This is a genomic window from Nocardioides cavernaquae (assembly GCF_003600895.1).
GTDB classification, from domain to species: Bacteria; Actinomycetota; Actinomycetes; order Propionibacteriales; family Nocardioidaceae; genus Nocardioides; species Nocardioides cavernaquae.
Genome location: NZ_QYRP01000002.1, coordinates 1415821 through 1471209 on the forward strand (window position 1 = coordinate 1415821; position 55389 = coordinate 1471209).

The following is a 55389-nucleotide window of genomic DNA, read 5'->3' on the forward strand; positions in this document are numbered from 1 at the left end:
CCGCCGCTACGTGAACCTCGGGATCGCGGCGGCCACGCCGCGCGGGCTGCTTGTGCCCAACATCAAGGACGCGGGCGACCTCTCCGGGCCGGAGCTGGCGATGGCGCTGGAGCAGCTCACCGCGACTGCACGCGAGGGCAGGACCCAGCCGGCCGAGCAGACCGGCGGCACCTTCACGATCACCAATATCGGGGTCTTCGGCATCGACGCGGGTACCCCGATCATCAACCCCGGTGAGTCGGCGATCCTGGCCGTCGGCGCGATCCGCAAGAAGCCGTGGGTGGTCACGACCGCCGCGGGCGATGACGCACTGGCGATCCGGCACGTGGCGACGCTCGCGCTGAGCTTCGATCACCGGCTGGTCGACGGCGAGAAGGGGTCACGCTTCCTGGCCTCGATCGCGCGGGCACTCGAAGATCCCGGGAGTGAGGCTCAGAAGTCGTAGCGGGCGGCGCGCTGGGCCGGCGTCCCCGGCCCGGCGATCCGCAACGCGGCGAGCTCGCCGGCGATGACGTCTGCCAGCCGGACCGAGAAGGTGTCGGGCTCGTCGGCGGCGTCGGGTAGCTCCGGGACGATGACGTCGACGACGCCGCGCTCGTGGAGCTGCAGCGCGAGCACCTGCTGCGATCGCGCCAGGTCGGCGGCCCGCTCGGTGGTCCGGTGGACGATCGCGCTCGCCCCTTCGGGCGGCAGCGGCGACAGCCAGGCGTGCTGGGCGGCGAGGATGCGGTCGGCGGGGAGGAACGCGAGCGCGCCTCCTCCGTTGCCCTCGCCGAGCAGGACCGAGAGCGTGGGCGCGCCGCAGGCGACGAGCTCGGAGAGGCAGCGGGCGATCTCGCCGGCGACCGCACCTTCCTCGGCGTCGACCGAAAGCTCAGCGCCACGGGTGTCGATCACGGTGACGACCGGAATGCGCAGCTCGGCCGCCAGCGCGAACCCGCGCCGCGCGACCCGGAGCCCGGCCGGCCCGAGCTTCTCGCCGGCCGCCTCGGCCGCGCGGTCCTGGCCCACGACCACACACGGCTGGCCGCCGAACCGGGCCAGCGCGAGGGCGATCGTCGCGTCGGTCTCGCCGGCCTGCGTGCCGTTGAGGAGTACGACGTCGGACGCCGCCGCGAGCAGCTCGCACACACCGGGCCGGTCCTCACGGCGTGTGCGCGTGACCGCCTCCCACGCGTCCACCCCGCCGAAAGGTCGGGTCTGGTCCGCCGAAGGGTCAACTCTGGCGCGTCGAGAGGTCAAGTCCGGCGCGGCGGTCCCTGTCGGAAGCGCGTCAACCGTCAGCGCGCGCAGCGTGGTGCCGAGCAGCTCGCGCAGGTCGGAGGGCTCGACAGCTCCGTCGATGACACCGATGTCGGCGAGGTGCTCGGCCAGCTGGATGCCGGACGGGAAGTCCTGGCCATGCATCGCGGAGTAGACCCGCGGGCCGAGGAAGCCGACCAGGGCACCGGGCTCGGCGAAGACGATCTGCCCCAGTGCGCCCCACGAGGCCATCACGCCACCCGTGGTCGGGTGGCGCAGGTAGGCCACATAGGCGAGGCCCGCCGCGCGGTGTGCGGTGATGGCGGCTCCGATGCGGACCATCTGCACGAAGGCGGGGGTGCCCTCCTGCATGCGGGTGCCGCCACTGCAGGTCAGGCCGACCAGCGGCAGTCCTTCCGCGGTCGCGTGCTCGACGGCGGCGACGAGGCGGTCGGCGGCGGCCCGGCCGATCGAGCCGGCCAAGAAGCCGAACTCGCCTGCGATGAGCGCTACCGGGCGCCCCTCGATCGTGGCCCTGCCGGTGAGGACGGACTCGTCGACGCCGGACTTCTCCGCTGCGGCGGCCAGCTCCGCGGCGTACTCCTCGGAGATCTCGCTCCGGACGACGGCCGTGTCCCACGAGGTCCAGGAACCGTCGTCGACGAGGCTCGCGATCAGTTCGGAGGCGGAGAGGCGGTCAGACACGGGGACACCCTATTTCACGGTGGCGGGCACGAAGAGAAATGACCGGCGCCCCGGACCGCTCGAGAGCAGCCGGGGCGCCGGGTGATGCGTCAGATCAGAACGCGTCCTCGGAGAGCTCCATGAGCTCGAGGTTCACGGTCTTGGCGATCGCCAGCTCGGAGGTGATCTTCGGGAGCACGTTGGCCGCGAAGAACTTCGCCGCAGCAACCTTGCCCTGGTAGAACGCCTCGTCCTTGCCCGCGTCGCCGGCGGCCAGGCGAGCCTGGGCCACCTCGGCGCCGCGCAGCAGCATCCAGGCGCAGACCACGTCGCCGAGAGCCATGAGCACGCGGGTGGTGTTGAGGCCCACCTTGTAGATGCTCTTGATCTCGTTCATAGCGGCCATCAGGTCGTTGATGACCAGGGTGACCAGCTCGCCGGCCTCGGCGAGGCCGGTCGCGAGGAGCTCGCGCTCGACCTTGAGCTCGGGGGAGGCGGTCTCGGAGGCGAGGAACGCCTCGATCTCCGACTGGATGTGGCCGAGGGCCGCGCCCTGGTCCTTGACGATCTTGCGGAAGAAGAAATCCATGCCCTGGATCGCGGTGGTGCCCTCGTAGAGGGTGTCGATCTTGGCGTCTCGGACGTACTGCTCGATCGGGTACTCCTGCAGGAAGCCGGAGCCACCGAAGGTCTGCAGCGACTCGGTGCCGAGCAGGGTCCAGGACTTCTCCGAGCCGTAGCCCTTCACGATCGGGAGCAGCAGGTCGTTGACCTTCTCCGCGAGCGAGTGGTCCTCACCAGCGGCCTTGGCCATCTGGATCTTGTCCTGCCAGGAAGCCGTGTAGATGACGAGGGCGCGCATGGCCTCGGCGTACGACTTCTGGGTCATCAGCGAACGGCGGACGTCGGGGTGGTGCGTGATGGTGACCTTCGGGGCGGCCTTGTCGGCGGCCTGGGTGAGGTCGGGGCCCTGCACGCGGGACTTCGCGTAGTCCAGCGCGTTCAGGTAGCCGGTCGAGAGCGTCGCAATGGCCTTGGTGCCGACCATCATGCGGGCGTTCTCGATGACGTCGAACATCTGGGCGATGCCGTCGTGGACCTCGCCGAGCAGCCAGCCCTGGGCCGGCTCGCCGCCGCCGACCTGCGGGTCGCCGAAGGTGACCTCACAGGTGTTGGACGACTTGATGCCCATCTTGTGCTCGACGTTGGTGACGTAGGCGCCGTTGCGGGCGCCGGTCAGCTCACCGGTCTCGTGGTCGAAGTGGAACTTCGGGACCAGGAAGAGCGAGAGGCCCTTGGTGCCCGGGCCGCCGATGCCGTCCACGCCCTTCGGGCGGGCCAGCACCAGGTGCATGATGTTCTCCTGCAGGTCCGACTCGGCGCTGGTGATGAAGCGCTTGACGCCGGAGATGTTCCAGGAGCCGTCCTCGTTCGGCGTGGCGAAGGCCTTGCCCGCGCCCACGTCGGAGCCCGCGTCGGGCTCGGTGAGGACCATCGTGGCGCCCCAGAGGCGCTCCACCATGATCTCGGCGATGCGCACGTCGCGGGCGACGCCGTTGGCGTTGTTGTAGACAACGCCGGCGAAGAACGGGCCGGCGGCATACATCCAGATCGGGGCGTTGGCGCCGCAGATCATCTCGGCGGAGGACCACACGAGGGAGGACGGCGCGGTCTGGCCGCCGATCTCGGCGGGGGTCTGGATCGCCCACATGCCGGAGTTCATGAAGGCGTCGTAGGACTTCTTGAACGCCGCGCCGACGGGGGCGGTGTTGGTCTTGGGGTCGAAGACCGGCGGGTTGCGGTCGGAGTCGACGAACGAGGCGGAGAGGTCCTGCGTCGAGATGCGCTCGATCTCCGCGAGGATCTCGCGGGCGGTGTCGGCGTCCATCTCCTCGAAGGGACCGGTGCCGAGGTACTCCTGCGTGTTCAGCACCTCGAAGAGGTTGAACTCGATGTCGCGGAGGTTGCTCTTGTAGTGGCTCACGAAGCGACCCTTTCCGGGCAGTCAGTGGAGTGATTACTCATCAGTAACTTAATTCTGCAACGCCGTGTCCGCTCATGCAAGACGAACCCGTGATGATCTGTGCCACGAAACTGGAGCGAGTCCTGCGACAATGTCGTCATGCGAGTGTCCGCGAAGTCCGACTACGCCCTGCGCGCCCTCATCGAGATGGCCGGCCGCGACGATGGCCGCCCGGTGAGTGCCGAGGAGCTCGGCCGACTGCAGGAGATCCCGCACGGATTCCTCCAGGCGATCCTGGCCGACCTCCGCCGTGCCGGCGTCGTGATGTCCCAGCGTGGCCAGTCCGGCGGCTGGCGCCTCGCGCGTGAGGCCTCGACCGTGACCGTGGCCGACGTGATCCGTGCCGTCGACGGACCCCTGGTCTCCGTCTACGGACTTCGCCCCGAGGCGGTCACCTACAACGAGAAGGCGGACGGGCTCCAGCAGGTCTGGATCGCCGCGCGCTCGGCTCTTCGCGATGTCTTCGAGAAGGTGACCATCGACTCGCTCGCGACCCGCGAGCTGCCGCAGGAAGTCACCAGCCGCACCGCCGACGAGGACGCCTGGCAGCCCCACTGATCCAGCTGATCGGTCTGGACCAGGTGGACCAGACCGGGATCAGCTGGCGCGGATCTGCTGGAGCTTGTCCTTCAGCTCGCCGCGCTTCTGCTTGAGCTTGACGATGCGCCGCTCGAGGTCGGCGGTCCGGGTGTCGCGCGCGAGCTCGACAATGCGTGCGAGCAACGTGTCGAGGTCGTCGCCCTCCTCGAGGGTCAGGACGTGCAGGCGGCTGGCCTTCACGGCCTGCGTCCACGGCTCGATCAGCTCGTCGATGCCCTCGGTGCCGCGCGGGGCCGTGATCACGACGTGCGTGCGGAACCCCGCCAGCCCGTCGAGCAGCAGAGAGATCTGCGCCGGCTCCGCAGCGACGTACGCCGCGTTGCCGAACAGCACGTCGCCCTTCCGCTTCTCGGCCTTGCGGCACACCCGTGCCCAGCTGCCCTCGACGTCCGAGCGGCGCAGGCCGTCGGCCTTGTGCCTGCGGAGCAGCTCGACGCCGGAGCGGAAGAGGTCCGCCTGCGTGACCTTCGGGAGCGAGAGAGCGGCCTCGTCGAGAACCTCGGAGCGGCGGGCCAGCTCGTCGATCAGCTCGTCGTCGGCCGGGATGCTGGGGCCGACGAGCACGAATGCGTGGTGCTTGGACATGGGCACAGCGTGGCACCACCCGGGGACGTACGGGTGAACGCAGCGCAAATGGGACGTCGTGGCGCGTGTGATGCCCGTGACCTGTGACGGATCGCTGGTGCCGGCGCGTCGATGGGGGTGATGATCCATTCACCGAGGAGGGACATGTCGAGAACCGACGACTTCGAGGAGTTCGCCCAAGCGCGGCTTCCGCAGCTCTACCGCGCGGCATGGCTGCTCTGCGGCGACACGCACCTGGCCGAGGACCTGGTGCAGGAGGCCCTGGCCAAGGTCTACGCGCGCTGGATGCGCCGGCTCGCCCCGCCGATCGAGAACCCCGCGGCGTACGCCCAGACCACGCTCGTGCGCACGTTCATCAGCCAGCGGCGTCGGCGCAGCTCGCACGAGCTGCCGAGCGGGGCGCTGCCCGAACTGGCCTCACTCGAGGGTGATGCCGACCTGCGGATGTCGCTGTCGGCGGCCCTGGCTGCCCTGCCACCACTGGATCGGGCAGTGCTCGTGCTCCGCTTCCTCGACGACCGCAGCGTGGCCGACACGGCCACCCAGCTCGGCGTCTCCGAAGGTGCCGTCCGCAACCGGAGCATGCGTGCGCTCTCGCGGCTGCGGGACCACTTCGGCGCCTCCCTCCCCGACCTCACGACCCTCTAAGGACCCCTGATGACTGACGACACCCAGGTGGCCGAGCTCTTCCGCTCCGCCACCTCAGATCTCGAACCGCCCACCGGCGTGGTTGCCCGGGCCGCCTCGCGTGGCCGCTCGCTGCGCCGACGCCACATCGCGGGCACGACGGTGGTCTCGCTCGCCTTCGTCGGGCTCGCTGCCGTTGCCGTGCCGCAGCTCCTGCCGGCGGGGACGGAGGGCCCGCCGAGCGTTGGGCCCGTCACTCAGCCGAGCGTCGCCGTGGTTCCGGATGCGGTCCCTGGTGACCGCGTCCCGATCAAGGCGGACCGGGGCGCCAGCACGCTGGTCAATCTGCTGCCCAACGGCAGCTTCAGCGAGCCGGCGAACGATGCTGGCGTCGAGCCGGGTGACGTGGCGAGCCGCGTGGTCTTTGCGGGCGGCACGGTGGAGGCAACGGTTGGCGTCCTGCACAGCCAGGCCGACATCGACAAGGCGAAGCAGCTCGGGTCGGTCCTGTCGACGGCCCGCGACGAGTGCGGATTCGGCCGGGACGACGCGTGCACGCGGCTCACGGACGGCAGCTACTTCCGTGCCGTGACGTCCACCGAGCGCGAGCCCGGCATGGAGCCCCTCCGACAGGTCAAGGTCACTCTCTGGACCACGGACGGCTACGTCGTCGGGCTGATCGCGTTCAACGCCCGGCCGATCTCCGAGACCGAGGTGGCGTTCGTGCCCGGTCGTCAGCCTGTGCTGACCGCAGCACAGCTCCAGGAGATCGCCATCAGCCCTGACTGGTTCCGGGCGGCACCCTGATCCGGGCGGCACCCTGATTCGAGCGGCATACGCGATGTTGTGTGACTGGCGTGCATCCGTTGCACGCCAGTCGCACAGGGTCCCCTCAGAGCGCGGTGGCCCAGTCGACCAGCGGGCGCAGCGTCCGCCAGTCAGCGCGTACGACGTCGAGCAGCTCGGGCGTGTGGATCACCGGCTCGAAGCCGAGCGTGCGTCCGACCGTCAGTGACTTGTGGCGGAGCAGCTCGATGCGGGGGTGGTCGGAGTCGTAGCCGCGCGGGGTGGTCTTCAGGCGGTCGCCGCCGATCTCCCAGCCCCCGGCCTCGAGCGCCTTGATGATCGAGGCGAGCTGGGTGCCGCGGCGCTCGTCGTCGACCGCGCTCCGGTAGGCGGCGAGCCGCTCGCTGCTGGCCTCGTAGAACCCCGCGCCGATGCGTACGCCGCGGGCCGAGACCTCGACGTACCAGCCGGTGGCGGGGGCCGCCCCGGTGAAGGAACCCTGGCTGGTCTTGTAGGGCGTCTTGTCCTTCGCGAACCGCACGTCGCGGAACGGGCGGAAGACCTTGGCCTTGCCGAACTCGGGCTCGAGGGCGTCGGTCAGCGCGACCATCGGTGCCTTGACCGACTCCAGGTAGACCGGCTTGTGGGCCTCCCAGAACGACTTGGTGTTGTCGAGCTCGAGGTCGTCGTAGAAGTCCAGCGCAGCAACGGGAAAACCAGTGAACGTCACGAGCGTGAGCCTACGACTCAGCCATCGACGCCGGCGTCGGCGACCGTGGCGATCATCCGCCGGCAGCGCTCCGTCATCTGCGCAGGCGTCTGCCGCGGGTGTCGCAGCCACCAGTTGACCAACGCGGTCACCAGCCCCATCCAGACCTCGGTCAGGGCCGAGACGTCGAGCTGGTCGAGCCTGCTGTCGCCCGCGACGACGGAGGAGGCGCCGGTGGCGGCCTGGCCGGCGATGCGGCGTCGGACCGCGCGGGCCGCGTCTGCCGCCTCGCCGTGCTCGGGCAGGGTCTGGTCGAAGATGACGTTCCAGTCGTGGGGGCGCGGCTGGAGTGCGGTGAAGATCGCCTCGAGGGTGCGCTCGGCCATGACCGGAAGGGGCACCTCGGCGTCGGCGATGGCGGCGCCGATGTGCTCGGTGAGCACGTCGCCCGCGCGCCGCACGCACGCGGCGTACAGGCCGTCCTTGGTGCCGAAGTAGCCGTAGACCAGTGGCTTGGAGACTCCGGCGCGGGCCGCGACCTCGGCCATCGAGAGCCCGGCGAAGCCGACCCGGCCGATCTCGGCCGCCGCGACGTCGAGGATCTGCTGCTCGCGCTCGGGGCGGGGGACCCGCTTGGTGCCGACTGTGGTCATGCGCACATCCAATCATCGGGGCTTGACGACCCGAGTCAGTTGACCAGATAGTAAGTTACCAATCGGTCAAAAGGAGTATGGCGTGGAGTTCGTGACGTACCTGTGGGAGACGGCCCAGAACCCGATCCTGTATGCCCTGCCGGTCTTTGCGGCCTGCATCGCGATCGAGGTTGCCTTCTTCTGGTGGGACACGAAGAACGACCAGCGCGACGCGGTCCAGAAGGGCTACTCGGCGCTCGACACCCGCACGTCGATCTCGATGGGCGCGGTCGCGTTGCAGTTCCAGGTCGTCTTCAAGATCCTCAGCCTGGTCGTGTTCGCGTTCCTCTACGAGACCGTCGCGCCGTGGCACCTGCCCACCGACAACGTCTGGTTCTGGGTCGGACTCGTGGTCGTCGTCGACTTCGCCTGGTACTGCAACCACCGCTTCGGCCACGAGGTCCGGATCGCATGGGCCGCGCACCAGGCTCACCACTCGAGTGAGTACTTCAACTTCGGCACCGCACTGCGGCAGAAGTGGAACCCGTGGTTCGAGTTCTTCTTCTGGCTGCCGCTCCCGCTGCTAGGCGTCCCGCCGTACGCCATCTACCTGGTCTTCGGCTTCAACCTCGTCTACCAGTTCTTCAGCCACACCGAGCGCGTCGGCAAGCTGTGGCGCCCGATCGAGCTGGTCCTCAACACCCCGTCGCACCACCGCGTTCACCACGGCTCGGACGACATCTACCTCGACAAGAACTACGGCGGCATCTTCATCGTCTGGGATCGCCTGTTCGGCACGTTCCAGGAGGAGGTCTTCACGCCGAGCTACGGCCTGACCTGGAAGGTGGAGACCTACAACCTCCTCGAGCTGCAGTACGGCGAGTACGCCCGCATCGCTCGCGACGTCCGGACTGCCCAGGGCCTGCGCGCCAAGCTCGGCTACGCCTTCGGCCCTCCGGGCTGGAACCCGGTCGACGGCCGCCCGCAGCTGCCGGCGCGCAACGACCCGGCCCGCCAGCTTCAGGACGCCCGCGGAGCGAAGTCGCTCAGCGGAACGGGATCGTGAACTTCGATCCTTGCATCGTCAGCGTCAGGGCGTCCTTGGTGCAGGTGAAGGTGACCGGCTTCTTGTCGATGCCGTCGTCCTGGGTAGTCGCCGTTGAGCTCTGACCCCCACCAGTGGTCGTGTGCGTGCTGGTCAGGGTGCTGTCCCAGCCGCTGGTCGGAACCAGCTTGCCGTCCTCCTCGGTCCAGGTGCCGGTGACGGTGCCCTTGGTGTGAACGACGCTCGTGAGGCTTTGGCCAGCAGGCAAGTCCATGGAGGCGGTCGTCGTGGTGTCCTGGGCGTAGCGGGCACGGAGCTCTTCATCGACGGTGAGCGTCGCGGCTCCCGTCGTGTGGAAGTCCTTCAGCTGGCCCATCGAGATCCGCTCCACGGTCTCGCGGGCCAAGCGTTCCGTGTCCGCCTCCCACGGGCTGCCCTCGACGAGGCACTTCAAGGCCTCGCCGTGAGGATTCGCCGGCGAGGGTGACTGGCTGTGGCTTGTGGAGGGCAGCTGCTGCGGGGTCTGCTTGGTGTCACCACAGCCGTTCATCGCGAGCGCCGCCGTCAGGGCGACTGACGCGCGGAAAATGGACGTTCCAGACATGTCGGCCAGCGTAGGGCTGCATCACGGATGACGGATACCGGCGCCGGAGAGGATTTCGAGGTAGCCCTCGGCGTACGTCGGGAAGGTGGGCTGCCAGCCGGTCGCCCGCAGGCGCGCGTTGCTGCACGCGCGATCGGCGCCGCGGTTGCTGCTCGCTTCCGCGGTCTGCGGCTCGGGGGCTCCCAGCTCGCGCGCGAGGAACCGCACGACCTCAGCCTGGGTGGCGGCTGCGTCGTCCACGCCGAGGTAGACCTGCTCCGGCGAGTCAGCCATCGAGATCAGGTGCACGACCGCGGTCGCCGCGTCGTCGCGATGGATCCGGGTCGTACGCCGCGTGGTCGCCCGGGCCTCGCCGGTCCGCACCTGGTCGATCAGTCGCGAGCGGCCGGGGCCGTAGATGCCACCGAGACGCAGCACGATGCCGGCCGTCGGGGTGCCCTCCAGCCGGCTCAGGAGGAGCAGCTCTGCCTCGCGCATGACCCGGCCGTTGAACGCGGTGGGCTCGGCCGGCGTCTGCTCGTCGACGTCGCCCGAGGTGCTGCCGTAGACCGCCGTCGAGCTCACGAAGAGCACGCGCCGCGGGACCACGCCATCGCGAGACAGTGCCTCGAGCACGCGCGCCACCCCGCCGACGTACGCCGCGCGGTAGGCGTCCTCGTCGTGCCCGTCAGCCGCCACGGCGATGACGACGAGGTCGGTGCCGGGAGGAACGGGCGGGAGCTCGCGGGTCAGATCGGCGGCAACGCCCGCGATCCCGGCAGGCAGCTTCTCCGGTGAGCGGCGCCAGCCGACGACGCGGTGGCCGGCCGCGGCAAGGCGCAGGCCAGCCTCGGTGCCGAGGTCACCACAACCGACGATCAGGACTGTGGCCGAGGGGTTCGCCGTGCGCGCGTGTGACCTCGACATGGGGTGGATCGTATCGGCGAAGCCATGAATGGCCTGCGCGGCTGTTACCGTCGATGAAGCGGCAATCTTGCCGTTCCTCAGGGCAGACGCATCGTTGACCGTTGGGTTCGACCCCAGCCACGAAGCCCGTCGCCTCCTCTGGGACTTCTCAGAGGATCTCCATGCTCGCGCCTTTCGACGCACCGTCAATTGACACCCATGACCTGGCGCAAGCCTTTGCGCTGCCCGCCGGTGTGCGCGCTGTCGTCTACTGCGAGGGCCAGTTCGGCGAGCAGGACGGCAAGACCGCCAACGGCCTGGTCCGCCACTCGGAGAAGTACGACATCCTCAGCGTCATCGACAGCCGGTCTGCCGGACAGGACTCAGGCACGTTCCTCGACGGCACGCCCAACGGCATTCCGGTGCTGGCCAGCCTCGATGACGCCATCGCGCACGCAGGCGACATGCCGGACTACCTGATCTGTGGGCTGGCGCCTGCGGACGGGCTGCTGTCCCCGGACCAGCGTGTGGTGCTTCTCGCGGGTATTGCGAGCGGCATGCACGTGATCAACGGACTGCACGAGTTCCTCAACGATGACGTCGAGTTCGTTGCTGCCGCTGCGTTCGCCCAGGTGACGATCACCGACATCCGGCGCCCGCCGCACACCCGCGACCTGCACCTGTTCTCGGGACGCATCTTCGACGTCACGTGTCCCCGCATTGCCGTGCTCGGCACGGACGGCGCGGTCGGCAAGCGGACCACGGCGACCCTGCTGGTGCAGGCGCTGAAGGACCACGGCATCAACGCCGTCCTGGTCGGCACGGGACAGACCACCCTGATCCAGGGTGGAAGGTACGGCGTCGCGCTGGACGCCATGGTTCCTCAGTTCTGCTCGGGCGAGGTCGAGAACCAGGTCGTGACCGCCTTCGAGATCGAGGACCCGGACATCATCGTGGTGGAAGGGCAGGGCGCCCTGAGCCACCCGGCGTACCTGACCAGCGCGCACATCCTCCGCGGCAGCCGGCCCGCTGGAGTGATCGTCCAGCACGCCCCCATGCGCAAGGTCCTCGGTGACTTCCCGATGGTGGCCGTCCCCACTGTCGCCAGCGAGATCGCCCTGATCGAGTCCTTCGTGGACACCCGGGTCATCGGCGTCACGATCAACCACGAGGGCATGGAGCCCGACGAGATCGACAGCGCGATCGCGGAGCACCGCCTCGAGCTGTCCCTCCCGGTGACCGATCCGCTCACCCGGCCCGGCGCCGAGCTGGTCGACCTGGTCCTTCGGGCCTTCCCCGCGCTCTCCCGACCGAGGGTGTCCCGGACAGCGTGACCACGCCGCGGCTCGAGGTCGACCTGGACAAGATCGAGGCGAACACGCGGCACCTGGTCGAGCAGCTCGACCCGCGCGGCATCCGGGTCACGGGTGTCACCAAGGCAGCACTGGGATCTCCCGGCGTGGGCGCAGCGATGATGCGCGGTGGCGCGTCCGGTCTGGCTGACTCCCGGATCGAGAACCTGGCCAGGCTGGCCGAGGGGACTCCTGAAGCAGCGTCACGCACGCTGATCCGGTCCCCGATGCTGAGCCAGGTCGAGCGGGTGGTCCGGAGCGCGACCACATCGCTCAACACCGGGCTGACGGTCCTCGACGCCCTGGACCTGGCGGCGCGCAACCAGCGGCGCACGCATCACGTGATCCTCATGGTCGAGCTGGGTGACCTGCGCGAGGGCGTCTCCCCGGCGGCCGTCGTCGAGCTGGCGCGCGAGACCCGCGGCCGTCGCCGCCTGCGGCTGTCCGGCATCGGCACGAACCTCGCCTGTCAGAGCGGCGTGGTCCCCGACGACGCCAACATGGGCGAGCTGAGCCGACTGGTGGAGAAGGTCGAGTCGTCCACGGGTCAGCGGCTGACCGTGGTGTCCGGCGGGAACTCCGCGAACCTGCCGTGGGCCTTGTCGGGCTCCGACCCTGGCCGGATCAACGACCTCCGGCTCGGCGAAGCGATCCTGCTCGGCACCGAGCCGCTCGAACGGTCAGTGCTCCCCGGACTCCACGCGGACGCGTTCCAGCTGGTGGCCGAGGTCATCGAGGTCGGCGTGAAGCAGGCGGGTCCACGGGGCTCGCTCGGCCAGACGGCGTACGGCGAGCTGGTCCCCATTGTCGGCACCGCATCGCGGCGGGGGACGTTCCGCCAGGTGATCCTTGCCCTCGGGCGACAGGACGTCCTGCTCGACGGGCTGGTCGCGCCCGCCGGCATGGAGATCCTCGGCATGAGCAGCGATCACCTGGTGCTCGACCAGGGCGACCACCGGCTGGAGCCGGGGGACGAGGTCCGCTTCGCGGTCGGGTACGGCGGGCTGGTCCAGGCCATTGCATCGCCGTTCGTGACCGTTGAGGAGACGCGGCGAGAAACGTGGAGCGGATGACGAGACTCGAACTCGCGACATCGACCTTGGGAAGGTCGCGCTCTACCAACTGAGCTACATCCGCCTGCCCTGCCGCGGTCAACCGCAGCGGACGTCGTGGATGCTACCGGACCTCGGTTGCCGGAGCGGAGATGGGGAGCAGGGTCGCGCGCTTGGGCTCGATGCCGTCACCGGAGGACTTGCCGGTGACCCGGCGCTGCACCCACGGCACAGCGTGGTCGCGGACCCAGAGCGCCTGGCCGCGGAGCATGGCCTTGGCGTGGGTGGTGCCCGGGTCGCTGAGCGGGAGCGGCTCGAGGTCGTGCTCGATGCCGAGCGTCTCCAGGACCCGGATCGCCATCTGCTGGTGCCCGGCCGGGCCCATGTGCATCCGGTCCTCGTCCCACATCCGCCACTCGCGGTACTCAGCGAAGCGCCAGAAGTCGACGACCGTCAGCCCGCGCCGGTCGGCGACCTCGCGCACCAGCTCGTTGTAGAGCGCGAACCGGCCCCGCAGCGCACCGAACACCTTCGAGCCGCCGACGTCGTAGGCAGTCCACACGACGACCTTGGCACCGGTGTCGACGAGCTTGCCCAGCGCCTCGTCGTACGCCGCGACGAGGGCGTCGAGGTCGACGGCGGGCCGGAGGATGTCGTTGGCTCCGGCGTAGATCGTGACCAGGTCGGGCTTGAGCGCCAGTGCCGGCTCGAGCTGCTCGGCCAGGATCGGGCCGAGCTTGCGGCCGCGGATCGCGAGGTTCGCGTAGCCGAAGTCGTCGGTCCTGGTCGCCAGGACCTCAGCGACCCGGTCGGCCCAGCCGCGCAGGCCGTTGGGGCGGGACGGGTCGGCGTCGCCGACGCCTTCGGTGAAGGAGTCGCCGAGCGCGACGTAGCGGTGGAAGGTCACGGCGTCCATGATGCCGGGTGCGCCGTGACGGATTCGCGTGCCCAGCCGCTGAGCCGCCTGCCGCACGCTGCGGCGTACGACTAAAGTGCCAGCGTGCTGCTCTCCGACCGCGACATCCTGGCCGAGATCGATGCCGAGCGAATCGTCATCGAGCCCTACGACCCTGCGATGGTGCAGCCGTCGAGCATCGACTTCCGGCTGGACAAGTTCTTCCGGGTCTTCGACAACCACAAGTACCCCGCGATCGATCCTGCGGCGGACCAGTCGGACCTCACCCACATGATCGAGGTGGAGGGCGACGAGCCGTTCATCCTGCACCCGGGTGAGTTCGTGCTCGGATCGACCTACGAGGTCGTCTCCCTGCCCGACGACCTGGCCGCACGCGTCGAGGGCAAGTCCTCGCTCGGTCGTCTGGGGCTCTTGACGCACGCGACGGCCGGCTTCGTGGACCCGGGCTTCTCCGGGCACGTGACGCTTGAGCTGGCCAACGTCGCGACGCTGCCGATCAAGCTCTACCCGGGCATGAAGATCGGCCAGCTCTGCTTCTTCAAGCTCTCCTCGCCCGCGCAGCACCCCTACGGCTCGGAGAAGTACGGATCGCGCTACCAGGGCCAGCGTGGCCCGACGGCGTCCCGCTCGTTCCAGAGCTTCCACCGCACCGAGATCTGAGATGCTCACCGCGCGGCGTGCCCACCTGGTCGTCGCGCTGGTGGCCAGCGCTGCACTGATCCTGCAGTTCTGGCTGGTGTGGCAGGGCCACGCGGTCCTCGACGACGTCGATCCGCCCGCGCGCGGCGAGCGGGTGATCCGCTTCTTCGGCTACTTCACGGTGCTGTCCAACCTGCTCGTGGCGGGCACGTCCTGGGCTGTCGCCCTGTCGAGCACGCCGCTTGAGTCCCGGCTGCGCCGGGTGCTGTACGTCGATGCGCTGATCGGCATCGCGGTGACCGGGATCGTGCACTGGTTCCTGCTCCGGCCGCTGCTGTCGCTCGATGGAGCCGACTGGTGGGCGGACAAGCTGCTCCATGTGGTGGTCCCGCTGCTCGCGGTCGCGGCGTGGTTGACGGTCGGCCTGCGGGGTCGTGTGCGACGTGGCGAGGTCGGCTGGGCCGTGATCCCGCCGGTGCTCTGGCTCGTCTACACCCTCGTCCGTGGGGCGGCCACGGACTTCTACCCCTACCCGTTCCTCGACGCCGATGCTCACGGCTACCCCGCGGTGCTCGCCACCTGTGGCGCAGTCGCTGTGCTCTTCCTCGCCCTGGCCTGGGGTGCGGCGCGGGTCGACCTCCGGCTCAGCGCGCAGCGCTCCTGAACGCTGCCGGTGTCTGACCGGCACGCAGCCGGAACCAGGCGCCGAAGTTCGAGGCGTCGTCGAACCCGATCGCCTCGCCGACCCGCGCCACGCTGAGGTCGGTGTGTGCCAGGAGACGGCGGGCCTCGAGCACCACGCGCTCGTCGATCAGCTCCTTCGGGGTCCGGCCGGTCGCGGTCTTCGTGGCGCGGGCGAGTGTGCGCGGTGACCAGCCCAGCCGTTCGGCGTACCAGGCGACATCGTGGTGGCGCGCGTGCTCGCTCTCGAGCAGCTCGCGGAAGGCGAGCCACGGCTCGGATCCGCTGGGCGCATCCGGCCGAGTCCGCGCCTGGGCGGTGAGGCGGAGGAGCAGTGCGGCGAGCAGGTGGGTGAGCGCCGGCGCGCGGAGCTCGGGTGAGATGGAACGGTCGTTGGCGAGCTCGTCGATCTCGTCGAACAGCACCGGCGCCCCGGCGGCGAGTGCATCCGTCGGTGCCCACCAGCGGGGACCGGCAGGCGAGGCAGCCTCCGTCAGCTCCGACGTGGCCCGGTCGAGCAGGCCTGCGGGAAAGATGACCACCCGCCCGTCGTACGCCGACATGTCGCCCCAGCGCTGCACCTGACCCGGTCGGACCCAGAGCACGGACCCGGGCTCCAGTCGATGGTCGGCGAAGTCGAGCATGTGGGTGCCGTGCCCGCTCGAGGGAGCCAGCAGGAAGTGGAACTCGGGCCGCTGGACGTCCTCGAAGGCGTCTCGTCCGGCGCGCGACAGCATGCCCTCGATGGTCATCGCCTCGACCTCGCCGGCCTTGCCCTCGGGTGGCTGGTAGGCAACGGGCGCGATCGGCGCGTGTCGCATATTCACCACTCTACGTCTGTTGGGGACCGTGAATGTGGTGTTCGGGCGGACCAGAATCACTGTCATCAGCAAGCCAGCTGCAAGTCCTCCCCAACCTTCCTGAGAGGAAGAACCCATGACCTCCATCGCAATCATCGGCGGCACCGGATACGCCGGATCGCACATCGCCCGGGAGGCCGCTGCCCGTGGCCTCGACGTCACCACCGTCTCCCGCTCGGTGCCGATCGCGCCGATCGCCGACACGACGCACATCGCCGGTTCGCTGGCCGACCAGGTGCTGATCGAGAAGCTCGCCGGCGACAACGACGTCCTCGCCGTCGCGGTTCACGCGACGGGCCAGCCCGCGCTGCGCGACGTACTCGACGACGTCATCGCCGCAGCCGAGGCCAGCGGCACCCGCCTTGCCTTCGTCGGTGGAGCCGGCTCGACCCTGGTTGCCGACGGTGGCCCGCGCCTGGTCGACACCGACGCCTTCCCGGCCGAGTACAAGCCGGAGGCGCTCGCCCACGGCGCCGTCCTTGATCGGCTCCGCGCCCACGAGGGCTCGCTCGAGTGGTTCTACGTGAGCCCGGCCGCCGGGTTCGGCGCGTGGGCTGAAGGGGAGGCGACCGGCAGTTACCGGAGCTCCGACGACGTCCTGCTGGCCGACGCCGCCGGCAACTCGGCGATCGGTGGAGCGGACTACGCGAAGGCGTTCGTCGACGAGATCGTCGAGCCCGCCCACCGCAACGCGCGCTTCCACGTCGCCTACTGACCTGGCGGCGGTCAGGATTCGGCGGAGGCCTTGAGCTTCGCGAGGCCCCTGTCGAAGTCCTTCGCGATTGCCTTGTCGAAGAAGAGCTTCCCCATCACCGCGAAGGCGAGATTCCGCTCGCCGGACATCGACCAGACCACGCGGGTGCCGTCGCCCTCGGGGCGCAGCTCGAAGACCGTCTTGTTGCTCGCCTTGAAAGGCTTGAGGAACTCCAGGTCGATGTCGATCCGCTCCGGCGTGGAGCCGGTGATCTCCATGCTGCCCTCGCCGACCTTCTTGTTGCCGACCCACGCGTAGTGCGAGCCGAGGCCCGTCGCGGAGCCGGAGAAGGTGCGCTCGAGCTGGGGGTCGAGTTCTTCCCACGGCGACCACGTGTGCCAGGTGTGGAAGTCGTTCAGGGTGGCGTGGAGAGTGGCGGGCGCGGCGGCGACGTAGATCTCGCGCTGGGTCTCGAAGTGAGGCATGGCGTCAGGCTAGTCCCGCCCCGACCTGCCGATGGTCGGCTCCCGGCATCGCCTTCTGATCACAGCTCCGGGTCGCAGATCCTTGCGGCGGCAGGACCCGCGCGGAACACAGCGCTGACGTCGGCGGTCCGCCGCGCGAGCAGGTCGAGCTCCCGCCGCAGGTCCTCGCCCGTCGCGGCCGGCCGGCCGAACGCGAGTACGACGTCGCGGTGGCCGGTTCGCAGCTCGGCTCGCAACGTGAGGCCGTGCGAGTCCACTGCGAGAGGTACGACGTGAGCCTTGGCGAGCTCGCCCGGGAGCAGGTGTCGCAGCGCGGCGTACTCACGCGGGTGGGCGGTGACCAGGTGGGACAGGAGCTCTCCTTCGACCTCGGCGAACGGATCGGGCTCCGCGGTCGCCAGGTCGTTCGCGGAGATCGGGATGTCCTGGCCGTCGACCTCGAGCGAGATGGCGAGCGGGCGGATCCGGAGCAGTCCGTCGCGGCCCTCGTCGAACTCGGCGTGCCCGTGGATGCGGAGGCGCGCGCGGATCCGGTCGCGCAGCGGGAGCGGTGCGGCGTCCGCGATCTCGACGACGGCGCGCGTGGCGGCCTCGTCGGCGTACGGGTCGATGACGACGCCCGGGATGCGTCCCGAGCAGCGACCGCGGGCATCGAGCCAGACCACGTGGGCCGACGCGGAGCGCTCCAGGACGTCGCGGGCGTGCTCGGCTGCGGACCGCCCTGGTGGCGAGTGGGGAAAGACCGGACGTGGCATTGTGGGCTCCAGAAGGTTAGGCTTACCTAAGTTAGTATCACCTAACTCGGATTTGGTCCATCGGGAAGTCCCGCCTGGCCCGGTCCGTGCCCCTATTCGTGCCCGGCCGGGGCGCCACCCCCGGCCGGGCCGCCTTTCCCGCTGGAGGGACTCGCATGACGACCACACATGACCTGCCGATGCTGCTGATCGAGGTCGAGGTGGCTGTGGTCGAGCGGCTCACGCCGTCGTACGTCCGGGTTCAGCTGGCCTCGCCCGCCCTTGCTGACTTCGGGGTCGACGGACCGCTCTACGACCAGCGGATCAAGCTCGTCTTCCCGAACGCAGCCGGTGAGCTCGCCTCGTTCGAAGGCGCGGATGCTTCCTGGTTCGGGACCTGGCTGGACCGCCCGGTCGAGGAGCGCGGCGCCATGCGGACCTACACCGTCCGCGAGGTGCTCGGCGCGGGTGAGGGCACCCGGGTGGTCGTCGACATCGCGCTGCACGAGCCGCCGTGCGGGCCGGGCTCGCTCTGGGCCGCGGGTGCCCGCGTCGGTGACCGCCTGGTCCTGCTGGGCCCCCGACGCGGTGTGGCCTACGGCGGCATCGAGTTCGCCCCGCCCGCGTCGTCCTCCCGCCTGCTCCTCGTCGGGGACGAGACAGCACTTCCCGCGATCGCCGCGATCCTGGCCGACCTCCCCGACACGGCCCGCGGCGCGGCGTACGTCGAGGTGCCGATCAGTGGCGACATGCAGTCCCTGGCGGCTCCTCCGGGGGTGGCCGTGACCTGGCTGCCGCGCAACGGGGCAGAGCGGAGTACGCGGTTGATCGCTGCGGTCACCAGTCACCTGGGTGCGCCGGTGGCTGCGGTCGCGGTCGATCCTGACGAGATCGACCCGGATCTGTGGGAGACCCCGACCTACTCGTCGTCAGGCGAGGCGATCCCCGAATCCGGCGAGGAGGCGCAGGCCCTCGACGGGCTCTATGCGTGGATCGCGGGCGAGTCGGCGATGGTGACGGCCCTGCGCCGGCACCTGGTGCGTGACCTCGGCGTCGACCGTCGTCAGGTGGCTTTCATGGGCTACTGGCGCGTCGGCGTGTCCATGAAGTCCTGACGTCGACACGTCGCAAGTTCGGCGTCGACACGGCGCGAGTTCGGCGTCGACACGGCGCAAGTTCGGTGCTCCGGTGATGGAGCCGCTGAGTCAGTGGCTGTTGGCGGAGTGGCTGGCGTCCGCGAGCTTCGACGCGGCCATCTCCGGCGGGAGCTGGATGCCGATCTGGAACGTGTACACCGTGTCGCTCAGCTGGAACTGAATCGCGATCACCCGGCCCGAGTGGAACAGCTCAGAGTCCGGGTCCTTCAGGACCACCCGCTCGAGCAGCTCGAGACCGCGGTCCAGCCCGAGCGTCGAGTGGAGCGCGAGCAGCGAACGGTCACGCAGTGCCACGGCGTCGAGGGTGGCGAGGACGAGTTCCATGCCTGCTACAACGACCGATGCCCGCTCTTGGTACGCCGAGTGGTTGCGGCAGTACCCCGGCGGGCTGTGGCGGCGGTGCGTAGGGCCCGGACCGACGGCCCCGGGGGTTTAGGCCCCGGTGGTGGCGGCGTGCTGGGCCCGGATCGACGGTCCCGGGCACGTTGGCCCCACGCGCAATGGCGAGCGGCCGCCCCGATTGCCCGGGACGGCCGCTCGTGTGGAGCTGATCAGAGGTCGAACAGCGACGATGCTCCGTGGATGTCCGCGTCGGTGCGGGGCGTGTTCGTCGCACCGCTCGACTTCGGGGCGTCGGCCGTCTCGGCCTCGGGCGCTGAAGCCGGGGCAGGAGCCTCGGCAGCAGGCGCGTCGTCCGCGTCCAGGATCGTCTCCGGGTCCTCGGCAAGCGCGTCGGCCGGAGCCTCCGCGACGGCCTCGGGCTCTTCTGCAACCTCGGGCGCCGACTCCTCGACGACCTCAGCAGCGGGTTCCTCGGGAGCCGCCACCGGGGCAGCAGCGGCAGCCGGAGCAGCAGCGGCCGGAGCCGGGATGTCGAAGAGCGACCCGCCAGCGTTGATGTCGACAGCCGGGGCGGCAGGAGCCGCCGGAGCGTCCACAGCGGAAGCTGTCTCCACGGGAGCAGCAGGGGCCTCGGCAGCGGGAGCGGCCGGAGCCGCGGGTGCAGCAGCCGGAGACTCCGCGGCGGGGGCCGCCTCGGCCTTGGGAGCCGGAACAGCGGGAGCCGCGATGTCGAACAGCGACCCGCCCATGCCCAGATCAGCAGCCGGCTTCGCCTCGGCCTTCGGCGCCGCGGGGGCCGACGGTGCGGCCGGTTCCGTCGGAGCCACGTCGAAGAGCGAGCCACCAGCAGCCGGGGCTGCGGGAGCGGCCGGAGTTGCTTCAGCGGGAGCAGGCGTGTCGAAAAGCGAGCCACCCGGAGCAGGCTTGGCCGGCTCGGCAGCTGGCGCCGGGGTGTCGAAGAGCGACGAGCCGCTCGAGGCTGGAGCTGCGGGCGCAGCCGGCTCAGCAGCAGGAGCATCGCCGAAGAGCGAACCACCCGAAGCCGGAGCTGCCGGAGCAGCAGGCGCGTCACCGAAGAGCGAAGACCCGCCAGCAGCCGGAGCAGCTGGAGCAGCAGGCGCGTCACCGAACAGCGAAGACCCAGCTGCAGCCGGAGCAGCACATGCGGCAGCAGCCGGCGTACCAGCGTCAGCCTTGGCGGCCGGAGCGGCCGGAGCGGCCGCAGGGGCCTCGACGGGCGCCTCGCCCGGCTTGTACTTCGTCGCCTGCTCGCCCTTGACCGACGCGAGCAGCATCTGCGCGACGTCGAGGACCTCGACCTCCGTGCGGGCGTCGCCGTCCGCCTGGAGCTTGGTCAGGCCGTCGGCCAGCATGACGCGGCAGAACGGGCAGCCGACGGCGATCTGGTCAGCGCCAGTGCCCACGGCTTCCGTGGTGCGGTTGACGTTGATGCGCTCGCCGATGGTCTCTTCCATCCACATGCGCGCGCCGCCGGCGCCACAGCAGAAGGACTTCTCCTTGGTCCGCTCCATCTCGATGACGTTGGCGCCGGGAAGGATCTCGAGCAGGTCGCGCGGGGGCGTGTAGACCTGGTTGTGCCGACCCAGGAAGCAGGGGTCGTGGTACGTGATCGAGCGCTGGTGGGCGCCTTCACCCGTCGCCACCGGCGTCAGCTTGCCCTCGCGCACGAGGCGGTTGAGCAGCTGGGTGTGGTGCACGACCTCGAGCTCGATGCCGAGGTCCTTGTACTCGTTCTTGAGCGTGTTGAAGCAGTGGGCACAGGTCGAGACGACCTTCTTGACCTTGAACTCCTTGAACGTCTCGATGTTCTGCTGGGCCAGGCCCTGGAACACGAACTCGTTGCCCGCGCGGCGAGCGGAGTCACCGGTGCAGGTCTCGCCGTTGCCGAGTACGCCGAAGCTGACGCCGGCGATGTCGAGCAGCTCCGCGACAGCGCGGGTGGTCTTCTTGGCGCGGTCTTCATAGGCACCGGCGCAGCCGACCCAGAACAGCCACTCGACCGAGTCCAGGTCCTCGATGTCGTCGCCGACGACCTTGACGTCGAACGGGAGGCCCTGCGCCCAGTCCATGCGCGCGTTGGGGTTCATGTTCCACGGGTTGCCCTTGTTCTCAAGGCCCTTGAACAGGCCGTTGAGCTCCGCGGGGAAGTTCGACTCGACGAGCACCTGGTAGCGGCGCATGTCGATGAAGTGATCGACGTGCTCGATGTCGACCGGGCACTGCTGGACGCAGGCGCCACAGTTGGTGCAGGACCACAGGGCGTCGGCGTCGATGACGAAGTCGCCGCCCTCGGGGTTGTAGAACCAGTCCTGGGCGTCCTCGACATGGCCTTCGACCGAAGGGGCGGAGCCGACCAGCACGCGGTCGGCGGCACCGGGGGCACCGGCGGCCTTCTCGTAGGCGTGCTCGCGCAGGCCCATCATCATCAGCTTCGGGGAGAGCGGCTTCTCGGTCGCCCAGGCGGGGCACTGCGACTGGCAACGACCGCACTCGGTGCAGGTCGTGAAGTCGAGGATGCCCTTCCAGGAGAAGTCCTCGATCGAGCCGACACCGAGGACCGAGTCCTCGTCGAGGTCGTCGATGTCCTCGAGGGTGATCGCCTTGCCGCCCGAGGTGAGGGGCTTGGCGGCGCCGAGCGCGGTGCGGCCGGACGACTCACGCTTGAAGAAGATGTTGAACCAGGCGGTGAAGCGGTGCCAGGCGACACCCATCGTCAGGTTGGAGGAGATGACCATCAGCCAGACCATGGCCGAGGTGATCTTGAGCATCGCGATGACGAAGATCCAGTCCTCGATCGCGCCGATGTTCTCGTGGCCGGTCGGGAAGAGGTTCGCGAAGTACTGCGCGAGCGGGAAGTGGAAGCCGCTGGCCTGGTCGGCGTGCTCGCCGCCGTGGGCCTGGATCAGGTTGTACTCCGCGCCACGGATGAAGAGGATCGCGATCGACTCGAAGAAGACCATCGCCTCGACGAAGTACGCCTGCCACATCGTCGAGCCGTAGAAGCGGGTCGAGCGCGACGGGTTGCGCGAGGGGCGCTTGCAGAGGCGGTAGATGACCAGCGGGATGATCGCCAGCGCGCCGAGGAGGCCGATGAACTCGGAGACCCACTCGAAGAGGAAGAAGTGGCCGATGATCGGCCACGCGAAGTCCGGCTTGAAGAGCTGGAAGAAGCCCTGCATGACTGCCGTCGACAGGATCAGGAACGCCATGTAGGCGAACCAGTGCAGCGCGCCGACCCACCAGATCTGGAGCATGCGCGTGTGGAGGAACGTCTCCTTGAGCATGTTCAGTCCGCGGGCGACGGGCCGGTCGGTGCGGCCGGAGGCCGACTGGCCGACCTTGAGCACCTTGAGCATCGCGCGGACGGCACGGGTCGTCATCGCAACAGCGACGACGCTGACGGACAGGCTCACCACGATGGCGATGATCTGCATCAGGGACATGGATGACATGAAGGAAAAGCTCCTCACGAGACAGGGCCCATGGCGCGGGCTGTCGGCATCCTACCGGCGCGTATCCCCGAGATTTCCATGCCACGGAATGGTCTTGTTTCCGTGACGTTCCTTGCTTAGGTAACCCTAAGTCGCAGGTCAGGCCCGGTTTTCGCCCGTCACCAGCCGATATCGGAGGAAGGACGGCACGGCCAGGGCTGCCGCCAGCGTGAGGATCACCACGAGTACGCCGCCCGCTGCGGCCGTCGCGGGCGCTCCGGCCAGTCCTGCTGCACTGCCGTGGGCCACGTCGGCGATCCGGGGACCTCCCACCACGACGACGATGAAGACACCCTGGAGTCGTCCGCGGACCGCATCGGAGGCAGCCGACTGCAGCATGCTCGTGCGGAATGCAGCAGAGGACATGTCGGCGGCTCCTCCTGCGATCAGGCAGGCGATGGCGATCGCGAGCCAGATCATCGAGGCGCCGGGTGACGCGGCCGCGCAGGCAAGTCCGAAGCCGGTGATGGCCACGCCCCAGACCACGACGGCGATCACGACGGCGAGCCCCTGACGGCGTACGCGGGAGACCCAGCCGGAGAAGACGCCGCCGACGACCGCGCCGATCGGGATGGCGGCGAAGAGCAGCGCGAAGGCGAGACCGCCGCCCGTCGGGCCGCCGAACTGCTCGTGCGCGAGTTGCGGGAAGAGCGCGCGTGGCATGCCGAAGACCATCGCGATCAGGTCGACGACGAACGACATCATCAGCACCGGCTGGGTCGCCAGGTAGGTGAAGCCGCCGATCACGGAACGGAGCCCGGGCGAGACGGTGACGCCTTCGACGGGGAGCCGGGGGAGCAGCACCACTGCGCGGAGTGTGGCGAGCAGGGTCAGCGTGTCGATGCCGTAGAGCCAGGCGAAGCCGAGCGGCGGGATCAGCGCTCCGCCGATCAGCGGGCCGGCGATGCCGCCGGCCATCAGCAGGGTCATGTTGAGCGAGTTCGCCGCGGGCAGGAGGTCAGCGGGGAGCAGCCGTGGCAGCGCGGCCGACCGAGCCGGCTGGTTGACCGCGAGGAACGCCTGCTGCACCGCAAAGAGCCCGAGCAGGAACCACACGCTCTCGAGGTGGAGCGCCGCCTGCGCCCAGAACCCGGCGCTGGTGAGGATCAGGCCAAGGGTCGTGACGATGAGGATCGTCCGGCGGTCGAAGTGGTCGGCGAGCGCGCCGCCCCACAGGCCGAAAACGATCAGCGGCACCAGGCCGAACAGGCCGCTCAACCCGACGTACGCCGAGGAGCCGGTGATCGCGTAGATCTGTGCCGCAACCGCGACCACCGTGAGCTGGGCACCGATGACGGTGATGACGTTGGCCGTCCAGAGCCGCCGGAAGTGGGCGTTGCGCAGCGGCCGGGTGTCAGCGAGGAAGCGGCTCACGTGAGCGGTCGCTCCTGCCGGACCGGCACCAGCCCGATCGCGAGCATCGGGAAGAGCGCAGCGAGGGCGAATGTCGCCGGGTAGCCGAGCAGCGTGATCGTGGCGCCCGCGGCGGGGGCGCAGATCGCGGCGGTGACGTACTGCGCCGTGTTGTGTACGCCGAGTGAGCGCCCGCTCCAGAACGGCCCGGCCCGCTCGGCGACGGCAGTGAACGCAAGGCCGTTGTCCGCGACCGTGACGATGGTGGCGAGGGCGAGGAGCGCGATCGAGACGGTCCAGCCCAGCCAGGCCGTGAGCCCGAGCAGTGCCATCGTGAGCGAGGCCGCGATCGCGATCCAGCGCAGCGGACGCATGCGCCCGCCGACCATGTCGGAGAGCTGGCCGGAGGCGATGCGGCCGAGGGCTCCGAGGACCTGGGTGCCGGCAACGAGCGCGCCAGCGGCGGCGGGCTCCCAACCGCGGTCGTCCAGCAGCCAGACGAGCGCGTAGGTCCAGACCAGGAACTGCGGCACGACCAGCAGGACCGAGGAGGTGTGGATCTTCCGGAGGTAGGAGTCGGCGCGGTAGGGGTTCGGGGCCGGGCTGGTGGCGCGGTCCGGGCGGGGTGGGTCGATCACCACGACGAAGACCGCGGCGGCGGCGACGGCAGCCGCGATCGCCGGCACAGCCAGAGCAACCGAGATGCCGTGCTCGTCCGCGAGGACCGCGATCGAGATGGCGGCGATGCCGACGCCGGCCGGTTGGGCCATCTGCCGGATCCCCATCGCCAGGCCGCGCCGCTCGGGCGGGAACCAGCCCACCACCACCCGGCCACTCGCGCTCGCGGTGCTCGCGGCGGCGGCTCCGGCGCAGAAGAGTGCGATCGCCAGGGCCGGAGTGCTGTCGGTGAGCGCGGCACCCACCCCGGCCAGGCAGGTCAGGCCGAGGCCCGCGAGGAGCGCGACACGCTCCCCGAGCCTGTCCACGACGACGCCCCACAGCACGAGCGTGCAGACCACGCCGATCATCGACATCGCGGCGACGGTCCCGGCCTCGGTCAGTGTCAGTCCCCGGCGCGCGACCAGGACCGGGATCAGGAACGCCGGTCCGTGGATCGTGACCGCAGCAGCGGCCTGTGCTGCGGTGCTGACGCCGAGCATCGCCCAGCGGCGGCCGTCGCTGATCTCGCGGGCGGCGACGGCGGACTGGGGCACCGGTCCATTGTCCTTCGGCGCGCCCGGGTCCCCGGTGATTTGTCAGCCCGGTGGGACAGCTGGCTCCGGCTCAGACGGGTGGACGCCCATGGGCGAGCAGCTTGCCCGACGGTGCATCCCAGGCAGTCAGCTCGATCACGGCGACGCACGAGGTCGGCATCGGCGCGTAGGTCCCGGTCAGCGCCTCGACGATCGCCTCGACGCCGGGGTTGTGCCCGACCAGCGCCACCGTGCTCAAGGACGTGGGCAGCGAGCGGATGACCGCGAGCAGCTCGTGGTCCCACGCGGCGTACACGCGCTCGTCGAGGGAGATCGGCGGTGGCGTGGCCAGCTCACCCGCGATCAGGTCCCACGTGGTCGCGGCGCGGACCGCGGGGGAGACCACGGCCAGGTCGATCACGGGGTGGTGCGCAGCGATCCAGGAACCCGACTCAGGGGCCTGGCGTCGGCCGCGCTTGCCGAGCGGTCGCTCACGATCCGGCTCGTCTCCGGCCCAGTCCGACTTCGCGTGCCGGACCACGATCAGCGTCTTCACGCGGCACAGGGTGCCATGACCAGATGAACTCCCGGTCAAGGCTTCTTCTTGGTCGCCTTCAGCATCTGCTTCGAGCTCAGCGCCACGATGTCCTGGTAGCGCGAACCGCTGAACTTCGCGAAGGCGTGGAGCGCGTGGGCGTCGAGCCCGACGAGCACGCGCGCCTGGTTCTTGCGGACGCCCTTGAGGATGATCTTCGCGGCCTTGTCGGGGCCCATCGTCGCGAGCTTGTCGAACACCTTGGCGGTGGCGTCCTTGTCCTCGCTCTCGGTGACGCGGGCGTTGCGGGCGATCTCGGTCTTGATGCCACCGGGGTGCACGACGGTCACGCCGACCGGGTGCTTGCTGATCAGCATCTCCTCGCGCAGCGCCTCGCTGAAGCCGCGGACGGCGTACTTCGTGGCGTTGTAGGCGCTCTGGCCCGGGATCGACAGCAGGCCGAAGAGCGACGAGATGTTGACGATGTGGCCGTCGCCGGACGCGATCAGGTGCGGCAGGAACTCCTTCGTGCCGTGCACGACGCCCCAGAAGTTGATCCCGACGATCCAGTCGAAGTCCTCGTAGGACATCTCCTCGAAGTTGCCGGCCAGTGCCACGCCCGCGTTGTTGATGACGACATTGACGCGGCCGAAGTGCTCCGCCACAGCAGACGCGTACGCCGCGAACGCGGCGCGGTCAGCCACGTCGAGGCGGTCGGTGCGCACCTCGGGAGAGCCGGCCGTGGTGGCGAGCTCGGCGGTCTCGGCGAGCCCGGCCTCGTTGACGTCGGAGAGCGCCAGCAGCGCGCCCGAGCGGGAGGCCTCGAGTGCCAGCGCGCGACCGATGCCGGAGCCGGCTCCGGTGATGACGACGACCTTGTCCTGGAGTGTCTTCACGGCTGTTTCCTTCGGAGGTGGCGAGCGCTGCGGCGGTGTGGGGCGTGCGCGCACAGCGTGTCAGGCGAGAGGAACTTGTGCCATCGAGTTGGTGCGACGCGCGTCACATTGCACACGGTCACGCGTCTCATCTGCAATGTGAGCGGGACGCGGTGTATCGGAAACCCTTGTGGGTCCCGGCGGATCGCTGTTTACTTCGCGGAGTCCGATCAACCTGGTCAGGTGTCCAGAAACTCAGGAGGAGCTGTGCTCGCACACGAGCGAATCGGTGAAGGTCCGCCCCTTCTGCTGGTGCACGGCCTCGGGCACCGTCGCCAGGCCTGGTATCCGGTCGTCGACCTCCTGGCCCCGCACCGCGAGGTGATCCTCGTCGACCTCCCCGGCCACGGGCAGTCGCCTGCCTTCGCGCCGCGCGGGCGCTCGGCGAAGGACTACCTCCGCGACGAGCTCGAGGCGTTCCACGCCGAGCTCGGGCTGGAGCGCCCGCACGTCGCGGGCAACTCGCTCGGTGGCCTGATCGCGCTCGAGGCCGCGGTTGACGGCCGTGCGAGCAGTGTGACCGCGCTGTCGCCGGCCGGTTTCTGGGAGGACGAGCAGGACTTCGCCTACATCGAGCGGATCTTCAAGACCGTGGTCGTGGCGGCCGGCTACAGCCAGCACGTCGCTCCGATCCTCGCGCGCACGGCGCCCGGCCGCGCGCTGATGATGTCGTGGGCAATGGCGCACCCGCGTCGCATGAGCGCCGAGGCCGCGATCGGCGACCTGCGGTCCATGCTGCGGGCCCGGCCGGCCCTGAAGAACCTGTTGGGTCAGGCCTACTCCTTCGATCCCGAAGGCGTGCCCGATGACGTGCGCGTGACGATCGCCTGGGGCAAGCGTGACTACGTGCTCCGCACCTATCAGGCGGGCCGTGCGCGTCAGCTCATGCCCGATGCCACCCATGTCTGGCTGCGTGGTTGCGGACACGTGCCGATGTCCGACCGCCCGCGCCTCATCGCCAACGTGCTGCTCGAGGGCAGCTCCGGTCCGCTGCTGGCGGCGGCGCCACTCGTGGCCCAGGTCGGCTGAGCAGCCGAGCTGAGCAGCCGGACTGATCGCCCGGGCTGGTCGGTCGAGGCGGGCGCCGGAGCGTGGGTGTGCGCAGCGTCTCACCTCGTTTGGGTATCCGCTACGCGATGTACTTGGTAACTTTTCTGAAACACGATGTCCCTGATACTCCGGAGAGAACCCATGACTGAGAACCGACACCTCGACGTGCTGATCATCGGCGCGGGCGTGTCCGGCATCGGTGCTGCCTGTCACCTGATCCGCGAGGAGACCGGGGCGTCGTTCGCGATCCTCGAGCGCCGCGCCGCGATCGGTGGCACCTGGGACCTCTTCACCTACCCGGGCATCCGCTCCGACTCGGACATGCTCACGTTCGGCTACGGCTTCCGCCCGTGGGTCGGCACCGATGTGCTCGCCGACGGCCCGAGCATCAAGCAGTACGTCGCCGACACGGCCGCCGAGTTCGGCGTCACCGAGCACATCCACTTCGGCCGCCACGTCACCCGGGTGAACTGGTCGTCGGCCGACAACCTCTGGACCGTCGAGGCGGTTGTTGACGGCGCGGCCGAGGTCTGGACCGCGCGCTTCCTCATCGGCGCGACCGGTTACTACAACTACGACCAGGCGTTCCGGCCCGAGTTCCCGGGCGAGGATTCGTTCGGCGGGCAGATCGTCCACCCGCAGTTCTGGCCCTCCGACCTCGACTACACCGGCAAGCGCGTGGTGGTCATCGGCAGTGGCGCGACCGCGATCACCCTGGTCCCGTCCATGGCGCCGCTCGCGGAGCACGTCACGATGCTGCAGCGCTCCCCGTCGTACATCATGCCGGTGCCGGCGGCCGACCCCGTGGCGTCGCCGCTGACCAGGCTGCACGTGCCCTCGGCCCTGATCTACCGGTCCGGCCGCCTGCGCAACATCGTGCTGCAGCAGGCGCTCTACAAGATCTGCCGCTCGCAGCCGAAGCTGGCGCGCAAGGTCCTGCTCGGCATGGTCCGCGCCCAGCTGCGCGGCACGGTGGACATGAAGCACTTCACCCCGTCGTACAACCCGTGGGACGAGCGGCTGTGCGTGGTGCCCAACGGCGACCTGTTCCGCGTGCTGCGCCGCGGCGAGGCGAGCATCGTCACCGACCACATCGAGACGTTCACCGCGACCGGCATCCGCACCCGCTCGGGTGAGGAGATCCCGGCCGACATCGTCGTCTCCGCCACCGGCCTGCAGATCCAGCTCGCCGGCGGCGCTGCGATCGAGATCGACGGCGAGGCGATCAGCACCCACGACCGCATGCTCTACAAGGGCGTCCTGATGGAGGGCGTGCCCAACGCGATGTTCGTGATCGGCTACACCAACGCGTCGTGGACGCTGAAGGCCGACCTGGCCAGCACGTACTTCTCCCGCCTGATCAAGCACATGGACGAGCGCGGTCACACCACCGTGGTCCCGCTCGCGAGCCCCGAGGACCACGACACCACGTCGGTCATGGGCGACTCGATGCGCTCCGGATACATCCAGCGCGGTGACGCCGTGATGCCCCGACAGGGCAAGCGTGCGCCGTGGCGGATCTTCAACGACTACTTCAAGGACGCCCCGCTCCTGCGGCGTGGCGCCATCGACGACTCTGCGTTGCTGTTCGGCAGCGAGTCGTCCGCCATCGACCGGATCCCTGCCGCAGCCGCGGCCGTCTGAGGAGGACGCATGACCATCGAGCAGACCTACGACGAGGCCCTGAAGACCCTTTCCGAGGGTTCGGTGCGCCTGCACTTCGACGCCTTCGAGGACATCGACTGGGACAACCCGGCCAACGTCATCGACCCTGCGGCCGACTGCTGGATCCTCCCGACGGCCCACCCGCTGGGTGGCCACGCCTGGTACCAGGGCCTGTCCGAGGAGCGCCAGAAGGAGATCGGCTTCTGGATGATCGGCCAGATGATGAAGGTCGGCCTCGAGTTCGAGAACCTCCTCATCCGCGGCCTCATGCAGTACGTCTACAACCTGCCCAACGGCTCCCCGGAGTACCGCTACGTGACCCACGAGGCGACCGAGGAGACCCACCACACCCAGATGTTCCAGGAGTACGTCAACCGGGCCGGCGTCAACCCCCCGGGCATGCGCCGCTGGACCAAGACGATGCCGCTCCAGATGCTGATCCCGTCCTTCGCGACGCTCTTCCCGGAGTTCTTCTTCACGCTCGTGCTCGGCGGCGAGGAGCCGATCGACCACGCGCAGAAGATGATCCTGCGCAGCGGCTGGGAGATGCACCCGCTGGTGAAGCGGATCGTGTCGATCCACGTCGCCGAGGAGGCGCGTCACATCTCGTTCGCGCACCGCTACCTCACCGAGCGGGCCGACGACATGGGCGCCATCCGCAAGGGCCTTCTCGGTGTCCTCACGCCGGTCGTCTACCGCCTCATGTGCGACATGATCCTGACCCCGCAGCGGTCCTCCTACCGCGAGCTCGGCATCCCGCGCTCCGTCATCAAGGACGTGTACTGGAAGAGCCCGCAGGGCACCGAGCTGCTCTCCGAGACCTTCTCCGACCTGCGGATGCTGGCCGAGAACATCGGCGTCCGCAACCGGGTCACCCGCCCGCTGTGGAAGCTGCTCGGCATCGATGGTCGCCCGGCTCGCTTCCGCGGTGAGGTCCACGAGCGCGGCGGCCACAGCCACGGCGCGAGCACCAAGGTGGCCTGAGTGCCGTACGTCGTCACCCAGTCCTGCTGCAGCGACGCCGCGTGCGTCGTCGCGTGCCCGGTCAACGCGATCCATCCGACGCCTGGTGAGCCCGGATTCGCGACCGCGGAGATGCTCTACGTCGACCCGGTCGCCTGCGTCGACTGCGGTGCGTGCGCGACGGCCTGCCCGGCCGCCGCGCTCCAGCCGCACACCAAGCTCACCGATGCGCAGCTGCCGTTCATCGAGATCAACGCCGCGTACTACAAGGAGAATCCGCACGCCGATCGCCCGATCCTGGCTGCGGTCGCCAAGAAGCCGCACGTGGATGCTGCCGGGCTGCGCGTGGCCGTGGTCGGTGCCGGTCCGGCCGGCCTGTACGCCACCGACGAGCTGCTCAAGCACCCCGGCGTCTCGGTCGACGTCTTCGACCGGCTGCCGACGCCGCACGGTCTCGCGCGCTACGGCGTGGCCCCCGACCACCAGCACACCAAGCAGGTCGTGGGGCTCTTCGACAAGATCGAGCGCGAGGACGGCTTCCGCTACCGCCTCAACGTGCACGTCGGCGAGGACGTGACCCACGCGCAGCTCCGCGCGGCGTACGACGCGGTGATCTACTCCGTCGGCGCAGCCACCGACCGGCGTCTGGGCGTCGACGGCGAGGAGCTGCCCGGCAGCGTCTCCGCGACCGACTTCGTCGCCTGGTACAACGGCCACCCCGACCAGGCCGGCAAGTCCTACCCCGTTGGCTCGGACCGCGCTGTCGTCATCGGCAACGGCAACGTCGCGCTCGACGTGGCACGCATCCTGTCGCTCGATCCCGAGCGCCTGGCGGACACCGACATCTCCGACGTCGCGCTCGCCGCCCTGCGGGACAGCGCGATCCGTGAGGTCGTCGTGCTCGGTCGGCGCGGACCTGCGGAGGCGGCGTTCACGCTGCCCGAGCTGATCGGGCTGGCCGGCATCGACGAGATCGATGTCGTCGTCGAAGGCGATGTCGAGGTCAATTCCGAGAAGACCCGGATCCTTGCCGACCTGGCTGCCCGCGACCCGCGCCCCGGCCTGCGCCGCATCGTCCTCCGGTTCAACACCGCGCCCGTCCGCATCGTCGGCGAGCACGCGGTCGAGGGACTCGAGGTCGCCCGGACGACCGTCGTCGACGGCCGCGCCGTGCTCGCCGACGAGACCGAGGTGCTCCCGACCGGGCTCGTGCTGCGCGCCATCGGCTACCGCGCGACCCCCGTCAAGCACCTGCCGTTCGACGACCAGCGCGCCGTCGTACCCAACGACGCCGGACGCGTCGAGCCCGGCGTCTACGTCGCGGGCTGGATCAAGCGCGGACCGACCGGCTTCCTCGGCACCAACAAGTCCTGCTCCGAGGAGACCGTCGCGTCACTGCTCCTCGATCTCGACGCCGGACTGCTCACGGCGCCCGAGACCGTGATCGAGCGGCTTCCGCAGGAGATCAGCGAGCGCGGCTGGCGGGCGATCGACGCCGCCGAGCGCAGCGCCGGGGCCGCCGCCGGCCGTCCGCGCGTCAAGCTGCTGGACCGTGAGTCGCTGACCGCTGCCGCAGTGGTCGAGTCCACGCTCAGGAAGACACCGAGGAAGAGGCCGCTCGTGGCGCTGGGTCGACGCTGACCGGCGCGACTAGGGTGGGGTGCGTGCCACTCCCGCGGATTGATGGCCGTGCCGTCCGCTGGGACGAGCACCGGGCCGAACGACGACTCCTTGTTCTCGACGCTGCGGTCGCCGCGATCGAGGAGGCGCCGCCGGGCGCGGAGATCAACCTGCAGCAGATCGCCGACGCTGCAGGCCTGGTGCGCACCGTCCTCTACCGGCACTTCGAGGGGCGCGCGGGGCTTCAGCGGGCGGTGCGCGGCCACATCGTCTCGATGATCGCTGATGCCGTCATCCTGAACATCACCCTCGAAGGCAGCATCGACGAGATCATCGACCGGGCGCTCCGCGGCTTCGTCGGCTGGGTCGACGAGCACGCCAACCTCTACGTGTGGGGCGAGCGCGAGCTCGGTGATGGCCAGGAGAGCCAGCTGCTCGCACTCACCCAGTCCATCGCCGACCAGATCTCGGCGGTGATCGGTTTCGCCGCCCAGGCGCTCGGTCGCGAGTTCGACGACGAGGAGCAGGCAGCAATCGAGCTGCTGACGTTCGGAATCATCGGGCAGGTGCGTGGCACGGTCTCGTCGTGGGTCCGCCGTGCAGAGCGCGCGCCGGGCGTCGACGCACTCGTGGCGATGCTGCACCGGTCGATGTGGCTCCAGATCGACGACCAGGCCCGGATGTTCGGCTTCGAGCTCGACCCGACCGTCCCGGTCATGGACCTCTTCGCCGCGACCGCCGTCCAGGACTGAACTCCCCGGACGCGCCACTCCGGCGGGCGCCGCATGTCGGTCGTCCGGCGATTTCTCGCGCGCACCCATGGCGTGAGTGGGCATCCCTAGATATGTTAGACACTGCGTATCAGACATCTAGGGAGTGCGGTCATTTCGACCGCTGTCGACGAGGAGGCATGGATGACCACCGTGCACGATGAGCAGAGCTACGACGAGAAGTTGCGGACCCTTTCCGAGGCTTCGGTCCGCGTCTCGTTCAACGCGTTCAAGGACATCCCGTGGGACGACCCGGCGTACGCCGTGGTGCCCGGCGACCGCCGCTGGATCCTCCCCGAGATCGACCCGCTCGGGCGCCACCCGTGGTACCAGGCGCTTCCCGAGGACCGGCAGATCGAGATCGGCATGGCCCGGCTCGTCAACATCTGCAAGGTCGGCTGGCAGTTCGAGAACGTGCTGATCAAGGGCGTCCTCGAGTACCTCATGGACGTGCCGAACGGGTCGCCGGAGTTCCGCTACCTCATGCACGAGGTCACCGAGGAGACCCACCACATCCAGATGTTCCAGGAGGCGGTGAACCGCACCGGCGTCGACGCCCCCGGTGCCCCGCGCTGGTTCCGCATCGTGCAGTCGGTGCTGCCCGTCTTCGGCCGGTTGCTCCCGGAGATCTTCTTCACGGGCATCCTCGCCGGCGAGGAGCCGATCGACCACCTGCAGAAGGCGATCCTGCGCTCCGGCGACCAGGGCCACCCCGTGATGGCGCGGATCATGCAGATCCACGTGGCCGAGGAGGCGCGTCACATCTCCTTCGCCCACGAGTTCATCGCCCACCACACGCCGCGGCTGCCGCGCTGGCGCCGGGCGCTGCTCGCGGTCGTCTACCCGCTCGTGATGCGGATCCTGTGCGACGTCATCGCGATTCCGTCGCGTGAGTTCCGCAAGCGCTACGGCATCCCGCGGAGGGTGATGAAGGAGATCTTCTGGGACTCGCCCGACGGGCAGCAGCAGCTGCGCGACCTGATGGCTGACGTGCGGTTCCTCGCGGACGAGACCGGCCTGCGCAACAGCCGGACCCGCTGGATCTGGCGGTGGATGCGGATCGATGGCCGGCCCGCGCGCTTCCGCAGCGAGCCCGCCCGCACGGCTGCCTAACGGCTGTCGTGCTCCGCGAGGTGGCGGTGGATCTCGGGCCACGTCTCCACGGCGGCGCGCGGCGACGCGATCAGGCCGAGGTGGCTGAAGCCGCTGACCCCGTGGAAGCGCACCTTCGCCGACGGGTAGGCGCGGACGCCGGCTTCGACCGACGCGGCGTTGGCCAGGGTGTCGTGAGCGCTGCCGATGAGCAGCAGCGGCGCCCTGAGCCTCTCCATCCGGACCACGAAGTCCTCGCGCAGGTGGACCACGCCCGCGGCCAGCTCGCTGCGGGCAACAAGCAGCGTGAAGGACTGGTTGATGAACCGGCCCGGGTAGCCGGGCATCGAGGCCACGAAGCGGTCGTTCGCTCCGATGCGGGCCAACACCTCGGTGCGGCCGAGGTTGCTCGCCAGCGTCCAGGGCTTGGTGACCTCGCGCATCGGGGACATCCACCGGTACATCCGCTGGGTCAACGGTGCCGGGATGCCGCCCATCATCTGCGCCGGAGCGACGAGCGGCGCGGGTCCCACCAGCGAGGAGATCAGCCGCATGCCGGCGTACGTCGGGTTGAGGCGGTAGTCGGTCGGTGTGCCGAGGGTGCTGATCGAGGCGATCGGCAGGTCGGGTGCGTGGGCGCCGAGCAGCAACGACATCGTGCCGCCGTGTGACCAGCCGACGAGGTGCACGGGTGCTCCGCCGTGCTCGGCGGAGATCCGGAGGACAGCGGTCGGCAGGATGTCGCCGACCCAGTCCTCGAAGCCCATGCCGCGGTCAGCGAAGGTGATCTGCCCGTAGTCGATCGTGTACGTCGGTCGGCCGGCGTCCACCGAGGTGCGGGCGTCGACCCCTGCCAGGTGCGCGGCGAGGCTCTGGCCGGGACGCAGGTCCCAGCAGCTGACGGGGACCGCGAGCGGCGTCACCAGGAGCACCGGGTTCCCTGTCTGGCCGCTGTGCGGGGCCACTCGCGCCACGGTGGCGTGGTCCTCGGTGTACAGGACCTCGGTCGGGGCCGGGCGGCTCGGCTCGACGCCGTCGCCCAGCCAGGAGACGCCCCAGGCGTTGCGTGCGATCCGGCGCGCGATCGCCGATCGGCTCGGGCGCCGGGAGTTGCGCGTGCCCGGGGTGGGGGAGGTGGTCTCGATGGTCATCAGGCGTTGTCCTGGTCCCAGGTCACGAGCGTGCGCTTGAGCACCTTGCCGGTGGGGTTGCGGGGAAGCTCGTCGAGGAAGATCACGTCGCGGGGCACCTTGTAGCGGGCGAGGTTCTCGCGGACGTGGGTGCGGACCTCGTCTGCCTCGAGGCGGGCGCCCGGCAGCAGAACGACGAACGCGCGCAGGCGACGGCCGAACTCCTCGTCCTCGACACCGACGACTGCCACCTCGTGGACGGCGGGGTGCGCGACGAGCAGCTCTTCCACCTCGGCAGGGAAGACGTTCTCGCCGCCGGAGACGATCATGTCGTCGTCGCGTCCGTCGACGTAGAGCAGGCCGGCGCGGTCGAAGTGGCCGACGTCGCCGGTGGCGAGCATGCCGTCGATGATCTCCTTGCCGCCTCCACCGGTGTAGCCCTCGAAGGGCGTCACGGTGCCGACGAAGATCCGCCCGCGCTCGCCCTGGGGCACGCGGCGACCGGCCTCGTCGAGGATGGCGACCCGGCTGCCCAGCGCGGGAAGGCCCACTGAGGTCGGGTGGTCGCGGACGACGTCCGGGGTGGCGAGCGTCGCGACGGACACCTCGGTCGAGCCGTAGAGGTTGTAGATCACCGGGCCGAACTGGTCCTGGAACGCCGCGGAGACTGCGGCGGGGAGGGCCGCTCCGGAGCAGAAGACGATGCGGAGCGAGGAGGTGTCGTAGCGGGCGATCGTCTCCTGCCCCAGCGCGAGGGTGCGCTGCAGCAGGACGGGCACCGCACAGACGGTGTCGGCGCGGTTGCGCGCGATGTCGCCGAGGAACTGCTCGGGGTCGAAGTGGCGGCGAAGCACGACCTTCGAACCGGTGGCGATCGTCAGCAGCGTCATGATCAGGCCGGTGCCGTGGAACAGCGGTGGGCCGATGACGGTGGCGCCGCCGCTGCGCATCGGCATGCGGTCGAGCAGGCTGCCGGGCAGCGTGTAGCCGCGCGGTTCCGTGCGGGGAGCGCCTTTCGGCGTGCCCGTCGTGCCGCTGGTCAGGAGGACCAGGCGGCCGGGGCGGGCCGGCGGCGGCGGCGTGGTCGGTGAGCCCGTCGCGATCAGCTCGTCGAGCTCGTCGGTGCGCTGGGTGATGTCGGTGACGAGCTTGTCGGCGACGACGTCTGCGGCAACCGCAGCGAGATCCGCGTCGTGGACGAGGAGGTTGATGCCTTCACGCGCCGCGACCTCGGCTGCCTGGGGCGCGGAGAAGGCGGTGTTCAGCCAGACGGTGTTGAGCCCGGCGCGCGACGCCGCGAAGGCAGCGATGAGCGGAGCGCGGTGGTTGCGGCACAGGATGCCGAGCGTCTGGCCGGGCTCGTAGCGGTCGCGCAGCACGTTCGCCAGGCGGTTCACCTGCTCGTCCAGCGTGCGGTAGCTGATCTGGCCCCGCTCGTCGGCGATCGCCGGACGGTTGGGGTGACGCATTGCCGCCAACCGGGGTGCGGCGCCGAAGGGGCCGTACTGCGCAGCGGTCAGTGCCATGGACGGCAGCAGGTGGGGCGCGGTCACGGGGAGTGCTCCGGCGCGGGCGAGCGCGACCAGCGAGCGGGCTTCGAGCGCAGCCCGGGCCAGGGGTGTCTTCACGGGACTCCTCGGTCAACAGGCAGACAAGGTGTCCAGAATACTTTTAGGCAGGACAGGCTGTCCAAGTAATGTGTCTCACGCCGAGCCGATGGACGAGTGCGTCAGAGCGGGACGGGCGCGTCCAGGTCGATGTCGATGCCGGCGAGTGTCGAGGCGCTCTCGACGACCGAGCATGACGCTGCGGTGAGGAACCGGCACAGGTCTCGTTTCGAGCTCCGGCTCCGCCCGGCCAGCAGCCAGCGGTTGACCACGCTGTCGGTGATGCCGGTGAGTGCGAAGGCGAGGTTCTCCGCGGAGCCGCGCGGGAGCTTTGCGCCATGGGTCATCTGGGGGATCAGGGCGTTGACCAGGGCGACGACGCTCTGCGAGAAGGCGGTCTTGCCTCCCGTGATGGCTGGTGATCCCGGTGTCGGACGGGTCGTGGAGCCGCTGCCGATGAATCGGTGCAGGTTGGCGTGCGCGGTGACCCAGCCGACGTACGTCGTGACGGCGACGCGAATCATCTCGCGCAGCGTCGCGCGGGGCACCAGCAGGGGAGCCAGGGCTGCGGTCATCTCGTCGATGATCTGCCCGCGAATCTGCTCGTCCAGGTCCTCGCGGTCGCGGAAGAGCTTGTAGACGACCGAGCGCGGAATGCCGGCCTCGGCGGCGATGGCCGCGACGCCCACATCGCTGCCGTCGCGATCGATGAGGGTGATGGCTGCCGAGATCAGGCGGGCCCGTCGCTCCTGGCGGTGGTCGTCCCAGCGCCGGTCGCGACCGTCCGCCGACGTCGGAGCGTCCAATGCCTGGGTCATGCGAGAAACCTTAGACCGAGTCCTTGACTGGACACCATGTCCAACCTACTTTTGTCTGAGACAACGCGTCCAAGACAGATCGCTCTGCGGTCGCCCGAGCAACGGAGGGCCCTTTCGATGGCCAGCAGCAAGGTCTACGTCGTCGGCGTCGGCATGACGAAGTTCGAGAAGCCCGGGTCGAAGGACTGGGACTACCCGGACATGGCCCGCGAGGCGGGCACCAAGGCGCTCGACGACGCCGGCATCGCCTACGACCAGGTCCAGCAGGTCCACGTCGGCTACGTCTACGGCGACTCGACCTCCGGTCAGCGCGCCGTCTACGAGCTCGGCAGGACCGGTGTCCCGATCACCAACGTCAACAACAACTGCTCGACCGGTTCCACGGCGCTCTACCTTGCCGCGCAGGCGATCCGTGGCGGTCTCTACGACTGCACGCTCGCCCTCGGCTTCGAGAAGATGCAGCCGGGTTCGCTCATGTCGCAGTTCGATGACCGCACGAACCCGATGATGGACCACCTCATGGCGCTCGCCGAGCTCCAGGAGTTCGCGATGCCGCCCGCGCCGTACATGTTCGGTGCTGCTGGTCGCGAGCACATGGAGCGCTACGGCACGACGCTCGAGCACTTCGCCAAGATCGGCTACAAGAACCACAAGCACTCGGTGAACAACCCCTACGCGCAGTTCCAGACGGAATACACGCTGGAGGAGATCCAGAACTCGGCCGTCATCTACAGCCCGCTCACCAAGCTCCAGTGCTCGCCCACCTCCGACGGCTCGGGTGCGGTGATCCTCGCCAGTGAGGCCTTCGTGGACAAGCACGGCCTCGGCGACCAGGCGGTCGAGATGATCGGCCAGGCGATGGTCACCGACATGGAGAGCACCTTCACCGACAACTCCGCACAGTCGCTCGTCGGCAAGGAGATGTCCCGTGAAGCGGCACGCCAGGTCTACGAGCAGGCCGGCATCACGCCCGACGACGTGAGCGTGATCGAGCTGCACGACTGCTTCTCTGCCAACGAGCTGATCACCTATGAAGCGCTCGGCCTCTGCGCCGACGGCGAGGGCGGCAAGCTCGTCGACAACGACGACACGACGTACGGCGGCCGTTGGGTCGTCAACCCGTCCGGTGGCCTGATCTCCAAGGGCCACCCGCTCGGTGCCACGGGCCTGGCCCAGTGCTCCGAGCTCACCTGGCAGCTGCGCGGCACCGCCGACGCACGTCAGGTCGAGCGCGCCGCGCAGCCCGGCGGCGTCGCACTGCAGCACAACATCGGCCTCGGCGGTGCTGTCGTCGTGTCCGCGTACCGCAAGGCGCAGTAAGCGAGTGAGCAGCGAGCTTGCGTCTGTTCGGCGAGCGCACAAGCCGCCGACGAAGTCGGCCGGCCTGACCGGTCCCGGTGCCGGGCGCCCCTGCCGCCCGGCGCCGATGCACGCCCCCTCCGCATCGCCCATCACCCACACCAAGGAGCAACACCCATGGCTAGCGTTTCCGTCACCCAGGCCCTCCCCGTCGCCCCGGACGCCGCGTTCGCAGCGCTGTCCGACCTGAGCAACTTCGAGAACTGGCTCACCATCCACCAGTCCTGGAAGTCCGAGCTGCCCACGGAGATCACCGTCGGCACCCAGATCACCGAGGTCGTCTCGGTCATGGGCATGGCCAACAAGATCGAGTGGACGGTCACCGACGCCAACCTCCCCGTGTCGATGACCATCGAGGGCGCGGGCATGGCCGGCGTGAAGATCAAGTTCGTCATGTCCGTCGCCCCGGCCGACGGCGGCTCCGAGGCCACGATCGACGCCGAGTTCAACGGCACCATGATCGTCGGCCCGATCGGCAAGGCGGTTGCCAAGAACACCCAGGCCGACCTCGAGAAGTCGCTCGCGAAGCTCGCCGAGCTCGTCTCCGCCTGATTCCTCCCCTGCAGCGAAAGGCGTACTCCGCGATGAGCACCAGCACCGAGACCCCGAAGGCTCCCCGGTCGAGCAAGCCCGTCACCTTCAACGACGACGGCATCGGCGAGTGGACCGAGGACGTGGTCTTCGAGGTCACCAGTGAGCGCATCGCGGAGTACGCCGCCGCGACCAACGACCCGATCGAGGGTCACCGCAACGGCGAGATCGCGTCGCCCGTCTTCGCGGTCGTTCCCACCTTCTTCTCGATGGCGCCGGCCGCCCTCGAGGTCGCACCGGTCGAGCTCCTGATGAAGCTCGTCCACGGCGAGCAGGACTTCCACTTCCACGCACCGATCAAGCCCGGCGACGTCCTCACCTGCCGCGCCCGCGCGACCGGGTACGCCGCGCTGAGCACCGGCTCGACGGTCGTGGTCAAGGCAGAGACCCGCAACCAGGACGACGTCCTGGTCAACGAGCAGTTCATCACTGCGTTCTTCCGCGGCGTGGACGCCGGCCAGACCGTCGGCGAGCTCGCCCCGGGACATTCCCTCGAGGCCGCGCTGACGGCCGGCGAGCCGGTCGCCGAGGTCACCGCGCACGTCGACGAGGACCAGACGTTCCGCTACTCCCCGGCCTCGGGCGACCCGATGCCGATCCACCTCGACGAGGAGATCGCGATCATGTCCGGCCTGCCGGGCATCATCAACCACGGCCTGTGCACGATGGCGTTCACCTCGTGGGCCGCGCTGGAGTCCTTCGTCGACGGCGACGTCACGCGCCTCAAGCGCTTCGCGGTCCGCTTCGCGAAGCCGGTCCTTCCCGGGCAGGACATCACCACCCGCTTCTGGGACATCCCGGCCACCGCTGACCTGTCCGACGGCGACCGCGCCGTCGGTTTCGAGACCTCCGTCGGCGACGACCTCGTCATCCGCGACGGTCTCGCCGTCTTCACGGCCTGACCCCCTCCGAACCACACAGAAGGACATCTCCCATGGGAACTCTTGACGGACGCATCGCCATCGTCACCGGCGCGGGTCGCGGCATCGGCCGTGAGCACGCTCTCCTCCTCGCTCGCGAGGGCGCCTCCGTCGTGGTCAACGACCTCGGTGGCGCCAACGACGGCAGCGGCTCGGACGCCGGCCCGGCACAGCAGGTGGCCGACGAGATCGTCGCGGCCGGTGGGCACGCCGTCGCCAACACCGACGACGTCTCCAGCTGGGCCGGTGCCGAGGCGCTGGTGAAGCAGGCGGTCGACACCTTCGGCGGGCTCGACATCCTGGTCAACAACGCCGGCATCCTGCGCGACGCGTTCATCCCGGCGATCGAGGAGCACCAGTGGGACGCCGTCATCGCTGTCGTCCTCAAGGGCACCGCTGCGCCGATCCACCACGCCGCGGCGTACTGGAAGGCGCAGACGAAGGCAGGCAAGACGGTCGAGGCCTCGATCATCAACACCGCCTCCGCGTCCGGCACCTTCATGCCCAACGCAGGCCAGGCCAACTACGGCGCCGCCAAGGCTGCCGTTGCTGCGCTGACCCTCGTTGCCGCTGACGAGCTGGACCGCTACGGCGTACGCGCCAACGTGATCGCCCCGATCGCCCGCACCAGGCTCACCCTGGCCACTCCCGGCATGGGCGCGATCTTCGCGGAGGAAGTGCCCGAGGGCGAGTTCGACGCCTGGCACCCCTCCAACATCTCCCCGCTGATCGCCCGGCTCGCCGCGGCCGACTGCAAGCTCAACGGCAAGTTCTTCGCCGTGCAGGGTGGCGTCATCCAGGAGATGGAGGGCTGGCACGAGGTGTCGGCCATCGAGTCCGAGGGTCCGTGGGAGATCGCGGACCTCGCGGACCGCCTGGGCTGACGCCCGCCCGATCATCAGCTGCACCATCCCCTCAGGAGACCCGCACATGGCCCGCCAGAACTACGAGCTCGGACTCGGCATCATCGAGGAGCACATCGACCTCGCGACTGCCGTCGCCGACCTTGCGGAGAGTATCTTCACCGCCGACGCGATCCGGGCGATCGTGGAGGCGAAAAAGCCCGAGAAGTACCCGCCGTTCTGGAAGTCACTCGTGGACTACGAGCTCCTGGGGCTCCACATCTCCGACGAGCTCGGAGGTTCGGGTGGCGGGCTCACCACCCTGGCTGTCGCACTCGAGGCCGTCGGCCGGCATGCACTGCCGGGGGCGTTCACCCCGACGGTGCTCGCCTCGGCCCTGTTGCAGGCCGCAGGCGGAGAGGCGACCGCGCTGATCCCCGCCCTCATCGACGGTACGACGCTCGCGGCCGTTGCGCCGGAGACCTCGGCGCTGCCCGTTGCGGAGAGTCATGGCGCCGGGGCCGGAGGCCTGAAGGTCAGCGGCACCTGGGACGGTGTCGCAGCAGGCGACGTCGCGGACCTGCTCGTCCTTCCCGTCGCCGTTGACGGTGCCGTCCGCTGGATCGCGGTCGAGGCGGGCGACGCCACCATCACGCCCCAGGACAGCGTCGACGTCCTCCGCAGCGCAGCACGGGTGACCCTCACCGACCTCGTCGTTCCGTCCAGCCACGTGCTCTCCGGCCTCACCGCCGAGCGCGCCCGCTCCATCGCCGCTGTCGTCCTCGGCGCCGAGGCGACCGGTGTCATCTCCTGGTCCGTCGCCGCGGCGTCCGAGTACGCCAAGATCCGCGTGCAGTTCGGGCGTCCGATCGGGCAGTTCCAGGGCATCAAGCACAAGTGCGCCTGGATGGGCATCGCCCTCGAGCAGTCGCGCGCCGCCGTCTGGGACGCCGCCGCCGCGATCGACAAGGGTGACGACTCGGCTGACTTCGCAGGCAACGTCGCCGCGGTCGTCGTACCCGACCTGGCCGTCACCGTGACCCAGGACTGCATCCAGGCCCACGGCGGCATCGGCTTCACCTGGGAGCACGACGCCCACCTCTACTACCGCCGCGCCCTCGCTCTCCGCGGCCTGCTCGGCACCCGGGAGGCGCGCGCGCTCCGCGTCGCCGACGACGCGATCGCCGGCAACGTCCGCGCCCTCGAGATCGAGCTGCCCGCGGAGGCCGAGGCGATCCGTGCGCAGGTCCGGGCCGAGCTCGACGTCATCGCCGCGATCGAGGACGACGACGAGCGCTTCCTGGCCCTCGGCGACGGCGGCTGGGTGCTGCCGTACTTCCCCAAGCCCTACGGCCGGTCCGCCGGCCCGCTCGAGCAGATCGTCATCGCCCAGGAGCTCAAGGCCTCAGGCATCCAGGTGCCCAACCTGCTGATCGGCGTGTGGGCGCTGGCCTCGATCGTGGGCCACGGCTCCGAGGAGCTGAAGGAGGAGCTGGCGATCCCGACCCTGCGGGGCGAGCTGATGTGGTGCCAGCTCTTCTCCGAGCCGGGGTCCGGCTCCGACCTCGCGTCGCTCCAGACGAAGGCGACCAAGGTCGAGGGCGGCTGGAGGATCAACGGCCAGAAGATCTGGACGTCAATGGCGCAGTTCTCCGACTGGGGCATCCTCATCGCCCGGACCAACCCCACCGCTCCCAAGCACGAGGGCATCACCTACTTCCTCCTCGACATGTCGAAGGAGGGCGTGGACGTCCGTCCCCTCAAGGAGATGACGGGCTCGGCGCTCTTCAACGAGGTCTTCTTCGACGACGTCTTCATCGAGGACAAGTACGTCGTCGGCCAGGTCGACAACGGCTGGAAGGTCACGCGCACGGCGCTGGCCAGCGAGCGCGTCGCCCTCTCGGGGAAGATGGACGCCTACGCCAACGACCGTGACCTCCTGCGCTTCGCCAACGACCGGGACCTCAGCACCGTCGCCCGCTTCCAGCTCGGCGAGCTCGTCGCGGAGTCGCAGGCGATCGACGTGATGGGAAACCGGATCGTCCTCAAACAGCTCCTCGGCTCGGACAGCTCCACCACTGCCAGCGTCAACAAGCTGCTCGCGATGGGGATCAGCCAGAAGATCGCCGAGTTCATCACGGCCGAGCTGGACGTCGCGGGTGCCTACTCGGTGCCCGGCGCTCCGACCGACCACGCGCTCGAGCAGCTGCTCGCGGGCCGTGCCACCACCATCTACGGCGGCACCACCGAGGTGCAGCTCAACCTCATCGGCGAGCGCATGCTCGGCCTGCCGCGTGACGCGGAAATCAAGGGAGCCTGAGCCATGTACGCCTGGTCTGACAGTGACATCGCGATCCGCGACGCCGTGCGCGAATGGATCGACGCCGAGGTGCGCCCGCAGCTCGACGAGCTCGAGACCGGCGCTATCCCGCCGTACGACCTGGCGCGGAAGCTCTTCAAGGACTTCGGCCTCGACGCCATGGGCGGCGAGATGGTCGGCAAGTGGCTCGCCTCCGAGCGTCGTCGCGCCGAGCGCAAGGCCGCTGCAGCTGCGGCCGAGGCCTCTGGTGAGCCGGTTGCGCCGCGTGAGAAGAAGCCGAAGAACGACGACGCGGACTCGATGGCCGGCTTCCTGTCCATGGGCGCCGTGATGGGGGCCGAGCTCTGCGGCGTCTCGCTCGGCAGCCTCGTCTCGATGGGCGTCTCGATCGGCCTGGGCGCCTCGACCATCGCCACCAAGGGCACGCTGGAGCAGAAGGAGCGCTGGCTCCCCAGGATCGTCACCGCCGAGCACATCGCGGCCTGGGCGATCACCGAGCCCGACTCCGGGTCGGATGCCTTCGGCGGCATGAAGACCACGGCTCGCCGTGACGGCGACGGGTTCATCCTCAAGGGGCAGAAGACCTTCATCACCAACGGCCCGTACGCCGACGTGATGGTGGTCTACGCGAAGCTCGACGAGGGCGACGGCACGCCGATCCGCGACCGCAAGGTGGTGGCCTTCGTGCTCGAGAAGGGCATGCCCGGCCTCACGCAGGGCAAGCCGTTCAAGAAGATGGGCATCATGTCCTCGCCCACCGGCGAGCTCTTCTTCGATGACGTGCGGCTCACGATGGACCACCTGCTCGGTGGCGAGAAGGCGCTCGCCGCAGGCAGGGACAACGACGGCCGCGACAGCGCCCGGCAGAGCTTCGTCCTCGAGCGAGTGGCGTGCGCCGTCGGCTCGCTGGGCATCATCAACGAGTGCCACCGGCTCTCGATCGCCTACGCCAAGCAGCGCGAGCTGTGGGGTCAGCCGATCTCCGACTTCCAGCTGATCCAGCTCAAGCTGGCGAAGATGGAGGTCGCCCGCCTCAACGTGCAGAACATGGTCTTCGTGACCCTGGAGAAGGTGAAGGCGGGCCAGCTGCCGACCCTGGCCGAGGCATCCGCGATGAAGTACTACTCGACGGAGGCGGCGACCGACGTCGCGATGGAGGCCGTGCAGCTCTTCGGCGGCAACGGCTACATGGCGGAGTACCGCGTCGAGCAGCTGGCCCGCGATGCCAAGTCGCTGATGATCTATGCCGGCAGCAACGAGGTCCAGATCACCCACATCGCGAAGGGGCTCGTCGCGGGATGAGTGCGGAGCACTACGACGTCGTGGTCGTCGGGTCCGGTTTCGGCGGCTCGGTCACGGCGTTGCGGCTCACCGAGAAGGGCTACCGGGTCGCCGTCCTGGAAGCGGGTGACCGCTTCGAGGACGCCGACTTCGCTGCGAACAACTGGGACCTGAAGCGCTACCTGTTCGCCCCGGCGGCGGCCTGCTACGGGATCATGCGGATCGACCTGATCAAGGACTGCCTGATCGTGGCGGGCGCCGGTGTCGGGGGTGGATCGCTGGTCTACGCGAACACTCTCTACGAGCCGCTCGACCCGTTCTACTCCGACCCGGCCTGGTCCGGGATCACCGACTGGAAGTCGGAGCTCGCGCCCTACTACGACCAGGCGAAGCGGATGCTCGGGGTCACCACGTGCCCGGTCACCACGCCCGCTGACGACCTCATGCGTGAGGTGGCCGAGGAGATGGGGGTCGGGCACACGGTGCACCCGACGCCCGTCGGGGTCCTCTTCGGAGGTCCGGGGGACCGGCCCGGTGACGAGGTCGCCGACCCCTTCTTCGGAGGAGTGGGGCCGAGCCGGAACGTCTGCCACAACTGTGGCGAGTGCATGACCGGCTGTCGCCACAACGCGAAGAACACGCTCGTGAAGAACTACCTCCACCTCGCCGAGCGCGCGGGGGCGGTGGTCCACCCGCTGACCACGGTGACGCGGGTCCGCCCGCAGTCCGACGACGGCCCCGGTCGGTACGTCGTCGAGGCACGCTGGACGAAGGCCAAGCTGTCGCGGCGCTCGGCGGTCAAGACCTTCACTGCCGACCACGTCGTCTTCTCGGCAGCTGCGCTCGGCACGCAGAAGCTGCTCCACCGGCTGAAGGCGACGGGCGACCTGCCCGGGATCTCCGACCGCCTGGGCGAGCTCACCCGGACCAACTCCGAGTCCATCCTGGGCGCGCTCGCTCCTGACACGGAGGTCGACTACTCGCAGGGCGTCGCGATCACGTCGTCGTGGCACCCCGACGAGCGCACGCACATCGAGCCGGTCCGGTTCGGTCACGGCAGCAACGCCATCGCGTTCCTGCAGACCGTGCTCGTGGCCGGCGGTCCGGGCGTCCGGCGCCGGTGGGCGGCCGAGCTGATCCGGAAGCTTCCGCACCTCACCGACTACTACGACGTGAAGCACTGGTCCGAGCGCGCCGTCATCGCGCTGGTCATGCAGGCCGTCGACAACTCGATCACCGTCTCCGCGCGGCGTACGCCCATCGGGTGGCGGCTCACCTCCAAGCAGGGCCACGGAGATCCCAACCCGACCTGGCTGCCCGTCGGCCACGAGGCCGTGAAGCGCATGGCGGCCCGGATGAGCCGGGACGGCAGGCCGGGCCAGGCGGAGTCAGCATCGGCGAGCCCTTCGGCCGACCGGCCACCGCGCACTTCATCGGCGGCTGCGCGATCGGTGACTCTCCGGCCACGGGCGTGGTCGATCCCTACCAGCGGCTCTACGGCTACGACGGGTTGCACGTGGTCGACGGGTCAGCGATCTCCGCCAACCTCGGCGTGAACCCGTCGCTGACGATCACCGCCCAGGCCGAGCGGGCGATGGCGTTCTGGCCCAACAAGGACGGCGAGGATCCGCGCCCGCCGCTGGGCGCGGCGTACCAGAGGATCGGTCCGGTCGAGCCTGGCAATCCGGCGGTCCCCGTCGCTGCGAGCGGCGCGTTGCGCCTCCCGCTCGTGCAGGTCAACGGTTCGCGGGAGTGATCCGGAGGCCGGCCGGATTCGCTCAGGCGGTCGGGAGCAGGTCCGCGATCAGCGCCTCGATGCGCGTCTTGATCTCGTCGCGGATCGGCCGGACGGCGTCGAGCCCCTGGCCCGCCGGGTCGTCGAGCTTCCAGTCCTCGTAGCGCTTGCCCGGGAAGTAGGGGCACTCGTCGCCACAGCCCATCGTGATCACGACGTCAGAGGCCTGGACGGCCTCGGTGGTGAGCACCTTGGGCTGGTTGCCCGCGATGTCGATGCCCTCCTCGGCCATGGCGGCGACGGCCATCGGGTTGATCTCGTTGCCGGGCTTCGAGCCGGCGGAGAGCACCTCGATGCGGCCCTCGCCGAGGTGCTGCAGGTAGCCGGCGGCCATCTGCGAACGACCGGCGTTGTGGACGCAGACGAACAGGACGGTGGGCTTTTCGCTCATCGCTGGAGAGCTCCTTCTCGGGAGAGTTCTTCGGAGTTGGTGGAGGAAAAGATGGCGCGGACGAGGACGACCGCGAGTGCGGCGCCGACGACCTGCATGCCGAGGAACGCCGGGACCGATGCGGGCGCGATGCCCGCGAAGGTGTTGGAGAACATCCGCGCGATCGTGACTGCCGGGTTGGCGAAGGACGTCGACGACGTGAACCAGTACGCCGCGGTGATGTAGCCGCCGACCGCGTAGGCGATCGTGTCGGTCCGGCCCGAGCGGATGGCCCCGAAGATCACGAGCACCAGGCCGAGCGTCGCCACGACCTCGCCGAGCCAGAGGCCGGAGCTGCTGCGGTCGTGAGTGGAGATCGAGACGGCGTCGAGCTCGAACATCAGGTTGGCGGCGATTGCGCCGACGGTGCCGCCGGCGATCTGGGCGACGGCCAGCGGCGGGACGTTGCGCCACGGCGTACCGCCGAGGACTGCGTCGACTGCGGTGACGACCGGGTTGAACGCTGCGGAGACCGGCTGGAGCGTGAGGATCAGCGCGACGAGGACTGCGCCGGTGATCAGGCTGTTGGCCAGCAGCTGCAGGGCGACGTCGTCGGTGAGCTGGGTCGCCATGATGCCCGAGCCGATGACCGTCGCAACCAGGAACGCCGTGCCGACGAACTCCGAGGTGACCTGGCGGACCAGGGCGGTCACAGGCCGCCGCCGATCAGGGCGGCGAGGTCGCTGAGCGCCTCGGTCTTCACGGAGTAGTAGACCCACGTGCCGCGCTTGCTGCGGTCGAGGAGTCCGGCCTCGTGGAGGACCTTGAGGTGGTGACTGATCGTGGGCTGCGACAGGTTGAAGGCGTCGTTGAGGTCGCACACGCAGGCCTCGCCGTCGGCGTGCGCCGCGACCAGCGACAGCAGCCGCAGGCGGACCGGGTCGGCCAGCGCCTTCAGCAGGGGCGCGATGCGCTCGGCCTGCTCGGCGGCCAGCGGAGTGGACATCAGCGGAGAGCAGCACGCCACCGTCTGGACGGGCGTGAGCTCGATCAATGACTTCGACACACATCTATGTTGACGGATGTCTATGTTCGTGGCAACCTCGGACATAGACAACCATCGATATAAGGAGTCACCATGTCCCGCATCCAGCTCGCGCTCAACGTCGACAACCTCGAGGAGTCCATCGCGTTCTACTCCGCGCTCTTCGGCGCGGAGCCCGCGAAGCGCAAGCCCGGCTACGCCAACTTCGCGGTCGCCGAGCCGCCGCTCAAGCTCGTGCTGATCGAGAACCCGGGCCAGGGCGGCTCGTTGAACCACCTCGGCGTCGAGGTCGACGACACCGACGCTGTCGACGCGGTCCAGTCCCGTCTCGGTGGTGCCGGCCTCGCTTCGACCGACGAGCGCGACTCGACGTGCTGCTACGCCCGCCAGGACAAGTTCTGGGTCGAGAACACCCCGGACGGTGAGCGCTGGGAGGTCTACACGGTCCTCGAGGACTCTGAGACGTTCTCCGCGACGTCCGAGGCTGGGAGCCAGTGCTGCGGCACGGAGACGCTGGAGCTGCAGCCGACAGCCGCGGCCTGTTGCTGACCGCGGCTGCCGGGATTCCCGGGGTCTGAACGGCAGTGTCAGTAGCTGTCCGCGTTGCGCCGAGAGCGCGGCGCCAGGACCAGTGAGAGAACGATCGCGAGCGCACCCGCGATCACGAGGATCCAGCCGAGCGCGTCGTCGTTGACGTACTGAATGTCCACGGTGATGACGTCGAGGGTCAGGATCAGGCCGAGGACGAGCAGCACGATGCCGAGTCCGATGTACATGGCAACACTCCTGTGGTCGGGAACGGGACAGCCCTCCTGTTCCCCGAGGAGGCGATCTCCATGCCTGCTGGCGAAATCAGCAGAGGCCCCCACCGCATGCGATGGGGGCCTCTGAACTGTCGGGCTGACAGGATTTGAACCTGCGGCCTCTTCGTCCCGAACGAAGCGCGCTACCAAACTGCGCCACAGCCCGAACCCCACGAGCCGCGTACGGCGCGTGAGCAGGTTGGAGCATACCGGTAGATCCGGCGCCCCCTGAAATCGGGCAGGAATCGGGTTCAGCCAGTGCGTGCCGTGAGCGTGAGCAGGGTCGCTTCCGGACGGCATGCGACGCGGATCCGGGCGTAGGGATTGGTGCCGAGGCCGGCCGAGACGTGCAGCCAGGACGAGCCGGCATCGCCGGGAAGCGAGTCCGCCGGGTGCCGGTGCAGACCCTTCGCGCGGGCGGGTTCGAGGTCGCAGTTGGTGGTCAGCGCGCCGATCCACGGCAGGCAGACCTGCCCGCCATGGGTGTGGCCGGCGATGATCGCGTCGTAACCGTCGGCCGCGAACTGGTCGAGCACGCGAAGGTATGGCGCGTGGGTGATGCCCAGCCGCACGTCGGCGTCCGCGGGGGCCGGGCCCGCGACGGCGGCGAGGTCGTCGTACTCGAGGTGGGGGTCGTCGACGCCGGCGAACGCGAAGCGCGTCCCGCCGACGGTCAGCCAGGCCGTGGCGTTGGTCAGGTCCAGCCAGCCGGCGTTGGTGAATCCGTCGACGAGGTCGGTCCAGGGCAGCTTCGGGCCGTTGTTGTGGCGGATGCCGTCGTCGGGCAGGAGGTACTTGAACGGGTTGCGCAGGCTCGGCGCGAAGTAGTCGTTGGAGCCCAGCACGAAGACCCCGGGCGCCTCGAGCAGACCGGAGAAGTCATCGAGGAGCGCCGGGACCGCCTGCATGTGCGCGAGGTTGTCGCCGGTGTTGATCACCAGGTCCGGCTTGAGGTCGGCCAGCCCGCGCACCCATGCCCGCTTGGCCTCCTGGCTCGGCGTGAGGTGCAGGTCGGAGAGGTGCAGGACTCGCAGCGCTGCATGGCCCGGGGGCAGCAACGGCAGCGTCACCTCACGCAGCGTGTAGGCCCGCGCCTCGCACACGGCGTACGCCGTCAGCGCTGCGCCGCTGACCGCGCCGACCGCGAGCCCACGCAGGGCAACGGTGCGGGCGAGCCGAAAGCCGGTGGGAGCCATCCCTCAAGGCTGCCACAATGGCTGGCATGAGCGCTCTCAAGGACCAGCTTCGTGCCGACCTCACCACCTCGATGAAGGCGCGTGACACCGAGCGGTCGGGCACGCTGCGCATGCTGATGACCGCGATCGGCAACGCCGAGGTCGCCGGCAAGGACCGGGTCGAGCTCGACGACGAGCAGGTGCTCGCCGTGCTCACCACCGAGGCCAAGAAGCGCCGTGAGGCAGCTGTCGCCTTCGACGAGGGTGGCCGCTCCGAGATGGCCGCCAAGGAGCGCTCGGAGCTCGAGGTCATCGTGACCTACCTGCCCGAGCAGCTGACCTCCGAGGAGATCGCGGACATCGTCACCAAGGCCGTCGAGCAGACCGGCGCCGCGGGTGAGGGCATGAAGGCCATGGGCAAGGTCATGGGCGTCGTGTCTCCGCAGGTCAAGGGTCGCGCCGACGGTGGCGCCGTCGCTGCGGAAGTACGCCGCCAGCTCGCCTGAGCGGACGGGGCTACCCGTTGCCGTTGCCGGGTTTGGTCTCGGTGGGCGCGGGCGTCGTTGTGGCCGTGCCGGTGGGCTTCTTGGTCGGCTTCTTGGTGGGCTTCTTCGGCGGCGGGACGTAGGGCGTGCCGTCGCTGACGTAGATGGTGATCAGGTCACCGCTCGACGCGGAGCCGCCGCCACCGGGTGAGGTGTAGGCGACCGTGCCCTGCGGGTAGCTCGAGTCGACCTCGCCGGAGGAGACGGTGACGTTGAAGCCCTTCGACTCCAGCAGGTCCGTGGCCCTCTTGACGCCCATGCCGCCCGTGCTCGGGACGGTGAGGATGAAGCCCTTGATCTCGCCGGGCGGCGGGATCTGGAAGTTGGTGTCAGGCAGCCACTGCGCGATCGCGCTCATCGCCGCCGACCAGATGGGACCGGTCGTGCCCGCACCTGAACCGTTGCCGATGTAGCGACCGCCGACGGACTGGCCGTTGAGGCTGATCGGGTGCCCCTCGTCGTTGACGCCGCCGATGAACGCCGACATGGCGAGGTTCGGCGTGTAGCCGGTCAGCCAGGTCGCCCACGACTTCGTCTCGGTACCCGTCTTGCCCGCGGTCGGCTGGCTGATCGGGATGCCGGACGCTGTGCCGCCCGACCTGAACGCGCCCTGCAGGACGTCGTTGACCGCGTCGGCGACGGCGCTGGGCAGCACCTGGGTGCAATCCTTCGGATACTCCTTGACGACGTTCTTGTTGGCGTCGAGGAGGGCCGTCACTGGCCGCGAGGCGCAGTGGATGCCGCGCGCGCCGAACGTCGCGTAGGCCTCGGCGACCTCGAGGGGCGAGGTGACGGACGTGCCGAGCACCATCGCTGGCTGCCGCTCCTTCACGGGCACGGTGACGCCCATCTTGTTGGCCAGCTGCCACGGCTCGCAGACGCCGGTCTTCATCTCGAGCTGGGCGTAGAAGGTGTTGATGGAGCCGGCGGTGCCGGTGTAGAGGTTGCGTGCGCCGGCGTTCTGGTTCCCGGCGTTGCCCACGTCCCACGTGCCGACGAAGTTGCCCGCGCCGGGACAGTTGGCGAAGTTGCCCTGGGCAAGGCTCAGGTCCGCAGGCGCGTTGAAGGTCGTGGTCAGCGGGATGCCCTGACGGATCGCCGCCGCGAGCACGAACGGCTTGAACGTCGAGCCGGGCAGGAAGCCGCCGGAGCCGCCGTACTTCTTCGGGACGACGTAGTTGATGAAGCTCTCGCCACGCCTCTCGTTGAGGCCCATGGGGCGCGACTGCGAGATGGCCCGCACCTCACCGGTGCCCGGCTCCACCATCGCCAGGCCGCCGATGGCGTTGTCGGTCGGGTAGACGTAACGGCTCACCGCGTCATCCGCTGCCTGCTGGAAGCGGACGTCGATGGTGGTCTGGATGGTCAGGCCGCCGGACTCGAGCAGCGACTTGCGGGCTTCCTTCGTGGCACCCAGCGCGGGGTCCTCGAGGAGGTAGGCCATCACGTAGTCGCAGAAGAACGGCGCGCGGGAGAACATGCAGCCGTTGCGGTTGGGCGTGATCTTCAGGCCGATCGGCTTGGCGGCCTCGGCCTCCGCAGTCGCCACGGGGATCACGCGGAGCTCGGCCATGCGCTCGAGGACGGTGTTGCGACGGCTGAGTGCCTTGCCCGGGTTGTTGGTGGGGTCGTAGCCGACGGGGTTCTTCACCAGGCCGGCGAGCGTGGCCGCCTGGCCGAGGGTGAGCCTCTTGGCGTCGGTGGAGAAGAAGTGACGGGCGGCGGCCTGGATTCCGTAGACGCCGTCACCGAAGTAGGCGATGTTCAGGTAGCGCTCGAGGATCCAGTCCTTGGAGTAGTTCTCCTCGAAGGCGATCGCGTAGCGCAGCTCGCGGATCTTGCGGGCGAAGGTCTGTTCCTTCGCGGCCAGCTGGTCTTCCTTTGTCTTCGCCTGACTGAGCAGGGTCAGCTTCACCATCTGCTGAGTGATCGACGATCCACCCTGGACGACGCCACCGGCACCGGCGTTGGTGACCAGGGCGCGCATCGTGCCCTTCAGGTCGAGCGCGCCGTGCTGGTAGAAGCGGTAGTCCTCGATGGAGATGACCGCCTGGCGCATGACCTCGGCGACGCTCGTGAGCGGAACGCTGACCCGGTTCTCGTCGTACAGCGTGGCGATCGGGCTGCCGTCCTTGGCCAGGATCCGGGTGCGCTGCGGCAGCGGCTTGGTCTCCAGGGCGGCGGGCAGGTCGCGCATCGAGTCGGCGACGTCGCGCGCGGCGAAGCCGAGCACACCGGCAAACGGGATCGCGAGACCGGCGACGACGAGGCCGAGAACGGCCGAGACCATCGCCATGACACCAAGGTGTGCGAGCACCTGGTTGGGAGGTACGCGGTCCTCGTCCAAGGGTTCAGACATGGGCCCAACAGTACGGGACAGGCACCGGGCGATCTCAGGTACGACGCCGCCCGGGTCACCCGTCGCCTAGTCGGAAGTAGTCCAAAGGGACTATGGGTTTTGGCCAACTCGTGTCTGTTTCAACCAACTCCGAGTTCCTAGGGTCTGTATTGGGGATTGGCCCGTGGGGACTGTGGCTGGAAAACGAACGGTTCCCCCTTCTCGGATGGGGATGAACATGTGGGTTGAGGATTGGGCTTCAGCGGCCGCGTGTCGCGGAACGAAGCCGGACGAGCTGTTCGTGCGGGGTGCCGAGCAGAACAAGGCCAAGCAGGTCTGCGCCGGGTGCCCTGTGCGCACCGAGTGCCTCGCCGAAGCGCTCGACAACCAGATCGAGTGGGGCGTCTGGGGCGGCATGACCGAGCGCGAGCGCCGCGCCCTGATCCGCCGTCGTCCCGAGGCCTCCTGGCGCCAGGTCCTCGAGACCGCCAAGGACGCCCACGGCCGCGTCGCCGTCTGAGGCAGTTTCACCGGTCGACCGGTGAAACTTGCACTTGTTGTGCCGTGCAACGCGCGACAAGTGCCCGAATCACCGGTCGGCCGGTGAAACCGTCAGTGCTGGTCGGCGAGCAGCTGACCGATGTGGCGCAGGCCATCGAGGTCGTGCACATCTCCGGCGAGCGCCGGGACCACCGCCGTACGCACGGCGGGGTGGGCTGAGGCGAAGCGGGCCCGGAGCACGTCCTCGCGCTCGACGATGCGGACCCGGTCGGCGTGCAGGCGCAGCAGCCCGGCCGTGAGCTCTGCCGTGTCGTCGTCGGTCTTCTTGCGCAGTCGCGCGGCCGCCGTCATCGCCTCGTCGGCGGAGAGGTCGCCCTCGGGCCGCGGGCTGGCACGGTTCACGACCAGGCCGGCGAGCGGCATGCGGTCGCCGGTGAGTCGCTCGACGAAGTACGCCGCCTCGCGCAGCGCGTCCGGCTCCGGAGCCGCGACGACGAGGAAGGCCGTGCCCGGGTTCTGCAGCAGCGCGTACGTCTGCTCTGCACGTGCCCGGAACCCGCCGAAGAGGGTGTCGAAGGCGGTGACGAACATCTTCAGGTCGCTCAGCACCTGCGCGCCGATGATCTTGTTGAGCGCGTTGACCACCAGTCCGAAGCCGGCCGCCATCACCTTGGCGGTGCCCTTGGTCGGCGCCAGCAGCAGCCGGATGAAGCGCCCGTCGAGGAAGCTCGAGAGCCGCTCCGGTGCGTCGAGGAAGTCGAGGGCCGAGCGCGACGGAGGCGTGTCGACCACGATCAGGTCGTAGGTGCCCTGCGCCCGGGCGTCGCGGTGGAGCTGGCCGAGCTTCTCCATCGCCATGTACTCCTGCGTGCCCGCGAAGGAGCTGGAGAGCGCGATGTAGAAGGGGTTCTCCAGGATCAGCTTGGCCTTCTCCGGCGTCGCCTGCGCCTCGACGACCTCGTCGAAGGTGCGCTTCATGTCCAGCATCATCGCGTCGAGACTCCCGCTCCCGGAGACGCCGGGGACAGGGCGAGGAGTGTTGTCGAGCTTCTCGATGCCCATCGACTGCGCGAGGCGGCGAGCCGGGTCGATGGTGAGCACGACGACCTTGCGGCCGAGCTCGGCACCACGGAGCGCGAGCGCAGCTGACGTCGTGGTCTTGCCGACGCCGCCCGAGCCGCAGCAGACGATGATCTCGGTCTTCGGGTCGGTCAGCAGCGCATCGATGTCGAGCGCGCCGGCCGGAGCCGTCGTGCGGTCGCTGGCCAGCGGGCCGATCCGGGTCTGTGGCTTGGTCATGCCAGCCCCTGCTCGCGAAGTAGTCCGGCCAGCTCGTAGAGCCCGCCGATGTCCAGGCCGCCCGCCACCCGCGGCAGCTCGTACGTCGGGACGCCGAGGTCGGCGATCAGTGTGCGCTGGCTGTCCTCGAGGGCGCGACGCTCGGCGTGGTCGCGCGCCTCGTCGAGCAGGCTGGTGACCAGGGCATCGTCGGCGTCGACCCCTGCACTGGTCAGCGCCGCGGCGATGGCGGAGCGATCGACCTCGTCGGAGCGGATGGCGTCGAGCTCGGTGGCCTCGATGTCGCGCGGGCGCACCAGGTTGACCACCACGCCGCCCACCGGAAGCGCCGCCTTGTGGAGCTCTGCGATGCCGTCGGCGGTCTCCCGCACCGGCATCTCTTCCAGCACGGTGACCAGGTGGATCGCGGTCTGCGGCGAGCGGAAGAGTGTCATCACGGTGTCGGCCTGTGCCTTGATCGGACCGACCTTGGCCAGGCCTGCGAGCTCGCCGTTGACGTTGAGGAACTGGGTGATCCGGCCGGTCGGGGGAGCGTCGAGCACGATCGCGTCGTACCCGTGACGGTCCTTGGAGCTGGTGCCCTTGCGGCGCGCGGTCTTGGCGGCCTCGAAGACCTTGCCGGTCAGCA

56 protein-coding genes and 2 tRNA genes (2 of these 58 cut by a window edge) are annotated in these 55389 nt (G+C 69.4%); 28 read left to right on the forward strand and 30 right to left on the reverse strand.

The window, feature by feature from the left end:
- Nucleotides 1-445, forward strand: partial view of a dihydrolipoamide acetyltransferase family protein gene (locus D4739_RS06880; RefSeq protein WP_120059878.1) — the end only. It extends 878 nt beyond the left edge of the window; 445 of the gene's 1323 nt are visible here — the last part of the coding sequence; its start codon lies beyond the left edge, outside the window; the stop codon is at nt 443-445.
- Here D4739_RS06880 and D4739_RS06885 read toward each other — a convergent pair.
- Nucleotides 433-1947, reverse strand: a complete 1515-nt coding sequence (locus D4739_RS06885) for a carboxyl transferase domain-containing protein (protein ID WP_120059879.1) — start codon at nt 1945-1947, stop codon at nt 433-435. The genes D4739_RS06880 and D4739_RS06885 overlap by 13 nt on opposite strands.
- Before the next feature lie 94 nt (nt 1948-2041).
- A complete protein-coding gene (locus D4739_RS06890) occupies nt 2042-3910 on the reverse strand; it encodes an acyl-CoA dehydrogenase (RefSeq protein ID WP_120059880.1) in 1869 nt (622 codons plus the stop codon).
- Between the two features lie 138 nt (nt 3911-4048).
- Between D4739_RS06890 and D4739_RS06895 the strand changes: the two genes are divergently transcribed.
- The gene (locus D4739_RS06895; RefSeq protein ID WP_120059881.1) at nt 4049-4507 is read left to right on the forward strand and encodes an RrF2 family transcriptional regulator; all 459 of its coding nucleotides are present in this window, start codon (nt 4049-4051) and stop codon (nt 4505-4507) included.
- 39 nt (nt 4508-4546) lie between these two features.
- On the opposite strand, the gene D4739_RS06900 is transcribed toward D4739_RS06895, so the two are convergent.
- Entirely contained in the window at nt 4547-5134 is a 588-nt protein-coding gene (locus D4739_RS06900; RefSeq protein WP_120059882.1) for a hypothetical protein, read from the reverse strand.
- Nucleotides 5135-5278: 144 nt separating this feature from the next.
- Here D4739_RS06900 and D4739_RS06905 point away from each other — a divergent pair, with 144 nt between their 5' ends.
- A complete protein-coding gene (locus D4739_RS06905) occupies nt 5279-5782 on the forward strand; it encodes a SigE family RNA polymerase sigma factor (RefSeq protein ID WP_120059883.1) in 504 nt (167 codons plus the stop codon).
- 9 nt (nt 5783-5791) lie between these two features.
- Nucleotides 5792-6568 carry a hypothetical protein gene (locus D4739_RS06910; protein WP_120059884.1) on the forward strand — a complete coding sequence of 259 codons (777 nt, stop codon included), beginning with the start codon at nt 5792-5794 and terminating at the stop codon, nt 6566-6568.
- 85 nt (nt 6569-6653) lie between these two features.
- Here the strand turns inward: D4739_RS06910 and D4739_RS06915 are convergent, their stop codons facing one another.
- Nucleotides 6654-7277, reverse strand: a complete 624-nt coding sequence (locus D4739_RS06915; protein ID WP_120059885.1) for a DUF2461 domain-containing protein — start codon at nt 7275-7277, stop codon at nt 6654-6656.
- A gap of 17 nt (nt 7278-7294) precedes the next feature.
- Nucleotides 7295-7909 (reverse strand): TetR/AcrR family transcriptional regulator, encoded by a 615-nt coding sequence (locus D4739_RS06920; RefSeq protein ID WP_120061768.1) that lies wholly within the window; start codon nt 7907-7909, stop codon nt 7295-7297.
- An 82-nt stretch (nt 7910-7991) separates the two neighbouring features.
- Between D4739_RS06920 and D4739_RS06925 the strand changes: the two genes are divergently transcribed.
- Complete coding sequence (locus D4739_RS06925) at nt 7992-8954, forward strand: sterol desaturase family protein (RefSeq protein ID WP_120059886.1); 963 nt, start codon at nt 7992-7994, stop codon at nt 8952-8954.
- Here D4739_RS06925 and D4739_RS06930 read toward each other — a convergent pair.
- Nucleotides 8935-9537, reverse strand: a complete 603-nt coding sequence (locus tag D4739_RS06930; protein ID WP_147384836.1) for a hypothetical protein — start codon at nt 9535-9537, stop codon at nt 8935-8937. The two genes, D4739_RS06925 and D4739_RS06930, sit on opposite strands and share 20 nt — an antisense overlap.
- 21 nt (nt 9538-9558) lie before the next feature.
- Nucleotides 9559-10443: an NAD-dependent epimerase/dehydratase family protein gene (locus D4739_RS06935; RefSeq protein ID WP_120059888.1), complete on the reverse strand. Its 885-nt coding sequence runs from the start codon at nt 10441-10443 to the stop codon at nt 9559-9561.
- A gap of 161 nt (nt 10444-10604) precedes the next feature.
- Here D4739_RS06935 and D4739_RS06940 point away from each other — a divergent pair, with 161 nt between their 5' ends.
- Entirely contained in the window at nt 10605-11756 is a 1152-nt protein-coding gene (locus D4739_RS06940; RefSeq protein WP_182920334.1) for an N-acetyltransferase DgcN family protein, read from the forward strand.
- Complete coding sequence (locus D4739_RS06945; RefSeq protein WP_120059889.1) at nt 11753-12847, forward strand: alanine/ornithine racemase family PLP-dependent enzyme; 1095 nt, start codon at nt 11753-11755, stop codon at nt 12845-12847. Before D4739_RS06940 ends, D4739_RS06945 begins: the two co-directional genes overlap by 4 nt.
- Here D4739_RS06945 and D4739_RS06950 read toward each other — a convergent pair.
- Both D4739_RS06950 and D4739_RS06955 read right to left on the reverse strand, forming a co-directional pair.
- Nucleotides 12836-12911 (reverse strand) — tRNA-Gly (locus tag D4739_RS06950). The two genes, D4739_RS06945 and D4739_RS06950, sit on opposite strands and share 12 nt — an antisense overlap.
- 39 nt (nt 12912-12950) lie before the next feature.
- Nucleotides 12951-13733, reverse strand: a complete 783-nt coding sequence (locus D4739_RS06955) for an SGNH/GDSL hydrolase family protein (RefSeq protein ID WP_220699252.1) — start codon at nt 13731-13733, stop codon at nt 12951-12953.
- A 93-nt stretch (nt 13734-13826) separates the two neighbouring features.
- On the opposite strand from D4739_RS06955, the gene dcd reads away from it, so the two are divergent.
- A complete protein-coding gene (dcd, locus tag D4739_RS06960) occupies nt 13827-14402 on the forward strand; it encodes a dCTP deaminase (protein ID WP_120059891.1) in 576 nt (191 codons plus the stop codon).
- A gap of 1 nt (nt 14403) precedes the next feature.
- Nucleotides 14404-15045 (forward strand): Pr6Pr family membrane protein, encoded by a 642-nt coding sequence (locus tag D4739_RS06965; RefSeq protein ID WP_120059892.1) that lies wholly within the window; start codon nt 14404-14406, stop codon nt 15043-15045.
- Here the strand turns inward: D4739_RS06965 and D4739_RS16675 are convergent.
- On the reverse strand, nt 15026-15883 hold the full coding sequence (locus D4739_RS16675; protein ID WP_182920335.1) for a helix-turn-helix domain-containing protein: 858 nt from the start codon (nt 15881-15883) through the stop codon (nt 15026-15028). The two genes, D4739_RS06965 and D4739_RS16675, sit on opposite strands and share 20 nt — an antisense overlap.
- Before the next feature lie 115 nt (nt 15884-15998).
- Between D4739_RS16675 and D4739_RS06980 the strand changes: the two genes are divergently transcribed.
- The gene (locus D4739_RS06980; RefSeq protein ID WP_120059894.1) at nt 15999-16637 is read left to right on the forward strand and encodes an NAD(P)-dependent oxidoreductase; all 639 of its coding nucleotides are present in this window, start codon (nt 15999-16001) and stop codon (nt 16635-16637) included.
- A gap of 11 nt (nt 16638-16648) precedes the next feature.
- Here D4739_RS06980 and D4739_RS06985 read toward each other — a convergent pair whose 3' ends face one another.
- Both D4739_RS06985 and D4739_RS06990 read right to left on the reverse strand, forming a co-directional pair.
- On the reverse strand, nt 16649-17101 hold the full coding sequence (locus D4739_RS06985; RefSeq protein ID WP_120059895.1) for an SRPBCC family protein: 453 nt from the start codon (nt 17099-17101) through the stop codon (nt 16649-16651).
- A 59-nt stretch (nt 17102-17160) separates the two neighbouring features.
- Nucleotides 17161-17856: a DUF2470 domain-containing protein gene (locus D4739_RS06990; protein ID WP_120059896.1), complete on the reverse strand. Its 696-nt coding sequence runs from the start codon at nt 17854-17856 to the stop codon at nt 17161-17163.
- A gap of 155 nt (nt 17857-18011) precedes the next feature.
- Here D4739_RS06990 and D4739_RS06995 point away from each other — a divergent pair, with 155 nt between their 5' ends.
- Entirely contained in the window at nt 18012-18950 is a 939-nt protein-coding gene (locus tag D4739_RS06995) for a siderophore-interacting protein (RefSeq protein ID WP_238473548.1), read from the forward strand.
- A 90-nt stretch (nt 18951-19040) separates the two neighbouring features.
- On the opposite strand, the gene D4739_RS07000 is transcribed toward D4739_RS06995, so the two are convergent.
- The 6 genes from D4739_RS07000 to D4739_RS07025 all read right to left on the reverse strand — a co-directional run bounded on the left by D4739_RS07000 (nt 19041) and on the right by D4739_RS07025 (nt 26823).
- Nucleotides 19041-19316, reverse strand: a complete 276-nt coding sequence (locus D4739_RS07000) for a hypothetical protein (RefSeq protein WP_120059897.1) — start codon at nt 19314-19316, stop codon at nt 19041-19043.
- 227 nt (nt 19317-19543) lie between these two features.
- Entirely contained in the window at nt 19544-22807 is a 3264-nt protein-coding gene (locus D4739_RS07005) for a (Fe-S)-binding protein (protein WP_238473549.1), read from the reverse strand.
- A 138-nt stretch (nt 22808-22945) separates the two neighbouring features.
- Entirely contained in the window at nt 22946-24220 is a 1275-nt protein-coding gene (locus D4739_RS07010) for an MFS transporter (protein ID WP_120059898.1), read from the reverse strand.
- Entirely contained in the window at nt 24217-25413 is a 1197-nt protein-coding gene (locus D4739_RS07015; protein ID WP_238473550.1) for an MFS transporter, read from the reverse strand. The genes D4739_RS07010 and D4739_RS07015 overlap by 4 nt, the downstream gene beginning before the upstream one ends.
- A 70-nt stretch (nt 25414-25483) precedes the next feature.
- The gene (locus D4739_RS07020) at nt 25484-25948 is read right to left on the reverse strand and encodes a SixA phosphatase family protein (protein WP_120059899.1); all 465 of its coding nucleotides are present in this window, start codon (nt 25946-25948) and stop codon (nt 25484-25486) included.
- Nucleotides 25949-25983: 35 nt separating this feature from the next.
- On the reverse strand, nt 25984-26823 hold the full coding sequence (locus tag D4739_RS07025) for an SDR family NAD(P)-dependent oxidoreductase (RefSeq protein WP_120059900.1): 840 nt from the start codon (nt 26821-26823) through the stop codon (nt 25984-25986).
- Between the two features lie 246 nt (nt 26824-27069).
- Here D4739_RS07025 and D4739_RS07030 point away from each other — a divergent pair, with 246 nt between their 5' ends.
- The 6 genes from D4739_RS07030 (at nt 27070) to D4739_RS07055 (ending at nt 34043) form a co-directional block, all read left to right on the forward strand.
- Complete coding sequence (locus tag D4739_RS07030) at nt 27070-27891, forward strand: alpha/beta fold hydrolase (RefSeq protein WP_120059901.1); 822 nt, start codon at nt 27070-27072, stop codon at nt 27889-27891.
- Between the two features lie 162 nt (nt 27892-28053).
- The gene (locus tag D4739_RS07035) at nt 28054-29556 is read left to right on the forward strand and encodes a flavin-containing monooxygenase (RefSeq protein WP_120059902.1); all 1503 of its coding nucleotides are present in this window, start codon (nt 28054-28056) and stop codon (nt 29554-29556) included.
- A 9-nt stretch (nt 29557-29565) separates the two neighbouring features.
- A complete protein-coding gene (locus tag D4739_RS07040; RefSeq protein WP_120059903.1) occupies nt 29566-30561 on the forward strand; it encodes an AurF N-oxygenase family protein in 996 nt (331 codons plus the stop codon).
- Nucleotides 30562-32181, forward strand: coding sequence for an FAD-dependent oxidoreductase (locus D4739_RS07045; protein WP_120059904.1), 1620 nt, complete (start codon nt 30562-30564; stop codon nt 32179-32181). It begins immediately after the preceding gene.
- 23 nt (nt 32182-32204) lie between these two features.
- Nucleotides 32205-32912 carry a TetR/AcrR family transcriptional regulator gene (locus D4739_RS07050; protein ID WP_182920336.1) on the forward strand — a complete coding sequence of 236 codons (708 nt, stop codon included), beginning with the start codon at nt 32205-32207 and terminating at the stop codon, nt 32910-32912.
- Between the two features lie 162 nt (nt 32913-33074).
- Nucleotides 33075-34043, forward strand: coding sequence for an AurF N-oxygenase family protein (locus D4739_RS07055; RefSeq protein WP_120059906.1), 969 nt, complete (start codon nt 33075-33077; stop codon nt 34041-34043).
- On the opposite strand, the gene D4739_RS07060 is transcribed toward D4739_RS07055, so the two are convergent.
- The 3 genes from D4739_RS07060 to D4739_RS07070 all read right to left on the reverse strand — a co-directional run bounded on the left by D4739_RS07060 (nt 34040) and on the right by D4739_RS07070 (nt 37577).
- Nucleotides 34040-35173: an alpha/beta hydrolase gene (locus D4739_RS07060; RefSeq protein ID WP_120059907.1), complete on the reverse strand. Its 1134-nt coding sequence runs from the start codon at nt 35171-35173 to the stop codon at nt 34040-34042. The two genes, D4739_RS07055 and D4739_RS07060, sit on opposite strands and share 4 nt — an antisense overlap.
- Nucleotides 35173-36780, reverse strand: a complete 1608-nt coding sequence (locus D4739_RS07065) for an AMP-binding protein (protein ID WP_120059908.1) — start codon at nt 36778-36780, stop codon at nt 35173-35175. The genes D4739_RS07060 and D4739_RS07065 overlap by 1 nt, the downstream gene beginning before the upstream one ends.
- A gap of 101 nt (nt 36781-36881) precedes the next feature.
- Nucleotides 36882-37577 carry a TetR/AcrR family transcriptional regulator gene (locus D4739_RS07070; protein ID WP_120059909.1) on the reverse strand — a complete coding sequence of 232 codons (696 nt, stop codon included), beginning with the start codon at nt 37575-37577 and terminating at the stop codon, nt 36882-36884.
- 117 nt (nt 37578-37694) lie between these two features.
- Between D4739_RS07070 and D4739_RS07075 the strand changes: the two genes are divergently transcribed.
- The 8 genes from D4739_RS07075 (at nt 37695) to D4739_RS17335 (ending at nt 46646) form a co-directional block, all read left to right on the forward strand.
- A complete protein-coding gene (locus D4739_RS07075; protein WP_120059910.1) occupies nt 37695-38897 on the forward strand; it encodes a lipid-transfer protein in 1203 nt (400 codons plus the stop codon).
- 156 nt (nt 38898-39053) lie between these two features.
- Nucleotides 39054-39488 (forward strand): type II toxin-antitoxin system Rv0910 family toxin, encoded by a 435-nt coding sequence (locus D4739_RS07080; RefSeq protein ID WP_120059911.1) that lies wholly within the window; start codon nt 39054-39056, stop codon nt 39486-39488.
- A gap of 32 nt (nt 39489-39520) precedes the next feature.
- Entirely contained in the window at nt 39521-40429 is a 909-nt protein-coding gene (locus D4739_RS07085) for a MaoC/PaaZ C-terminal domain-containing protein (RefSeq protein WP_120059912.1), read from the forward strand.
- Nucleotides 40430-40461: 32 nt separating this feature from the next.
- On the forward strand, nt 40462-41331 hold the full coding sequence (locus tag D4739_RS07090; RefSeq protein WP_120059913.1) for an SDR family oxidoreductase: 870 nt from the start codon (nt 40462-40464) through the stop codon (nt 41329-41331).
- A 46-nt stretch (nt 41332-41377) separates the two neighbouring features.
- Complete coding sequence (locus D4739_RS07095) at nt 41378-43609, forward strand: acyl-CoA dehydrogenase family protein (RefSeq protein WP_120059914.1); 2232 nt, start codon at nt 41378-41380, stop codon at nt 43607-43609.
- Nucleotides 43610-43612: 3 nt separating this feature from the next.
- Nucleotides 43613-44911, forward strand: coding sequence for an acyl-CoA dehydrogenase family protein (locus D4739_RS07100; RefSeq protein ID WP_120059915.1), 1299 nt, complete (start codon nt 43613-43615; stop codon nt 44909-44911).
- The gene (locus D4739_RS07105; protein ID WP_274380480.1) at nt 44908-46446 is read left to right on the forward strand and encodes an FAD-dependent oxidoreductase; all 1539 of its coding nucleotides are present in this window, start codon (nt 44908-44910) and stop codon (nt 46444-46446) included. Before D4739_RS07100 ends, D4739_RS07105 begins: the two co-directional genes overlap by 4 nt.
- Entirely contained in the window at nt 46362-46646 is a 285-nt protein-coding gene (locus tag D4739_RS17335; RefSeq protein WP_274380481.1) for a GMC oxidoreductase, read from the forward strand. Before D4739_RS07105 ends, D4739_RS17335 begins: the two co-directional genes overlap by 85 nt.
- 22 nt (nt 46647-46668) lie before the next feature.
- On the opposite strand, the gene D4739_RS07110 is transcribed toward D4739_RS17335, so the two are convergent.
- The 3 genes from D4739_RS07110 to D4739_RS07120 are packed head-to-tail and all read right to left on the reverse strand — an operon-like array spanning nt 46669 to nt 48061.
- Complete coding sequence (locus tag D4739_RS07110; RefSeq protein ID WP_120059916.1) at nt 46669-47076, reverse strand: arsenate reductase ArsC; 408 nt, start codon at nt 47074-47076, stop codon at nt 46669-46671.
- Nucleotides 47073-47768, reverse strand: coding sequence for an aquaporin (locus D4739_RS07115; protein WP_120059917.1), 696 nt, complete (start codon nt 47766-47768; stop codon nt 47073-47075). Before D4739_RS07115 ends, D4739_RS07110 begins: the two co-directional genes overlap by 4 nt.
- Nucleotides 47765-48061 carry an ArsR/SmtB family transcription factor gene (locus D4739_RS07120; protein WP_238473551.1) on the reverse strand — a complete coding sequence of 99 codons (297 nt, stop codon included), beginning with the start codon at nt 48059-48061 and terminating at the stop codon, nt 47765-47767. Before D4739_RS07120 ends, D4739_RS07115 begins: the two co-directional genes overlap by 4 nt.
- Nucleotides 48062-48193: 132 nt before the next feature.
- Here D4739_RS07120 and D4739_RS07125 point away from each other — a divergent pair, with 132 nt between their 5' ends.
- A complete protein-coding gene (locus D4739_RS07125; protein ID WP_120059919.1) occupies nt 48194-48649 on the forward strand; it encodes an ArsI/CadI family heavy metal resistance metalloenzyme in 456 nt (151 codons plus the stop codon).
- Nucleotides 48650-48687: 38 nt separating this feature from the next.
- Here D4739_RS07125 and D4739_RS07130 read toward each other — a convergent pair whose 3' ends face one another.
- The 3 genes from D4739_RS07130 to D4739_RS07140 form a co-directional block, all read right to left on the reverse strand.
- Entirely contained in the window at nt 48688-48876 is a 189-nt protein-coding gene (locus tag D4739_RS07130) for a DUF6458 family protein (protein ID WP_120059920.1), read from the reverse strand.
- Between the two features lie 119 nt (nt 48877-48995).
- A tRNA-Pro gene (locus D4739_RS07135) sits at nt 48996-49069 on the reverse strand.
- A gap of 85 nt (nt 49070-49154) precedes the next feature.
- The gene (locus tag D4739_RS07140; protein WP_120059921.1) at nt 49155-50099 is read right to left on the reverse strand and encodes a metallophosphoesterase; all 945 of its coding nucleotides are present in this window, start codon (nt 50097-50099) and stop codon (nt 49155-49157) included.
- 26 nt (nt 50100-50125) lie between these two features.
- On the opposite strand from D4739_RS07140, the gene D4739_RS07145 reads away from it, so the two are divergent.
- Entirely contained in the window at nt 50126-50584 is a 459-nt protein-coding gene (locus D4739_RS07145) for a GatB/YqeY domain-containing protein (RefSeq protein WP_120059922.1), read from the forward strand.
- A 10-nt stretch (nt 50585-50594) separates the two neighbouring features.
- Here the strand turns inward: D4739_RS07145 and D4739_RS07150 are convergent, their stop codons facing one another.
- Entirely contained in the window at nt 50595-52982 is a 2388-nt protein-coding gene (locus D4739_RS07150; RefSeq protein ID WP_182920337.1) for a transglycosylase domain-containing protein, read from the reverse strand.
- 217 nt (nt 52983-53199) lie between these two features.
- On the opposite strand from D4739_RS07150, the gene D4739_RS07155 reads away from it, so the two are divergent.
- On the forward strand, nt 53200-53481 hold the full coding sequence (locus tag D4739_RS07155) for a WhiB family transcriptional regulator (RefSeq protein ID WP_120061775.1): 282 nt from the start codon (nt 53200-53202) through the stop codon (nt 53479-53481).
- A 92-nt stretch (nt 53482-53573) separates the two neighbouring features.
- Here D4739_RS07155 and bagB read toward each other — a convergent pair whose 3' ends face one another.
- Together bagB and bagA are read right to left on the reverse strand one after the other, a co-directional pair.
- Nucleotides 53574-54761, reverse strand: coding sequence for an ArsA family ATPase (bagB, locus tag D4739_RS07160; protein WP_120059923.1), 1188 nt, complete (start codon nt 54759-54761; stop codon nt 53574-53576).
- Nucleotides 54758-55389, reverse strand: partial view of an ATPase BagA gene (gene bagA / locus D4739_RS07165; protein WP_476638908.1) — the 3' portion only. Its footprint extends 460 nt past the window's final position; 632 of the gene's 1092 nt are visible here — the last part of the coding sequence; its start codon lies beyond the right edge, outside the window; it ends in the stop codon at nt 54758-54760. The genes bagB and bagA overlap by 4 nt, the downstream gene beginning before the upstream one ends.

What these genes read in the sequence shown, in the direction of transcription:
- D4739_RS07080 (WP_120059911.1), top strand. Translation starts at nt 39,054, where the DNA reads ATGGCTAGCGTTTCCGTCACCCAGGCCCTCCCCGTCGCCCCGGACGCC.
- D4739_RS07130 (WP_120059920.1), bottom strand. Translation starts at nt 48,876, where the DNA reads ATGTACATCGGACTCGGCATCGTGCTGCTCGTCCTCGGCCTGATCCTG.
- D4739_RS06905 (WP_120059883.1), top strand. Translation starts at nt 5,279, where the DNA reads ATGTCGAGAACCGACGACTTCGAGGAGTTCGCCCAAGCGCGGCTTCCG.
- D4739_RS07090 (WP_120059913.1), top strand. Translation starts at nt 40,462, where the DNA reads ATGGGAACTCTTGACGGACGCATCGCCATCGTCACCGGCGCGGGTCGC.
- D4739_RS07000 (WP_120059897.1), bottom strand. Translation starts at nt 19,316, where the DNA reads ATGGAACTCGTCCTCGCCACCCTCGACGCCGTGGCACTGCGTGACCGT.
- D4739_RS07035 (WP_120059902.1), top strand. Translation starts at nt 28,054, where the DNA reads ATGACTGAGAACCGACACCTCGACGTGCTGATCATCGGCGCGGGCGTG.
- D4739_RS06980 (WP_120059894.1), top strand. Translation starts at nt 15,999, where the DNA reads ATGACCTCCATCGCAATCATCGGCGGCACCGGATACGCCGGATCGCAC.
- D4739_RS07055 (WP_120059906.1), top strand. Translation starts at nt 33,075, where the DNA reads ATGACCACCGTGCACGATGAGCAGAGCTACGACGAGAAGTTGCGGACC.
- D4739_RS06940 (WP_182920334.1), top strand. Translation starts at nt 10,605, where the DNA reads ATGCTCGCGCCTTTCGACGCACCGTCAATTGACACCCATGACCTGGCG.
- D4739_RS07070 (WP_120059909.1), bottom strand. Translation starts at nt 37,577, where the DNA reads ATGACCCAGGCATTGGACGCTCCGACGTCGGCGGACGGTCGCGACCGG.
- D4739_RS06935 (WP_120059888.1), bottom strand. Translation starts at nt 10,443, where the DNA reads ATGTCGAGGTCACACGCGCGCACGGCGAACCCCTCGGCCACAGTCCTG.
- D4739_RS07120 (WP_238473551.1), bottom strand. Translation starts at nt 48,061, where the DNA reads ATGTCCACTCCGCTGGCCGCCGAGCAGGCCGAGCGCATCGCGCCCCTG.
- D4739_RS06965 (WP_120059892.1), top strand. Translation starts at nt 14,404, where the DNA reads ATGCTCACCGCGCGGCGTGCCCACCTGGTCGTCGCGCTGGTGGCCAGC.
- D4739_RS06990 (WP_120059896.1), bottom strand. Translation starts at nt 17,856, where the DNA reads ATGCCACGTCCGGTCTTTCCCCACTCGCCACCAGGGCGGTCCGCAGCC.
- D4739_RS06920 (WP_120061768.1), bottom strand. Translation starts at nt 7,909, where the DNA reads ATGACCACAGTCGGCACCAAGCGGGTCCCCCGCCCCGAGCGCGAGCAG.
- D4739_RS07040 (WP_120059903.1), top strand. Translation starts at nt 29,566, where the DNA reads ATGACCATCGAGCAGACCTACGACGAGGCCCTGAAGACCCTTTCCGAG.
- D4739_RS07085 (WP_120059912.1), top strand. Translation starts at nt 39,521, where the DNA reads ATGAGCACCAGCACCGAGACCCCGAAGGCTCCCCGGTCGAGCAAGCCC.
- D4739_RS07110 (WP_120059916.1), bottom strand. Translation starts at nt 47,076, where the DNA reads ATGAGCGAAAAGCCCACCGTCCTGTTCGTCTGCGTCCACAACGCCGGT.
- D4739_RS07140 (WP_120059921.1), bottom strand. Translation starts at nt 50,099, where the DNA reads ATGGCTCCCACCGGCTTTCGGCTCGCCCGCACCGTTGCCCTGCGTGGG.
- D4739_RS06930 (WP_147384836.1), bottom strand. Translation starts at nt 9,537, where the DNA reads ATGTCTGGAACGTCCATTTTCCGCGCGTCAGTCGCCCTGACGGCGGCG.
- D4739_RS07005 (WP_238473549.1), bottom strand. Translation starts at nt 22,807, where the DNA reads ATGTCATCCATGTCCCTGATGCAGATCATCGCCATCGTGGTGAGCCTG.
- D4739_RS07075 (WP_120059910.1), top strand. Translation starts at nt 37,695, where the DNA reads ATGGCCAGCAGCAAGGTCTACGTCGTCGGCGTCGGCATGACGAAGTTC.
- D4739_RS16675 (WP_182920335.1), bottom strand. Translation starts at nt 15,883, where the DNA reads ATGCGACACGCGCCGATCGCGCCCGTTGCCTACCAGCCACCCGAGGGC.
- D4739_RS06985 (WP_120059895.1), bottom strand. Translation starts at nt 17,101, where the DNA reads ATGCCTCACTTCGAGACCCAGCGCGAGATCTACGTCGCCGCCGCGCCC.
- D4739_RS06895 (WP_120059881.1), top strand. Translation starts at nt 4,049, where the DNA reads ATGCGAGTGTCCGCGAAGTCCGACTACGCCCTGCGCGCCCTCATCGAG.
- D4739_RS07095 (WP_120059914.1), top strand. Translation starts at nt 41,378, where the DNA reads ATGGCCCGCCAGAACTACGAGCTCGGACTCGGCATCATCGAGGAGCAC.
- D4739_RS07100 (WP_120059915.1), top strand. Translation starts at nt 43,613, where the DNA reads ATGTACGCCTGGTCTGACAGTGACATCGCGATCCGCGACGCCGTGCGC.
- bagB (WP_120059923.1), bottom strand. Translation starts at nt 54,761, where the DNA reads ATGACCAAGCCACAGACCCGGATCGGCCCGCTGGCCAGCGACCGCACG.
- D4739_RS07150 (WP_182920337.1), bottom strand. Translation starts at nt 52,982, where the DNA reads ATGTCTGAACCCTTGGACGAGGACCGCGTACCTCCCAACCAGGTGCTC.
- D4739_RS07145 (WP_120059922.1), top strand. Translation starts at nt 50,126, where the DNA reads ATGAGCGCTCTCAAGGACCAGCTTCGTGCCGACCTCACCACCTCGATG.
- D4739_RS07155 (WP_120061775.1), top strand. Translation starts at nt 53,200, where the DNA reads ATGTGGGTTGAGGATTGGGCTTCAGCGGCCGCGTGTCGCGGAACGAAG.
- D4739_RS06995 (WP_238473548.1), top strand. Translation starts at nt 18,012, where the DNA reads ATGACGACCACACATGACCTGCCGATGCTGCTGATCGAGGTCGAGGTG.
- D4739_RS07060 (WP_120059907.1), bottom strand. Translation starts at nt 35,173, where the DNA reads ATGACCATCGAGACCACCTCCCCCACCCCGGGCACGCGCAACTCCCGG.
- D4739_RS07125 (WP_120059919.1), top strand. Translation starts at nt 48,194, where the DNA reads ATGTCCCGCATCCAGCTCGCGCTCAACGTCGACAACCTCGAGGAGTCC.
- D4739_RS06900 (WP_120059882.1), bottom strand. Translation starts at nt 5,134, where the DNA reads ATGTCCAAGCACCACGCATTCGTGCTCGTCGGCCCCAGCATCCCGGCC.
- D4739_RS06910 (WP_120059884.1), top strand. Translation starts at nt 5,792, where the DNA reads ATGACTGACGACACCCAGGTGGCCGAGCTCTTCCGCTCCGCCACCTCA.
- D4739_RS07105 (WP_274380480.1), top strand. Translation starts at nt 44,908, where the DNA reads ATGAGTGCGGAGCACTACGACGTCGTGGTCGTCGGGTCCGGTTTCGGC.